Below are 57,087 nucleotides of genomic sequence, written 5' to 3'. Positions count from 1 at the left end.
CGGCCGCCGATCTCGACAACTCCGACGTGGAAGCGGAATTGGCCGCCCGGCTGGCGGCCGCACATGCGCTGAGCGCTGCGGTGCGCGTCGCCGAATCATGTGTGCAGGTGCACGGCGGTATCGGTTTCACCTGGGAACATCCGGCACATCTGCTACTTCGCCGAGCCGTTTCCAACGAAGCCTGGTGTGCGCGACCGGAATCCCTTCGTGACCAGGTGGCCGGTCGGGTGTTGGCACCGTTCTCCTGAGAACACACAGTGGCCGGCCGCGTGAAGCCACGCGGCCGGCCGTTGTCGTTGTGGAGGGAGCGCTCGGTTCAGATGTCCCACTCCAGGATGATGTTGCCGTTGGGGCCCAGTTGGCCGCCGGACTCGGTGGGGTGTGACTCCGGCGCCAGTCGGTAGTTCGGGATGTACCGATGCCACTCTTCGAGGGCGATCCGCAGTTCACGTCGCGCGAGGTGGGAGCCAAGGCAACGATGCGGTCCGGCGCCGAATGCGATGTGATTGTTCGGGCTGCGGTCCAAGTGGACTTCCTTGGCGTCCTCGTAGACCGACTCATCGCGGGTGGCCAGGTTCAGCGGCAGACACACCATCTCGCCTGCTTTGATCGGACACCCGGCGATCTCGGTGTCTTCCAGCACCTTTCGCGATGGGATCACGATCGCGAATGCCCTCAGCATCTCCTCGATCGCCGAGGGGATCAGCTCGGGATCGTCGACGATCGCCTGCCGGTCCTCCTGATGCGTCGACAGATGGAGGAAGGTCGTTCCCAGGGTGGCGGTCACCGTGTCCAGCCCCGCCATGAACATCAGGATGCAGAACGACTCCAGATCTTCCTGCGTTGCGGGCGCGCCGTCGATCTCGAACTCGATGGCCTTGCTGATCAGGTCGTCTTTCGGGGCCGTGCGCCGTTCGTCGATGAGCTTTCGGAAGTACTCCGTGAGCTCGAGGGTGGCCACGCCGCGCCGGCGGGCGGTCTCTTCGGCGTCACCGGACACGTGCAGGATCTCGTCTTCCCAGTGCAGGAACTTGTCGAGATCCTCGAAGGGCATCCCCATCAACTCGAGGAAGATGAACGACGGGTATTGCAGTGCGAAGTCCTTCATGAAGTCGCACTTGCCCCTTGTGGCTATCGACTTGATCAGCGAGACGGCACGTTCGCGCACCTTGTCCTCGAGTCCCTCGACGTTCTTGGGCGAGAACAGCGGATTGAGCTGCTTGCGCCACTGTTTGTGCTCCGAACCGTCGAGCATCTGCGGGATCCACCGAAAGGTCGGGTTCGGGTTGAACACCGTCACAGCAGTATTGGAGAAGACCTTGGCGTTCTGGTACGCCTTCAGGATCTCCTCGTATCGCGTCACGATGTAGTGTCCGTTGGCGAACTCGTTGCGGATGACGGGCGCCTCGTCGCGCAGGTCGTCGTAGCGGGCCAACTTTTCGCCGAAGGGCAGTTCGGCATAGTGGTTGAACTCGTGGATGGGGCACGTCGATGCCGATTCGGTGGCGCTCATGATCTCCTCCTGGGGTTCGTGATCGGTGATGGCTCGGTGGGCGATACGGTCAGCGGGCGGGAGCGGCGGTGACGGGCACCGGCTCGCCGAGTTCCATCGGTCCGAGCCGGGCGGCCGAGAGCAGTTTGCCGATGTCGACACCGAGGTCGGCGGCCGCTGTGCTCGCGGCTTTCAGATCCTTGGTGAGGTAGCGGGCGATACGGTCGCTGTAGGTCTGCGCACTGTCGCCGGAGGCGGCGATGTATCGAGCTGCCGCGCTACCGCCACTCGCGTCCGCGAGCAGATCCAGGAACGCTCGTTCGGGAATGCCGAGTTCGGTGGCCGCCTTGAGTGCTGAGAGGGTCACCTGGGTACAAGCGGCGAACAGAGCATTGTTGAGCAACTTCGCCGACAAAGCCGTGCCCGACGGCCCCATTCGGTGGATCGTGGCAGCGTAGCACCCCACGACGTCCGCGGCACGGGTGATCGCGTCGTCGTCACCGGCGAGCAGCACGGTGAGCGCGCCCTGCCGGATGAGGGCGGGTGTACCACTGAAAGGTGCATCGACGATCGCGACGTGGCGCGGATCTCCGAGCGCCTTGAGCCGCTCGATCGTCCGGGGGCTGCCCGTGGTGTGTGAGATGAACACCGAGTCCGGCGGCATCTGCTTGATGATTCGCGTGGCGACCTCGGTCAGTTGGGAGTCGTCGAAGACACATGCGATGACGACGTCGGATGTCGCGAGATCTTCGACGGAGGGCACCATCGTGGCGCCTCGGCGGGTCAACCGGTCGCCGACCTCGCGTCGCCGGGCGAACACCGAAGTGCGGTGGCCACCGTCCAGCAGGCGTTCGACCATCGGTTCACCGATTTTTCCCGCTCCGATGAATCCGATCAGCTTGTGGTCCATGCAGTTTCCTCGTGGTCGTGGTGGTCGGCCGTGAGCGGATGGCTCAGCCTGCCGCGACGCCCCAGATCATCGTCTTGGTCTGCAGGAACTCATCCATGCCTGCCGCGCCGCGTTCGCGCCCGAGGCCGCTCTGCTTGTAGCCCCCGAATGGGCCGTCGGGATTGAGGCCGCCACCACCGCCGTTGATCGTGACGTATCCGGTGCGGAGACGCTGTCCGATGTGGTAAGCCCGGATCGGATCACGCGCCCACACGCCCCCGGCAAGACCGTATTCGCTGTCGTTCGCGATCCGCACCGCGTCGTCGTCGTCGTCGAACGGCATCAGGATCATGACCGGACCGAAGAACTCGCGCCGGGCGATGGTCATCGAGTTGTCGACATCGACGAACAGGGTGGGCTCGATGAAGTACCCGGCGGTGAGATGCGCGGGTCGCCCCCCGCCGACTGCGACGGTCGCGCCCTCTGCGATCCCGGTGGCGATCAGCTCTTCGACCCTCGTCCGCTGGTTCGCGCTGCCGAGCGGACCCATGGTGGTGTCGGGGTGTGCCGGATCGCCGACGGTGACCGCGGCCAACTGTGTCCTGACGAGTTCGAGGAGCTCGTCGTAGCGCGATCGGTGCACCAGGGTCCGGGTGAGGTACGCGCAGCCCTGTCCGGCATGCAGAATGGTGTCGCGAATGACCGATTGGGTGGCGCGTGTGAGGTCTGCGTCGTCGCAGATGATGTTGGCGGACTTACCGCCGAGTTCCAGGACGACCTTCTTGAGTGTGGGCGCGGCCTGCTCGAAGACCTTGCGGCCCACGATGTCCGAGCCGGTGAAGCTGACGACGTCGACCATCGGGTTGGTGGTGAGCTCGGTACCCGCGTCGATGTCGCCGGTGACGATGTTCAACACACCGTCGGGAAGGCCTGCCTCCTGGGCGATCTCGCCGATGATGAAAGCTTCCAGAGGGGTGGTGGGCGCAGGCTTGAGTACCGTGGTGCAGCCGGCGGCGAGAGCCGGGCCCAGCTTCATCAGATTGAGGAAGAACGGGAAGTTGTACGCGGAGACCAGCGCCGCCACGCCGAACGGTTCGCGCCGCACGACGCCCTGCCCGATACCCGCGCCGATCTGGGGTGGCAGACCGACCTCGAGTGGGAAGGTGGGCAGGACACGCTCGGCCATGTCACGGAAGTGAGCGATCGGGATACCGGTCTGGAAGGACTCGGCCCCGGCACGGGTGCATCCGGTCTCGGCGATGTTGAGCGCGACGATCTCCTCGCGGCGCTTCTCCATGGCCTCGGCCATCCGGACCAGGATCGCCGACCGTTCCCGGACGGACATGTGCGGCCAGGGACCCTCGTCGAAGGCGTGCCGCGCGGCCTCGATCGCGCGGATGGTGTCGGCCCGGCCGCCGACAGGTGCGACGCCGATGATCTCCTCGGTGGCCGGGTTGAGTACCGGCTCCACACGGCCGGTCTCACTGTCTACCCAGCTGCCGCCGATGAACAGACGGCGGTACTCCTTGAGCATGGACATCCCCGGGCTACTTCAGCGAGTACGGGTTGGTGTGGGCGAGCGCGGTACCGGCGTCGACCTTCATCTGCATTCCGGTGACGAATGCGGCGTCGTCGGACGCAAGGTAGAGCACCGCGTTGCTGATCTGTTCGGGCTCGACCCACGGGACCGGCATCGGCTGGTTGGACGTGAACGCGTCGGTCACGTCATCGCGGGTGGGTGCGTCGAGATCCGGACGGAACGTCTTGTACATGGGATCGCTGTGCAGCATGTCGGTGTTGCAATTCGTCGGATGCACACAATTGACCCGGATCGACTCCGGCGCGAGCGTCAGCGCGAGATCGTGGACGAACTGCGCGACCGCGCGTTTCGAATGCCCGTAACCGAAGCCGCCGGGGCCCAGCACGTCGATCCCGCTGCCCTTCATCAGCGCAGCCACCGAACCGGTTGCGATGATCGACGCACCAGAGGACAGGTGTGGGTAGGCGGCGCTGACCGTGTTGACCACTCCGACCAGGTCGACATCGACCGCGTCGAGGAACGCCTTACGTGCGACATCGCCACCGAGCGGGCAGATGCCCGCATTGGCGACGACGATGTGGAGTCCGCCGAGTTCCTCGACTCCGGTGGCGATCGCGGTGCGCAGCTGGCCGGGCTCACGGACGTCGGCGATCGCTGTCACGCACCGCCGGTTCTCCTTCTCGACGAGGCGCCGTGTCTCCTCGAGGTCCTCTTCGGTCGCAAGTCTGTATCCGTTGGTGTCGATGTCTGCGCAGAGGTCGAGAGCGATGATCTCGGCGCCGGCGGCGGCGAGGGTGACCGCGTGACTACGTCCCTGCCCACGTGCTGCGCCGGTGATGACCGCTACTCTGCCGTCCAGCTTTCCCATCGTCTGAGCTCCGTTTCGTTGTCGCCACTGGCCGCCGTGAGGAATCTCGAGCGCCAGGCCGCTGATCCACTTATCTAAACTAGTTCAACTTGTACCGTGGCGGACGCGATATATGCAACGCCCGATATGGGCAGAATCGCAGTTGATGTTGCCTCCCGGTCGTGACGTCCCGGTGATCGAGACATCTGGATGGCGGCGTCGATCCGATAGGGGAGCCTGGGGTCCGTAGGGCGTCGAGCGTGCGTTGCCGTGCCCGCGATCGTTCCAACATAGTTAGACTAGTTACCGTGAAATAGGCACGGCTGTCAGGAGGACCTTCATGCCACTGCAGGATCACATGCACTTGATCTCTACGGACGATCACCTGATCGAGCACCCGCGTCTGTGGCAGGACCGACTGCCGAAGAAGTTCTTGGACGCGGGGCCGAAGATCATCGAGAAGGAGATGCCGAAGTCCATCCACTCCGGAGACGGCGGGCGGGATTCGGCCGGCACGAAGATCGCCGAGGTCTGGCAATACGAGGGACGGATCTATCCCTACATCGGTCTCAATGCCGTCGCCGGGAAGAAGCCGGAGGAGTACGGTGCCGAGCCGACGCGATACGAGGACATGATCCCTGGTTGCTACGAACCCAATGCGCGCCTCAAGGACATGGATATCGACGGTGTCGAGGCGACGCTGTCGTTCCCGTCGTTCCCGCGTTTCGCCGGCACCGTGTTCTTGGAAGGCGAGGACAAAGAGCTCGCATTGCTCTCGGTGCAGGCGTGGAACGACTACGTCCTCGACGAGTGGTGTGCCACCGATCCGGACCGGTTGATCCCGCTTGTCATCCTGCCGATCTGGTCGATCGAGGAGTCGGTGAAGGAGATCTATCGAACCGCGGCCAAGGGCGCACGCACCATTTCGTTTCCCGAGAACCCACATCCGTTGGGGCTGCCGTCGTTTCATACCGACCACTGGGATCCGGTCTATCGTGCCGCGGTGGAGACGGGTCAGCCGCTGTGTGTCCATTTCGGTACATCGGGAAAACCGCCGATCACTGCGCCGGAGGCCCCGATGGCGGTGATGACGGCGCTCTTCGGATGCAACTCGATGTACGCGACGGCGGATCTCCTGTTCTCGCCGACCTTTCACAAGCACCCGGATCTCAAGTTCATGCTGTCCGAGGGCGGTATCGGGTGGGTGCCGTACATGCTCGAGCGAATGGACGGCGTATGGGAGAAGCATCGCTTCTACCAGAACATCGACCAGTCGGTGCGCCCCTCGGAGCTGTTCGCGCGGCACATCTTCGGTTGTTTCATCGACGACGACTTCGGTGTTGCGAACCGCCATCACGTCGGCATCGACAACATCACCTGGGAGGGTGACTACCCGCATTCCGACTCGAACTGGCCCAACAGTCGGAAGATCGTGCACGACACCATGCGTGACGTCCCTGACGACGACGTCCACAAGATGGTCGAGCTCAACGCCCGACGTCTGCTGAACTTTCCTCGTCGTTCGGCCAACTGATCGCCACCACAGGACGGACCTCACCATGGACGAGCCGATCGAACAGAGACCAGAAGCCGACTGGGTGGACCAGGATCTATTGACACGAGAACTCGCAGGATCACTTCTCGACGAGGAGATCGCTGCAGAGCGAGGACGCATCGACCGGCTCGACCGGGGTGTCGGCGGCGATGACATCGTGATGAGCCGTGCCGACATGGTCCGTCGCCTAGCCGCGATGGAGGCCATCCGTGCCGATGTCGGCGTCAACGTGACCATCCAGTTCTGAGCCCGGCGTCATCGGTGGTTCATGTCAATCGCAGCAGGCGATCTCATGGCGCCGATCTGACTGCGCCGATCTCACTGCGCAGATCTGATTACCCGATAGCGGTGAAAGGTTGATCGTGAGTACGGAAACGGATGCGAAGGCAGACGCGGAGGAGATCTACACCTTCAAGGATGAGGACATCGCACGCGCGCGTGACATCGTGGGGGTCTACCACGCCGTGCGCAAGCGCGAGCAGTTCTCGCGGGCGAGTCCCGACGTGATGCGCGCCTTCGCGCGGAGCTACGGCGATGACAACCCGTTGTTCGTCGACGAGGATTACGGACTCGACACGCGTTGGGGAGCGCAGATCGCACCACCGATGATCAACATCGCGGTGACCAAGGATCTGCTCGCCGATCCGATTCCGCGAGAGCAGCGGAGACCACCGTTTCGCGGTATCCATGTGTTCGTCTCCGGCAGCACGACCGACTGGTACCGGCCCGTCTACGACGGCGACATCATCTATTCCTTCGAGGGTTTCGACAATGTGGAACTGAAGGAATCGGAGTTCGCCGGCCGCTCGTTGTTGGTCACCCGGATTCACGTGCAGTTCAACCAGCGAGCGGAGATCGTCCAGATCCAGCGCGTGCTCACCATCCACACCGAGCGCCACGAGTCCAAGAAACGCAAGAAGTACGACACCATCGAACGGGCCACATACACCCCCGAAGAGATCGCCGCGATCGACGAGATCTATGCCGCCGAGCGGCGTCGAGGCGCCGAGCCGAGGTACTGGGAGGACGTAGAGATCGGCGAAGCCCTCCCGACGATGGCGAAGGGCCCGCTGACGGTGACCGACATGGTCGTCTTCCATTCCGGCGGATATGGATTCGCCCCGTACACGCCGTGTACAGGACGGTTGTGGTACCAGAACCGACAGCGGATCGGTGCCTTCTACATCCCGAACGAGCAGGGCGTGCCGGATGTGGCCCAGCGCATTCACTGGGATGCCGAATACGCACGCTCGATCGGACTGCCCGCGTCGTACGACTACGGGATGATGCGCGACTGCTGGCTCACACACGTGCTCACGGACTGGATCGGCGACGACGGTTGGATCGACTCGATGTCGAGTCAGATGCGACGCTTCAACTACCTGGGGGATACGCATACGTTCACCGGTGAAGTCGTCGGTAAACGGGTGGAGGGTCGCCGGCACCTGGTCGACATCGAGTTCCGCGGCACCAGTCAGCGCGACGAGGTGACCTGCCCGGCCACCGCCACGGTATCGTTGCCGAGTCGGGAGGCGGGGTTGGCGACGTTGCGCAAGCCGCCTGCCGAACTGGAAGCAATCGCCGCCCAGATGATCAAGCGGCACGGCGAATTGCGCGCCGCCCGGCGGACCGAGAAGGCATGAGGCAAAGACATACCGGGTCCGTACATTCGGCACCCGCGAACGAGATTCGTGAAGGAGAACAGTCGGGATGCGTTTGACGGACCACACATTCCTGGTAACCGGTGGTGCTTCGGGCCTCGGTGCCGCCACGGCCGAAGCGATCGTCGATGCGGGTGGTCGCGTGATCATCGCGGACCTGCAATCGTCCGACGGCAAGGCGACCGCGGAGCGACTGGGGCCCGCGGCGGTGTTCGCGCCTGTGGATGTCACCGACGAGCAGAGCCTTGCCGACGCGCTCGATGCCACCGAGTCCCACGGGCCGTTGCGCGGCGCAGTCCACTGCGCCGGGCGCGGCGGCGATCGGCTACGAATCCTCGACAAAACAGGAAATCCCGCGTCGCTGGCGAGCTTTCGCGATGTGCTCGAGGTGAACCTGATCGGTACCTACAACGTCTTGAGGCTGGCTGCGGCACGTATCGCACGTAACGAGCCGGTCGACACCGAGCGCGGTGCCATCGTCCTCACTGCTTCCGTTGCGGCCTTCGACGGTCAGATCGGTCAGACCTCGTATACCGCGTCCAAGGCGGCTGTGCACGGGATCACCCTCGTTGCGGCTCGCGATCTTGCCAGCGTCGGAATCCGGGTCAACACCATCGCGCCCGGGACCTTCGACACTCCCATGCTCGCGCGCCTACGTGACGACATCCGTGATGGCCTCGCTGCCTCGGTACCGTTTCCGAAGCGGCTCGGCCTTCCGGAGGATTACGCGGGAATGGCACTCACGCTGTTGCAGAACGCCTACGTGAACGGCGAGACGGTGCGTCTGGACGGCTCGATCCGGATGGCCCCGCGATGACCGATCAGCTGGTGGCAACGGATCAGGCGATGGAGATCCTCACCGAGGTCGGCGACGGGGTGTTGACCATCACCATCAATCGCCCACGACAACGCAACGCGATGACCAAGAGCGCGGCCGAGGCGCTCGCCGCGGCACTGGACCGTCTCGACGGCGACCCCGACCTGGCCGTGGGGGTTCTGACCGGCAGTGGCGGAATATTTTGTGCCGGAATGGATCTCAAACGGTTTCAGCTGGGCGAGCGCCCGGTCGTGGAAGGTCGCGGATTCGGCGGGTTGGTGCAGGCGCCACCGTCGAAACCGCTGGTGGCCGCCGTCGAGGGCTGGGCGCTGGGTGGTGGCTTCGAGATGGTACTCGCGGCCGATCTCGTCGTGGCCGGCGAGAGCGCCAAATTCGGCCTGCCGGAAGTGAAGCGAGGATTGATCGCCAGGGCGGGGGGCATCTTCCGAGCGCCCCAGGTGTTGCCGCGAGCAGTCGCACTCGAATTGCTGTTGACGGGGGACCCCATGAGTGCGCGAGACGCTGAGCGTCACGGTCTGATCAATCGGGTGGTTCCGGACGGGCAGGCAGTGGTGGTGGCGCGTGAACTCGCGTCCACGATCGCGGCCAACGCGCCTCTTGCCGTCCGGGCGAGCAAGGCGGTGGCGCGGAAATCGCGGACCTGGACCGACGACGAGGCGTTCGCTGAGCAGGTCGCGTTCACCGATCCGGTCTTCGCCTCTGAGGACGCGAAAGAGGGTCCGGCCGCATTCGCGGAGAAGCGAACTCCCCGCTGGAAAGGCATATGAGAACCGTCTGTCGCATGACACGAGAACGGCCGGCGTGAATCCACGCCGGCCGTTCGCGTGTCCAGGTATCAGCGTCCCAGATGGCTGTCCAGAAGCAGTTGTGCGGTGGATGTGTAGTCGCCATACCCGCCACGGAAGAAGAGCAGTGGCCGTTTCACGGATGCCACGGTGAGATCCTGTATGCGGCCCACGACGAGGAAGTGGTCACCGAGCTCCACGGTCTTCTCGATCGTGCAGTCCACCCAGGCCACCACGCCGTCCAGGATCGGGTTGCGATACTCCGATTGCTCCCAGGACACCCCCGTGAACCGATCTGCGCCACGCTTGGACATCTGACGGCACAGCGCCTCTTGATCGGACGCGAGCGCGTTCGCACAGAAGCGCCCCGCGTCCAGGATCTTGGGCAGCGTGGTCGACGACCGATCGACCAGGAACGAGACGAGCGGCGGGTCGAGCGACACAGAGGTGAACGACCCCACCACCATCCCGGCCGGTTCGTCATCGGCGGCCATGGTGGTCACCGCGACCACCCCGGTGGGAAAGTTACCGAGGACGTCACGCAGATAACGCGCCTCGAATGACTGTGTTGTGTTGGGGTCGTCCATCGTCGATTCCTGTCGGTTCGGTGGCGCTTCGGCGATCAGATGGTCACCAACATCCCCGGCGGCGTGTCGAGTCCCATCTTGTGCAGCGAGTTCGAGTGGTAGGCGACCCCATCGACGTGGATCATGTGCTGCAGCCCGACATGTGCGTCCCGCCAGTATCTTTGCATGGGACTGCTCTTACGGATGGCGACGCCGCCCGAGCGGGCGAAGATCTCGTCGAGTGCCGACACGGCCCGCCATGCGCACCGAACCTGATTGCGGCGCTGGTTCGATCGCTCCTCGGTGGTCGGGGTGCCGCCGTTGTCGATGATGTCATGTAGGCGGCTGATGCCCTCGATCAACTGGACGCGCGACGCCTCGATCTCGGCTGCCGCCTCGCCGGCGGCATGCAGCACGTAGGGATCGTCGCGGACCTGAACTCCGGTCACGGCGACACGATCCTTCTGGATCGCGAGGTGGGTGGCCAGGGCGCCCTCGCAGATGCCGATGACCGCGGCGGTGATGCCCAGTGGGAACATCACTCCGAAGGAGAGCTTGTACACCGCCTCCTCGCGTCCCGAGCGCGCCGACGCGGTGCCGTCGGAGATGTCGTTCTGGGTCACGGTGCGGTAGGCAGGGACGACGGCCTGGTCGACGACGACATCTTTGCTGCCGGTACCGCAGAGTCCGACGACATCCCACGAATCCTCGATCAGCTCGTAGTCGGACCGGGGGAGAACGACGTGCATCACCTCGGGGGCATCAGGGGTTTGCCCGATCCGTCGCCCTTCATCGCTCCGAGGAAGTCCCACTGGCAGTGATCGGAGCCGGACGAGAAGGGCCAGCGTCCGCTCAGTACGAACGAATCGTTCTCGACCGGGTCGGCGACGCCGTTTGGCATGTACGGTGACGCCACCCAGGTGTCGGGGTCATCGCCCCAGATCTCCTGCTGCAGACGCCGGTCCATCTGTGCCAGCTCCCACGGGTGCACGCCGACCACGCCCGCTACCCACCCGGCAGCAGGGTCGTTGGCGGCGATCGCCATCACGGCTGCCGCGAAGTCCCGGGGATGCGCCGCATATCCACCGAAATCGGTGGGCTGCAGCATCCTGATGACCCCTGTCTGGCGGAGCAGGTCGGCCGTCTTGTCGCTGAGTTTGCCCAGCCGCTCGTTCTCTTCGGCCAGGGCCGCCAGTTCCGGGCCCAGCTCCTCGATGCGCTTGATGACTTCGTGTGCCATGCCGTCGTACCTCTGACTTCCTTCTCGTGCTTCTCCCCGCCCGGCGGCAGGATGTTCCGATTCTGTTTCTTCGGCTCGTCGAGCGCCCGGTTCTGTCCGCTCAGTGGGAACGGCCGACGACGACACACTCATCTTGTTTCGCGAGTGAGGAACTCGAGGACGACGCGTTCGAAGTCCTGCTTCTTCTCGACCTGAATCCAGTGCCCGCACTGGGAGAAGGTGTGCAGTTCGACGTCCGGTAGCCAGCGGTTCGCGAAGTGAGCCTGGTCGTAGGGCAACATCCGATCCTCGCGTCCCCACAGCATGAGGGTCGGCGTGGTGATGGAATCCGGACGCTTCCAGAGCGGGGTGTACGTCTCGCGCAGTGTCGGGTTGAACATCGCGCCGAAGATGGCACGGGTTCGGTCGAGGACTCCGTCGGCGGTGGCGTTTCGCATCCGTTCGTCGACAAGTTCTTCGGTGACCAGAGATTTGTCATGGACCATCGTGTTGATCCATTCCACCATGCGTTCTCGGGTGGGTTCGGACAGAAAGGCGAAGAGTCGCTGGAACCCTTCACTCGGTTCGGTCTGGAACAGGCTGACGGACATGCCTCCGGAACCCATGATCGCCATCCGATCCACCCGGTCCGGCAGATGGCCGGCCATCTCCGCTGCGATGGCGCCCCCCATCGAATTACCGACGAACACTGCGGATTCGATACCGAGCTCATCCATCAACCGCGCGATCCAGCGCGCGCCCGCAAGGGTGTACACCTCCTTCAATTCGGGCAAAGCGGTGCCACCGAAGCCCGGGAGGTCGGGCATCACGACGCGGAAGTGCTCGGCGAAGAACGGAAGGTTGTGGCTGAAGTTGGACCATGCACTCACACCGGGGCCGGAGCCGTGGAGCATGATCAGTGGCCGCCCAGATCCGGCCTCGTGATAGTGAAAATCGAGGCCGTCGATGGTCGCGGTCGCAGAAGTCGTCTCGTAGGTCAACTCGGCTGTCATGTCCGGCCTCTCGTCGGGTGTCACCCTGGTGGATGACTCGTGGAATCCTGTTGTGGCACTGCTGGGTCGACGTGACGATCTGGTCGCGGCGTGCGCCGGCCACCGGCAACTCCACCGCCATCCGACGCTCCAAGGCGCGACAGTAGGCCGCCATGGACCCCGGGGGCGCCGCGATCCCGGTGTGCGGGACCACCGATTCCGGCGCCGCAGCCAGATCCAGGTCGTGGATTCACTTATAGCACTTGTACAACTATGTGTTCCAGGTAATCGCAATCCGGTCAAGGATGGCACCGGTCTCGCTCAGTGGAAACCTGCATGGCAGGCGAGGCGTGTACCGCAACACTTGGATATCGGCCGATCAGCACGACTGTGCTCGGACGCGACTAGGTGAATCAGGTCAGGAGGGGGGCGGCGCTGTGAGCGACGTGATCGCCTCGGATCGGCACGGCTCGCCGACCGGTGCCGCACCCGAGCGGCACGTTCCGGGAGAACAGGGGCTCTGGGTCTTCCTGCTCGGCGACATGGTGATCTTCGCGGTGATGTTCGTGGCCTTCTTGGTGGACCGTGCGAAAGACCCGGAGCTGTTCGGAGCCGCACGGGAGTCACTCGATCTCACCATTCCGGTGACCAACACGATGGTGCTGCTCGTCAGCTCGCTGCTGGTGATGATCGGTGTGACCGGTGTGCGCGCGGCGAGGCACCGCCGCGCGGTGAGGGGCTTCGCGGGAGCGATGGCGTGTGCCGTCGTCTTCGTCGCGCTCAAGGGCGTCGAGTACACCCACCTTGTCCAGGGCGGTGACACGCCGGATTCGAATCCCTATTTCATGTGGCTCTTCATCCTCACCGGTATCCACCTTTCTCATGTGGTGATCGGTCTCGTGGTTCTCGGGGTCTTGATGCTGCGCGCACGCCGTGAGCTGCCGTCGGAGGGACGGCAGCGCGTGTTCTACGAAGGGGGAGCGTGCTATTGGCACATGGTCGACCTGTTGTGGATGGTCCTGTTCCCGCTGGTCTACCTGGTGGCGTGAGCGCATGAAACCCCGAGGCGTCCTGGCCGATCGTTACGTGCGGACGTGGCTGATCCTCGTGCTGCTGGCAGTGGTGATCCCGGTCATCAGCCTGGAGGCGCACGCCGGAACGGTCGCGGCGGTGGTGGTACTGGCGCTGGCCGCGTACAAGGTCAGGCTGGTGGGGCTCGACTTCATGGAGATCAGGAACGCGCCGAGAGGCCTGCGATGGACGTTCGAAATCTATTGCGCCGGATTGTGGATCGTGCTGACCGGCGCCTTTCTGCTGCTCTGAGCGGCCCGTCAATCCCGAGAGATCCCGGATCAACGAGAGAACACAGGAGGTAGTAGTCATGTCGGACAACGAAGAAAGTTATGACGTCGTGGTGGTGGGTTCCGGCGGCGGCGGACTCGTCAGCGCGTACATCGCCGCGTCCCGGGGATTGCGGACGTTGGTCATCGAGAAGACCGATCAGGTGGGCGGTACCACCTCGTATTCAGGTGCAGGCCTGTGGTTTCCGGGGAGCGCGCCTACCAAACGCGCCGGGATCGACGATTCGGACGTGGAGGTGGCGCGTGGCTACCTGCGCAAGGCGGTGGACGACCCCGGGCGTGAATCGATGCAGGATGCCTATCTGTCCGCGGGGGCGCGGCTGATCGATGAGTTGGAGCGGAATCCGTGGTTCCAGTCGTTCGAGCACCAACCCGTGCCCGATTATCTGGATCACCTCGAGGGCGCCACCCCGCACGGCCGGACGGTATTCCCACCACCGATCGCGGTCAGCGACGTGGGCGACAGGGCGGCGCTTGTCCGGAAGTCGATATACACCGAGCGCTACGACCACAGCGAGGACGAGATGTTGCTCGGTGGGCGGGCGCTCATCGCCAGGGCGCTGTCGGCATTCCTCGAGACCGGCAACGGCGTGCTGGAGCTCGACACGGCGCTCACCGACCTGGTTGTGGAGAACGGCCGGATCGTCGGTGTGGATGCGGTGTGTGATGGTGCCACGGTGCGGTATGGCGCCGCTCGGGGCGTCCTTCTGGCGGCCGGCGGTTTCGAGCACAACGCCGAGCTCCGGGCCAAGTACGGGACGATCCCGGCCAACGCCGATTGGTCCGACGGTGTCGACTCGAACGTCGGTGACGCGCTGGTCGCCGGCCTCGCGGTGGGGGCGGCCACCGACCTGATGGACGAGGCCTGGTATGTCCCCGGCACGGTCCAGCCCGATGGTAAGCCGGTCTTCCAGACCGGCATTCGGGGCGGGATCTGGGTGAACGGCTCGGGGGAGCGTTTTGTCAACGAGCTCCGGCCGTACGACCAGGCCGGTCACACGATCCGAGACGGAGAACGTACCGAAGAGGGTTCACATGCCCCCGCGTACTGGGTGTTCGACCACAAGGCGTTCGTACGCGACGGATTCGGTGGCAAGAGTCCTGAGGTTCCGGTGGCCGCCGAGTGGTTCGAGTCCGGAGCACTCAAGAAGGCCGACACCCTCGAAGAACTGGCCGAGCAGATCGGGGTTCCCGCTGCGGCATTGATCGACTCGGTGTCGACCTTCAACGGGTATGTCGACGGCGGCGTCGACGAACAGTTCCACCGGGGTGAGAGCGCCTGGGACCAGATGTTCCAGTTCATCGTCGGATATCCGGCTCTCCCGGAGCAGAACTTCGTGGTGCCGCTCCCGCCCGAGGGACCCAACCCGTTGCTCACGGGAACCGACACACCGCCGTACTACGCGGCGACGATTCTGCTCTCGGACATCGGGACCAAAGGTGGGCTCAAGACGGACCCGAACGCCCGGGTGCTGCAGGCCGACGGCCAACCCATCGGTGGCCTCTACGCGACGGGGAACACGATGGCGGCCATGTCGGGCAAGGTGTATCCGGGAGCCGGGACCCCGATCGGCTCGTCGCTGGCCTTCGGGTATCTCGCGGTGTTGGACATGGCGGACGCCACGAGCTGAGCCGGCGGCCTTGACAGCCGCAGATGTGCCGGAGCCACGGTCCCCTGGGGGCCGTGGCTCCTTCGTCTCTGTCGCGTCGTCTCTGTCGCACCGGTCGGCTCGCGACACCTCTGCGTACCTGCGAACACCGAGGGTGCTCCCACGAGATTCGCGGGCGCACCCTCGGTGGTGGAGAATCGACCACTCAGACGAGCACAGGCACAGCCTCTTCGGCGGTTTCGTTCTCCTCGGACTTGACACCCTTGAGCAACAGGAGCGGCGTCGCCACCTTCCAGACCAGGTAGGCGAGACAGGGGAGCCAGAAGGCGAACAACCCGTTCCAGGCCAGCGGTCCGGACATGAATACATAGATGAACGCACCGGGAGCGAGCACCACGGCGAGGATGAAGTTGAGGTAGGCGAACCAGCGCGGAAAGACCGGTTCGGGACGCTTGTCGATCAACACCGCGATTCCGATGACGATGCACTGCAAGCAGAAGATGAATGCGAAACCGACGTAGGCGAAGTAGAACAGGTCGGTCATCAGCTGCAGGATCTCCGGGGACCGTTCCGCAGCACGGTAGGCCGCCGCCGACAGGATGAACATCGGGTAGAAGAACCCGATGGGAGCCACGACCCCGGTGAGCACCTGGGTCATGGTGAGTACTCCCCAGCCGCGTTCGATCCGGCGCATCTGCCAGCTGGTGGTCACCACGAAGAAGTACTCCAGCGGGATGATGAAGGAGCAGATGACCGTGGTCCAGAGGATCCCAGATCGGTTGTCAACCATCCAATCCTTGACCTCTTGGCCCGACCATTGGGGGTCGATGGGTGGCTGGACCTTCGACAACATGAAGAAGCACACGCCCACCACGGCCATGACGAGAAAGCCTGACCATGCCGAGAAGCGTTGGAACTTATACAGGTAGGCCTTGTCTACATCCACTTCACCGTCTCCTTGGATTGATGTCGGATTGATTGTGGTTGTGCCGCTGCGATGAATAGATCGGCAGACGACGGTCACATGCCAGTGTGATGAACGCCGCACAGCTGCCAGCGGGCGATTCCGTTCACCGGGACGGCGGCGACATGTGAACGGTCCGAAGCGTTCCCGGTGAGCGAGATTGTCGCTGTGGGTCATGCATGGTGTCCCTACGCTTCTGGTCAGGAGCTTTGACGAAATGTGTGAGGAGAACGGATCATGACCGAAGCAGGGCCCGATCGGCCACGGCTCGCCCATTGTGGGGCGATCGCGCTGGGCACGCCCAAACTCGAGACATCAGTGCGATTCTTTCGCGACATACTCGGTATGGAAGAGGTCGAAAGGGTCGGTGAGACCGTCTATCTCCGCGGTTATCAGGAGATGAAGCATCACTCGCTCGTCCTCTTCCAGAACGAGACCGCGACCGTGGATTCCTACAGCTTCCGAGTGCAACGGCCCCAGGACGTCGAGCTGTTCTACAACGAACTCGTAGCCCAGGATGTCGAGGTCGTCGAGCTGCCCTCCGGACATCAGTCGGGACGTGGCACCGCGATTCGGTTCCTGGTGCCGCACGCGGGGCATGCGTTCGAGCTCTACTACGACATCGATGCTCCGAAGGCGCCGGAGGAGATCCGCTCGAAGTTGTTGAGCAATTCGTCGCGCCGCCGCGGTCTCGGTGTCCGGCGGCTCGATCACTACAACATCCAGGCAAATCTGGAGAACGTGGGTAAGGCCGAGGAATGGCTCCGCGAGAACATGGGTTTCAAGCGACGCGAGTTCGTCTACATGCCAGAGGCCGACGACATGCTGATCGCGTCGTGGAACTCGGCGACCTCACAGGTTCATGATCTGGCCATAGCGATGAGCATGACCGGCGAGGACGCCCAGCTCCATCACGTGGCCTTCAACATCGAGAATCACAGCGATCTGCTGGTGGCTGCGGACACACTGCGGGATCTGGATGTCAAATTCCATTGTGGCCCTGGCAAACACGGGATCGGCCAGGCGATGTATCTCTATCTCGAGGAACCCGGCTCCGGGCACCGTATCGAGTTGTACTCCGGTAGCTACCACATCTTCGATCCCGATTGGGAAGCGCTCGGCTGGACGCCGACCAATCCGGACGGGATGACATGGTTCGGTCAGGAACTCGACGTCACGCAGGATGGTTCGATGGCATCGTCGACCGATTCGGTGTCGTCGGTGACGTCGTTGCTCGGGCGGTCGGCGGCGATCGGGCAGGCCTGACGGGAGCGGACGTGTCGAGCAACCCCGTGATGTCGAGAGTGTCTGAAACCGTTGATGATTCGACGATCTCAGCCACCGAGACGTCGTCTGGCCGCACATCCGGGGTCTCATAATCTGACCGAAGACCTGCGGGCCGGTACCCGCACGGTTCCCACGTTCGAAGTTCGATCTGGACAAGAGTCGAAGACGGAGAGCAGATGTCCAACCAACGCTATCTACACCTGAACCTGGTCGGCAACGAGATCAACCACCACCAGGGGGCGCCCGCATACGAACGCGACCATGGCGGCGGGCCGAACCGCCGCAATGCCTATCTGCCGATCCTGGAGATGGGACGCCTCGCCGAGGAAGGCCTGTGCACCGCGATGTTCCTCGGCGACATCGCGGGTACCGCCGGGTCGCCGGCTCCCGATCACGGACCGCCGGAGCCGATCACCGCGTTCGCGGCGCTCGCATGCCAGACCGACTACCTCGGCCTCATCGCGACCGCATCGACGTCGTTCTACGATCCCTACAATCTCGCCCGGCTCCTGGGTTCGCTCGATCAGATCTCCAACGGTCGCGCAGGCTTCAACGCCGTCACGAGTGTCAGCGAGGAATGGGCCCTGAACTACAGCAAGGAAGGCCATCCGGATCGCAAGACCCGCTATCAGATCGCCGACGAGTTCCTCGACGTGGTGACCGGCCTCTGGGAGAACCGTGAGCTCCGGACCGACCCGGACGGCATCCGGCGCTTCTATGCAGATCCGATCAACCACCAGGGCAAGAACTATCAGGTTCTCGGCCCGCTCAATGTGGCGCCCAGCCCGCAGGGGCGGCCGCTGATCGCGCAAGCCGGAGGGTCCGGTCCGGGGATCAAGGTGGCCGCCAAGCACGCCGAGATGGTGTTCACCAACGCCAACACGCGCGAGCAGGCAGCCGAATACCGGGCACAGCTCGACCAGGCGTTGACGGAGGCGGGTCGGCCCAAGGGGAGCGTTCCGGCGATCCCAGGGCTGATTCCCTATCTCGGTCGTACCCTCGCCGAGGCCGAGGAGAAGCAGCGAGAGCTCGACCAGCAGGTGGACTACGAACTGTACGCCCCCTTTGCGCTCGTCCAGTTCGGGCTGGAGTACACCTTCGACAGCATCGACGATCCGTTCCCGCTCGACCAGCTACCGAAACCCGAGGACGTCCAGGACACGATCAAGAGCACCTACGGAAACTATGTCGGTCTCTACACCTGGATCAGCGAACATCCCGGTGCGACGGTACGCGATGTGACCGCCCACTCGCTCGCTCGTGGTGGCGCACAGCATCGCAAGTTCATTGGCACCTACGACGATTTCGTCGAGGATCTGTCGATCTGGCACGCAGATGGCAACGTTGGCGGCTTCAACCTCATGTTCCCGACCGGGGTCATCGACATCCGTGAATTCGTCGACGAGGTGGTGCCACGTCTGATCGACCGGGGCATCTATCGGGGCCGGCCCGACTCGCGCCCCCTCCGCGAACGATTCGGCGCGTGAGCCGGCGGTATACGAGAGCGAGAGAGGTGAGTACGAGATGACGCTCCCCGAGCAGGCTCCGGGCCCGCAGCCGGAGTCCTACGACCCGGCGTGGGTACGCGAGAAGTACGCGTACGAACGAGCCAAGCGGCTGCGCACCGACGCCGTCGGACAGTTCATCGAGGTGACTGCCGAGTTCTCCCACTACGCAGACGATCCCTACACGGAGTTCGTAGAGCGCGAGCCCGTCGATGACGAGGTACAGGTCCTCGTCATCGGCGCCGGTCTGGGAAGCCTGATCGCGGCTGTCCGGTTGCGCGAGGCGGGATTCGACGACATCCGGATCGTCGACAAGGCAGGCGACGTGGGTGGCACCTGGTACTGGAACCGATACCCGGGTGCCCAGTGCGACATCGAGTCGTACATCTACATGCCCATGCTCGAAGAATTGGACTACATTCCCGAGCGTCGGTATGCGTTCGGTCCCGAGATCCGCAGACACTGTGTGCGCATCGCCGAGCACTATGATCTGTATCGCAATTCTTTGCTGCAGACCGCGGTGACCGAGATGGTCTGGGACGACGACGCGCGCAGGTGGACGGTGACCACGGATCGTGGGGACCGGATCAGAGCGACCATCGTGCTGGTCTCACCCGGGCCGCTGAGCCGGCCGAAGTTGCCCGGCATCCCCGGCATCAACTCCTTCGAGGGTCACACATTCCACACCAGCCGGTGGGACTACGGGTATACCGGCGGCGACGAGACGGGCGGCCTGGACCGCCTGCGTGACAAACGCGTCGGGATCGTCGGCACCGGAGCCACTGCGCTGCAATGTGTTCCGCACCTTGGTGAGTCGGCCGGCAAGCTGTACGTGTTCCAGCGGACTCCTGCGGCAGTCGATGTCCGCGGGGACCGACCCACCGACCCCGAGTGGGCGGCGGGTCTTGCGCCCGGCTGGCAACGCGAGCGGATGGAGAACTTCACCCGAGTGACCGGCGGTATGGGCGCCGACGAAGATCTGGTCGGTGACGGCTGGACCCAGGTCGCTCTGGAGCTCACAGGTCCCGCCGTGATGAAGGAGATGGAGCGTCGTGGCACTGCCATGACGATGGAGGAGATAGAGGAGTTCCTGTTCGCGGAGGACTTCAAATCGATGGAGCGGGTTCGCCGGCGCATCGAGTCGCTCGTAGAGGATCCGGTCACAGCGCAACGACTCCTGCCTTGGTACAAGAGGCAATGCAAGCGACTCAGCTTCCACGATTCCTATCTGCAGACGTTCAACCGAGACAACGTCGAGTTGGTGGACACCAACGGTCGGGGGCTGAACCGGTTGACGCGAGACGGAGTGGTGGTCGACGACGTCGAGTACAAGGTCGATGCGCTGATCTTCGCCACCGGCTTCGAGGTCGCCACGACTTACACGCGTCGCGCGGGCTTCGACATCACCGGTCGTGACGGATTGCGTCTCAGCGACAAGTGGGCCAAGGGGCCGCGTACCTTTCACGGCTTGCAGTCGCATGACTTCCCCAATTGCTTCTTCCTCGGGTACACGCAGACCGGCATCGCCCCCAACTACGTCCACACCGCCGAGGAGCGAGCGCGTCACGTCGCATACATCCTCGGAGAGTGGGCCGGCCAGGGTGGCGAACTGGTCGAGGCCGACCAGGAGGCCGAAGACGAATGGGTTCAGACGATGGCCGAGAGCACGGTGATGGGCAAACAGTTCTTCGCCGATTGCACACCGAGTTACCTGGACTCGGAGGGGGATACGGAGAACCCGGACAGTCTGCTGTCGGCCGGGTACGGAGGCGGTCCGGTCGCCTTCTTCGAGATATTGGAGAAGTGGCGTGCGGCCGGGACCATGGAGGGCGTGACGGTTCAGTGATCTCGGCCCGGCGTGGATACGATCCACGCCGGGCCGAGATCGATCCACTCGGGTCAGGAAACGCGGCTGCCGTGCATCAGCTTGTCCGAGATCGCCCGTGCGGCCCGGAGCACCATCGGAGCCAGCGGCTCCATCGGACTGCCGTGCCGGGTGACGATGGAGATCGCGCCGACGGGACCGTCGCAGTTTCGAATGGCCGCACCCACACACGCCAGATGACCGAAGCATTCGCCACGCTCGACGGCCAATCCGTTGCGGCCGCGTATGCGGGCGAGTTCCTGGTGCAGGGCGACGATATCGGTGATGCTGTAATCTGTACGGCCACTGCGGATCACGTTGGAGTACTGATTGTCGACATACTCAGGCGACAAGTTTGCCAGGATGGCCTTGCCGGCTGCGGTGCAATGCGCAGGAGCTCGGCCACCGACCTGCGAAGGCACCCGCTGGCCGTTCCGTCCGCCGAACATGTCGAGATAGTAGATCTCGGAGCCGGCCAGGGATGCGAGATGAACGTACAGACCGGTGCGGAGGGCCAGTGCTTGCAGGGTGTCCGATGCTGCGGAACGTAGTTCATGCTGTGCGAGCTCACGCCCGCCCAGGGTGAGTGCGAGACTGCCGAGGCTGTAGTGGGTCTTGGCATGAATGAGCCACCGACACTGCACGAGCTGATCCAGAATGCGGTGCGCCGTGGACCGTGGCAGGCCGGTGTGCTGGGTCACCTCGTCCAAGGTCAGCCGGGCCAGTGGTCGGTCGAACGCCTCCATGATCAGCGTCATCCGCTCGACCATCGACAGAGGCAAGGTGTTCTGCACGTTCACCGCGCAGTCGTCGGTCAGCAATGCGGTCATGTTGCACCATCCAAAGTGATCGGCCCAGGGTGCCTGGGGTACGCATGTGTGGGTTCTTGCAGAGGGGACGTGGGTGTCTGCGGTGTGACGCAGTCAGCGGAGCCGCGATTCGCGAACGAGACCGGCCTCGGTGTATCCGATGATCTGAAGGCGATGCCGGCTCGCGAACACCTCCGCTTCGTCGCTGTCGAGCAGACCGTCCGAGCGACGTCCGGTGCCGACCAGGGTTGCGAACACCGCCGCGACCGAGCCCGAGGCCTCCGCCAGTTCCAGAGCAAGACCGGCCAGTTCGTGCCACGGGGGGCTGACGGCGACACGCACGGGGAGCACATGGCCTGGGCGCGTGAGGTCGGCGGGCATGCAGTCCCGCCGACCCAGGGTGTTGATGGTCCGTGTTCGATCGGTGGCCGAGATCCCGGTACCGGTTCCCGTTGCGGCGTCCACCCCGACACACTGCTGGGATGACCGACGGTCGAGCGTCGGTGCCACCGGTGGCAGCTGCAGGCGATCGCAGCGCGCATCACGCAGTGCCACCTGCAGGAACCCGGACGTGTGCCGGACGAGGAACGCCGTTTGCGCCGTCGTCAGGCGGTCGGCGGCGCAGACAAGGTCGTAGCGAGGTGAAGCGCTGACGTCGTCAGAGATCATCACCATCTCGCCGCGCCGCAACCGCGACACCGCCTCCTGCGTCGAGGCGCCGTCAGGGTCTGCCTGAAGGGGATCACGGTAGTTCATCCCGAGGTCGAGGAGAGAGCCGGCACTCACGGTTCAGTCCGATGCGGGGAGGGGCGATGCGGCTTTGATGCCCAACGGATTCCCGTCGATGGCGAGGGCACCCTCGCCGGGCTTGGTGCACAACAGTTCGATGTCGCCCCCGTCGGTGCAGTACCGCTTGCCGAGCTGGGTGGCACCCGTTTGCGGCGGCTGTCCCTGTGTGTCCGGGGGTGTCTCACTCATCGACGCACCTCCACAGGTCAGGTCGAGATCGGCGTCACCCCAGCGGATCACGACCACCGAGGTGGTGTCGACTGTGCTGAAGAGTGCCTTGCCTGGCGAGGGTTTCATCTTGTGTGCCTTTCTGTTCGGTGGGCTGAGCGCTGCGTGAACGGCTTGAAATCGTCGACACGGTGGTGCCCGGTGCTAGAAGGACAGCGACTGTCCGATGATCTTGTCCTGCTCCAATCGCTCGATGTCACTCTCGGAGAGTCCGAGTCCCGAGAGGATCTCGGTGTTGTGCTCACCGAGAAGCGGCGCTGCTCTGACGGTGAACTCACCCCGCCCACCCGAGAACGTCAGGGGCAACGTGCTGTGCGAAGCAGTACCGTTCACGGGATGGTCGACCTGCGCGAAGAACCCGCGCGCCTGTAGCTGAGGCAGCTCGGTCTGTCGATGTGGTTGCATCACCTTGCCGACGGGCACGTCGACGCTCCACAGGCGCTCGACGATGTCGTCATCGTCGAGGACCCTGCACCATTGCGCCAGGTGTTCATCGATGAGGTCGTGGTGGTCCCGGCGTCCCTGAGCGGTCAGCAGTTCGGGGTCCACCGCCCACTCGGGTGACCCGAGCGCGGTTCGTAACGCGAGCCACTGCTCATCGGTCTCGACGGCGATGGCCACCCAGCGGTCATCGCGGCCGAACTCATCGAGTCCCGCGGCCTGGTACAAGTTCTGGGGTGCGGCGGACGGCCCGCGGTTCCCTTGTCTGGTGAGCAGATTCCCGTATGCGGAATGCTCGACGACCTGCTCGGCGGTGACGTTGAGTGCGGCGTCGAGCATGCTCGCCTCGACGAGCGTGCCTTCGCCGGTCTTCCCGCGGTGCTCGAGTGCGATCAGGAGGCCGATCAGTGCGTGGATGCCCGCGTTCGGATCGCCGATGGAGTAGGGCTCGATGGGATTCTGATCGGGATGGCCGGTGAGCCACGTGAGTCCGGCGGCGTCCTCGATGACGTAAGCGAAGGCCGCCTTGTCACGCCAGGGGCCGTCGAGCCCGAATCCGGGCATGCGGACCATGATGATGTCCGGGCGCAGGGCCTTGACGGAGTCGTAATCCATGCCGATCTGATCGAGGACTCGCGGAGTGTAGTTCTCCACCAGCACATCACAGGTCTTGACCAGTTCTCGTAGCAGCTCCTGCCCCTGCTCGGTCTGGATGTTGATGGTCACACTCTTCTTGTTCGTGTTGAGTCCGGAGAAGATCGGCGACTTCTCCCACCACAGTTCGTCCGTCATCGGCACGCCGGCGATCATCCGGGTCCCGTCCGGGCGTGAAGTCGATTCCAGATGGATCACCTCCGCACCCAGCATCGCGAGTACATGCGTGCACGACGGCCCAGCCCAGAAGGCGGTCATGTCGAGAACCCGGAGCCCTTCGAACGGAAGTGCCTGGGCGATCTCTCGAGAGTCTGTCCTCTGCCGGCTCGCGATCTCGGCGGCCCGGGTACGGTAGGCGTCGGTGTGTTCGCCCAGCGCGGGCGGGTTGTCCGGCTGTGGGAGCCGGAAAGCGCTCATCCGGTAGGGATGCCCCGGCTGGCTGAAGCTCTTCGACGGATTCTTCACAAACGAACCGCGCTCGTCGTGGTGGGGCATGCCGGTGAGGTTCGCGCCATTGGCGACCGGGGAGTTCGGGATGCGGAAGGCGGTCGCCTGCTCACACACCTCGTCCACGGTCCGGGCGCGGATCCATTCGTAGATCTCCGGGGCGACCTTCGTCGCCGTCTCGGTGATGGCCAGCGGGTTGTCCCGGTCGATCCACTCCGGATGGCCGACGAGGACGCAGAGGTCGAACCATTGCTGGGCCGTGGCAACTCCGACGGCCACCATCCCATCAGAGGCCTGCGAGACACCGGGAACGAACACCGAGCGTTCCGACCGGAACGGCCGGTCGCGGAGTTCGAGGAAGGTCACGGGGTGGTAGGTCAATCCCTGGATCTGGGTCTCGAGCATCGAGAGGTCGATCAGATCTCCTCGCCCGGAGTCGGCGCGGCGTCGAAGTGACGTCAGCGTCCCGGCCGCGGCGTAGGCTCCGGCAAACCATTCCCCGATACGGCCGCCGACATGAACCGGGGCGCGGTCGGGCGCTCCCCGCCCGAGGCCGACGATTCCACCCGACCATGCCTGGAGAGTGAACTCCGTTGCAGCCCTGCCGCTCCAGGGCCCTTCCAGACCGAACGGGGTGATCGCGGTGACCACCAGGTGCGGGTGTTCGTTTCGGATCGCTTCCGCCCCTAGACCGGATATGTCCGCGAAGGTCGATTCGCGGGACCACACCACGGCGTCGGCACTCGCCAGCAGCCCGTGCAGCGTGTCGAGGTCGGTACCGCTGTCGGGATCCACCACGACGCTCCGCTTCGAGCAGGCGAGGTGGGTGAACAACGCACCGTCGGTCCCCGGCTCGACGACGGCACCCGATGCAGACCAGCTGCGGAGTGGATCTCCTTCCGGTGGTTCGATCTTCACGATTTCGGCGCCGCCGTCGGCGAGCACTTTCGTGCAGTAGGCGCCGGCGATCCCGGTCGACATGTCGACGATGGTGTAGCCGTCGAGGGGGAGGTGCGTGGTGGACATCGCGGGTGGCCTGACCTTCCGATTTCGAGCTGGAACTTGCGAGGATCGAGAGTGATGGTGCAGCTCAATCGGCCCGTCGTCGGCCCGACTTGCTCAACCTGAAGTCGGGCGGGAAGAGATCATCGTTGTCCTTCACCGCATTGTTGATGCCGCCCGAGACCGTGTCCTCGTCCAACATGAGATCTTGTGCATCCGGATGTGCGTATCCGCCAAGGGATTCGAACAGTCCGGTCAACATGCTTCCCAGGTACTCACCCTGGGACTGCTTCATCATCTCGAAGAACATCTTCTGCATGAAGACGGTGTCGGTGGGGCGGGTGCGTGCACAGGCGAGCGCATACTTGTCTGTCTCGGCTTCCAGTTGCTCCCGAGGGACGACCCGATTGGCGAAGTTGCAGTCGTACATCTCCTGTGCCGTGAACGGTCTGCCGGTGAAGACCATCTCCTGGAAGCGTCGAATTCCCATGGTCTGTGCCCACGTCCACATCCGAGGCCCGAAGCCGATGTAGCGGAACGCCGGGTGACCGAACAGTGTGTCGTCGGATGAGATGAGGAGGTCGGCGTCGGCAGCCTGGTAGAAGTGCCATCCGTAGCAGTAGCCCTTGGCCTCGACGATGCTGATCTTCTTGAACTCCTGCAAACTGCGGCAGCCGGCGGCCGAGTTCGCGTACCACTGGGTGAGCGTGGCGCCGTGGCGAAATGAGCCGCGTGGCGGGAAATTGACCGCCGATTCGTCGTCGACGCGGAGTTCGCGCATCCGGGTCCGATTGGTGGAGTCCGCCTCCATCTCCATCGCCTCCGGGATGTCCGCGCCCGAACCGAGGTTGGACCCGACGCCACGGATCACCACGACCTTCACGTCGTCGTCGACGTTCGCGCGGTGCAGCAGATCCGCGTAGCGCAACCGGGCATCAGCCGTCGGCGCGTTCAGGTGATCCGGACGATTGAACGTGATCGTGGCGATCTTCGTCGCCGGATTCTTGTCGTAGAGAATAATATCGTCAGCCGCTGGACGTTCGTTGTGAATGGTCGATGCGTCTGTCATCTTGACACCCCTCCTGTCGCCCGTGAAGGCAATTCTTTTCATTCGATCTCATGCGAAGAATGAAAAGATTGATCACGGTTGAATGTGGTGGTCCAATATCATCGGTTGTGCGCATTGAATTGACCGGGGAGCTAGTGGGCCCGGCTGCGGGTCCCGATCCCGCCGAGGTCGGATGAACACGAAGGTCCTTTGCCGGCCCTCGCACCCATGTCAGCAAGTGAACCGCATCACAGGCGATAAGTCAATCAATCGATTGACTTAGTTCAGGTAATTATCCGTCGGTCGGTCGGGGGAGTGGTGACTCTGCCCGGCACGGCTTGCGCCGCAGTGGCGGCGGTGGGTCGGGATGGACGACCCTCTACCTGGTGTTTGCTGGTTCTCAGACCGGGGTGACGGGCGCGGTCCATATTCCGACCAGCGCATCGACCAGGCCGGTCGCCATCTCGGACCACGTCGCACGGATCAGTGGCAGGCCGTCGGCGAGCGCTCGCTCGCGCTGCGCGCACATCTGGATGATGAGGAACATCGCGCAATCCGTGCGCTCGGGCAGGACCTGTGTCGGGAAGAAGGGGAGGCACTTCAGCAGTCCGTCGACCGTCTGCTGCAGTGACGGCGATTCGCGCCAGGACTCTTCGAGCAGGATGTCGCTCAGTTCCGGATCGGAGATGAGTTGGGCGCCGAACCTCGCGAACCAGGTGGGGGAGCCGAGCTCATCGAATCGGTCGGTGATGGGGCGGACCTGGCACTCGAGCCAGTCCCGGAGTTGATTGGAGCCGCTGATCTGCGCAAGGAGGGCCTCGCGCGAGGGCTCGATCCCTCGGTGGAAGCGGCTGACCAGGGCGCGGATGAGATCTGTTCGGTTGCCGAAGTGATACCCGACGACTGCGGTGTTGCCTTGCCCGGCGGCATCGGCGATCTGGCGATTGGAGACCGCATAGATGCCGTTCTCGGCGAACAAGCGTTCCGCGGTGTCGAGGATGAGCTCCTGGGTCGCCTCCTTCTTGCGTCGGCGGGGCGCGGGCTTGTCGGCCTGCCACTCGCCGGCGCTGGATGACTCAGAGGGAATCGTGACCACGTTGGTGACCTTTCTTGCTCATCGCTTCGCCCGTCCGGGCATGTTGTTCGGCCACCGTCCCCCGCGTCCGGAGATGCCGACCAGACTCGGTTCTTGCTCCAAAATTAGGCCAATATCGGGCACGTGTAAAACACTCGATTGACCGCATGGACTGCGGAACAAGTTCTATTTGCGCCTCTGACCTGCAGTGTCGTCGGTACGGACTCGCCTCATGCGTGCTTGTCCGGCGGCACGGGTCGGTGTGCTTGGCGTTTGCAGCGTTCGTGCCGCCGGCGCCGGGCAGAAGCATCAGGCATGGGCGTGGTGACGCCCGACGATCTCAGGGCTGCAACGGCACAAACCGCAGGTGAAGACACACAACGTCGCGCGTGCCGTGGCTCTTGCGGCTGTCTGATGCCTGCGACCAATTTCAATCAATCGCTTGACAAGTTTGGGGTGCTACTGCGAGTCTGTCAACACAGTAGTGAGACCCAGAACACACCGCGAACCACCCGGTCGTCGTGGAGTCATCGCCATTCGGTGAATTCGATTGGTTCGTCGCCTACGGGAGGAACTGTAGGCGAAATCGATCCACCCGCGAAGAATTATGCGGGATGTTGTGGTGATGTCCGGCGTCCGCAAATTTCTGTCGAGTTATCTCGTCTGTCAGTGAACCGTTGATGGGAAATTGATTCCTCTGCCTGTTCGAAAATGTACATCACCAACGAGATCTGAAGGGTGGCCACATAATGGCCGATGAATTGTCCGGGAAAGTCGCCATTGTCACCGGCGGTGCGTCGGGACTGGGTGAGGGCATCGTGGCGAAGTTCGTCGCCGAGGGTGCGCGCGTGGCGATCGCCGATGTCGACGAGGAGGGTGGGGCTGCGTTGGCCGCCGAGCTCGGTCGCTCGGTCTTCTTTCGCAAGACGGATGTGTCGGAGCCCGCCGACGTCGCCTCGCTCGTCGACGACGTCGTCGAGAGGTTCGGCCGCCTGGACGTCATGGTCAACAACGCGGGCGTCTCGGGGACCATGCACCAGAGCTACCTCGATGACGACCTGGCGGACTTCGACCGCGTGATGGGGGTCAATCTCCGTGGTGTGATGGCAGGCACGAAACATGCTGCGAGCAAGATGGCGACCACGGGTGGGGGCTCGATCATCAACATCTCGTCCCTCGGGGAATCCAGGCCGGGGGCGCGGTGATGACCTACCGCGCCTCCAAGGCGGCCGTCATCCATTTCTCGAAGTCGGTGGCAATTGACTTGGCCCAGTACGACATCCGTGTCAACTGCATCGCACCGGGGAGCATTCCCACCCCGTTGCTGGCATCGTCGGCGGTCAAGATGGGTGCCGACGCCGAGTCCTTCACCGCCATGGTGCGTGCGATGATGGCCGCGAATCGGCCGCTTCAGCGGGAGGGGACGGCCGAGGACGTTGCCGAGACCGCGCTGTTCTTCGCCACCGACCGCTCCCGGTATGTGACCGCGACGTTGCTGCCGGTGGACGGTGGCACTGTTGCCGGGCCTCCGGCCAAGCCTCCGCAGGGTGCGGCGGCGCAGGGATCCGACGACGAACCCGCTCTGGTCGGAGCATCCGGGGCAGACGACGCGGAGTGATCTGAGATGACGGTCCACACCGGCGTCCTGATCGTGGGCGCTTCTGCTGCGGGACTTGCGACCGCAGAAGCTCTGCGGCGCGGCGGCTTCGGCGAACCGATCACGATGATCGGCGCGGAATCGCAGGCGCCCTACGATCGGCCGCCGCTTTCAAAGCAGGTCTTGTCCGGTGCCTGGACGCCAGACCGAGCCCGGCTGCGGTCGGTCGACTTCCTCGAGACGCTCCAACTCGACATCGCGCTCGGCGAGAGCGCTGTCACGCTGGACGTGGCGTCACGCGCTGTGCAGACCGACCGGCGAATCATCACTGCGGAGCACATCGTGATCGCCACCGGCGCACGGCCGCGGGAACTGCCGGGACAGTCGGAACTCCAGCGACTGCACTCATTCCGTTCGCTCGAAGACGCCGTCGCACTGCGCGGTGACTTGTGCGACGCCCAACGGCTGGTGGTGGTGGGGGACGGGGTTCTCGGTGCCGAGATCGCCGCGACATCGCGCAGCATGGGGATCGATGTCACTGTTGTCGGCCCGCAGGCTGGGCTGATGGAATCCCAGCTGGGCCCGGCAACTGCGCGATACCTGACGGAACTCCATGAAGCACAAGGTGTTCGGACTCGGCTCGGCGCTCAGGTCGTAGGCTTTGACGACGCGGCAGGCCGGGTGACAGGGGTCCGGTTGGCGAACGGCGACACGCTCGACACCGATGTCGTCGTCGTCGCGATCGGTGCTGTCCCTGCCACGGATTGGTTGTCGGGAAGTGGCCTGGACGTCGACGACGGTGTCGTCTGCGACCACAGATGCCGGGCCGCGGAGGGAATCCACGCCGCCGGCGACGTCGCACGTATACGGGACGTCACGACAGGCGTGACCCAGCGTCGGGAGAACCGGACCAACGCGACCGAGCAGGGGATCGCGGTGGCCGCAGACATCCTCGGCGTCGGTGCGCCTGCCACTCCGATCTCGTACTTCTGGTCCGATCAGTTCGGGACCAAGATCCAGGTCGACGGATCGATCTCCTGTGACGCCGAGATGTCGGTCCTCGAGGGTGCACCGGCCGACGGCCGGTTCGTCGCGGGTTACCAGTGCGATGGTGTGGTGACCGCCGTCCTCGGTTGGAACATGCCCAAACAATCCCGACGACATCGCGGCCGGATAGGAACAACACCTTCCGATGTAGAGGGGGTCGCGTGAGCACCCGACACACCGAAACCGACGGCGTCACGTTCCCCAGTGAGTGGTACCCAGCGAGGAGAGCCCGATGAAGATCACCATCGACCAGGACAAATGTATCGCCTCCGGCCAATGCGTGGCCGCGGCAGCGGACGTGTTCGACCAACGGGACGAAGACGGTATCGCCTTCCTCATCAATGATGACCCGCCAGAAGAGGAGGCCGACGACGTGCGGCACGCAGCTGCCGTCTGCCCAGCGTTGGCCATTTTCGTCGAAGACTGACCAGTTCCAGCACAGCCGACACATGAAGGATCACATCTGATGTCAGACACGGCAACCGAACTACGCCACGAGACCGCGCCGCACTTCCCGATGGAACGTGACATGCGGTGCCCCTTTGCCCCTCCGGAAGGTACCCGGGTCCTGCGGGAGAAGAACCCGGTCAGCCGTGTCGAGATCTGGGATGGTTCCAAGCCATGGCTGGTCACGGGACACGAGCAACAGAAGGCGTTGCTCAACGATCCGCGGATCAGTGTCGACGAGACGCTGCCCGGTTTCCCGCACTGGAACGAGGGCATGGCCGCGAATGTCTCGATGCGGCCCAAGTCGGTGTTCAATTCAGACGGAGAGGTACACGCCCACTTCCGCCGGATGATGACCAGGGCCTTCACCTTCAAGCGGGTGACCGCTCTGCGACCGTTCATTCAGCAGACGACAGACGACCTCATCGACGCAATGCTCGACGGCCCCAAACCGGCCGACCTGGTCACGGCGCTCGCCCTTCCTCTCCCGTCGATCGTCATCTCTCAGATGCTCGGCGTGCCGTATGAGAATCATGGTTTCTTCCAAGAGAACTCGGTGAAGAGCGTCGACCGGTATGCCACGCCGGAGGACAACATGCAGGCGTTCGCGGCGATGTTCATGTTCATGAACGAACTCGTCGAGCAGAAGATGACGGAACCGGCCGACGATGTGCTGAGCGATTTCGCGCGACGCGCCAAGGACGGAGAGATCGAGCCGGCCGAGGCAGCGCAGATGGGATTGGGAATGCTCATCGCCGGGCACGAGACCAGTGCGAACATGATCGCGCTGGGTACCCTTGCCCTCCTGGAGAATCCGGATCAACTCGCGCAGCTGCGTGCCACCGAGGATCCGGAGGTGATCGCGAACGCAGTCGAGGAGCTGATGCGCTATCTGGGCATCATCCACAACGGGCAGCGCCGAATCGCGACCGAGGACATCGAGATCTCAGGACAGACGATCCACGCAGGTGACGGCGTGATCCTCGAACTCGGCTCGTCGAACTGGGATCCGGCGGCCTTCCCGGAACCGGAGAAGCTGGACTTGAGCCGATCCGCACGCCACCACACCGGCTTCGGATTCGGCCCGCATCAGTGTATCGGCCAGCAACTCGCACGTGTCGAGTTGCAGATCGTATACAAAACACTGTTCCGCCGGATCCCGGAGCTCCGGGTCGCGTGCGCACGCGACGAGATCGAGTTCAAGTCAGACCGTCTCGCCTACGGCGTCTACGCGCTCCCCATGACCTGGTAGCCGGCTGCGATGTCGATCACTGCTGAGTCGCCGAGTTGGATGAGGTGCTGCAATGCATGAATGGGACCACGAGACAGACTTTCTCGTCATCGGTTCGGGTGGTGGCCTGGTGGGCGCGCTGCGCGCCGCCGCGCTGGGCATGGACGTCCTGGTTGCCGAGAAGTCCGAGATGATCGGCGGGTCGACGGGGATGTCGGGTGGAGTGATCTGGCTACCGGACAATCCGCTGATGGCTCGCGACGGGGCTTCTGATTCGCTTGCGGAGGCCACGGCCTATTTCGATTCGGTCGTGGGCAGCGCCGACGAGTCCGGCCCGGCGTCGTCGGAGGCCCGTCGCCGGACGTACCTGACGGCCGGCAACGAAATGTACTCGTTCCTCGAGAGTGAAGGAGTTCCGTTCCTTCGGATCGACGGTTACAGCGACTACTACGCGGGCGTTCGCGGTGTCGTCGGCGGTAAGGCCAGGTCGCGGTCCGTCGAGGCATCGGCTTTCGACGCCAAGCAACTGGGGCAGTGGGCCCGGCGCCTGCGCCCACCGGTCGCGGGCAACATGACGATGTACACCGGCGAGGCCGCCTATGTCTCGAACTTGTTCACCCGCAAGGGTGCCTCGGTCATGTCGCGCGTGATGGCACGCACGGTGCTGGGACGGCTGCGCGGAAAGAAGAATCTGACCAACGGCGCGGCATTGATCGGGTACCTGCTCAAGGCCTTGCTGGACCGTGGGGTTCCGGTGTGGCCGGAGACTGCCCTTGTGGAGCTCATCGTCGAAGACGGTGAGGTCCGCGGTGCAGTGGTGGACCGAGACGGTACGAGCGTCCGGGTCCGTGCCCGCGCCGGCGTGTTGATCTCCGCGGGGGGCTTCTCACGCAACGGGGTGATGCGCGACGAATTCGCCGGCGGCCAGCCCGGTCGGCCGGAATGGACCAGTGCAAACCCCGGTGACACCGGTGAGGCACTGCAGATCGCGATGAAGCACGGCGCTGCCACCGACATGATGGACGAGGCATGGTGGCTACCGTCGTGGTTGATGCCCGACGGTGTGCCGTCGATGTGCATCAGTGAGCGCAGCAAGCCTCATTCGATCATGGTCGACGCCAAGGGCAACCGCTACTTCAACGAGGCAATCGCGTATCAGGAAGCCGGCCAGCGGATGTTCGAGCACGAGCGAACCGTCGGTGGAGCGTTGCCGACGTGGCTCATCATCGACTCACGGCATCGATCGCGGTACGTGTTCGGCTTCGCGCCACCCGGACGGACGCCCAAGGACTGGATCACCAGCGGAGCCATGAAAAAGGCGGACACCCTCGAGTCGTTGGCCGCCGCGTGCGGTATCGATCCGGCGGGGTTGATCGCCACGGTCGACCGTTTCAACAGTTTTGCGAGATCCGGGGTCGATGAGGACTTTCATCGTGGAGAAGGCGACCACGAGAAGTACCAGGGTGACATCACCCACAAGCCGAACGCGTGCCTCGGTGAGGTTGCGAAGGCGCCGTTCTACGCCGTGCCGATGATCCCGGGGACATCGGCACCAACGGTGGCCTGCTCTGCGACGAGAATGCCCGCGTGTTGTCAGACGATGGCCGACCGATCGTCGGCCTCTACGCCGCCGGCAACTGCACTGCGTCGGTGATGGGGCGCAAATACCTCGGGGCAGGCGCGACGATCGGTCCCTCGGTGGTGTTCTCCTACGTAGCGGCCGATGATGCGGCCGCACGGGTCGAGACCTAGTCCCGGCCACGGGAACTGCACGACACAAGAGTTGGGCCCCGGACGGAAATCCGTCCGGGGCCCGACTCATGTTCGCTTGGGCTGTGTGGCTGCTGTCTGGGTGTCGTGAGCGGGCTGATTCAGTCGTGGATGGAGATGGCACGACGAGGGCACTGCCGGACTGCGTCGCGGACCGCCGATTCGATCTCCGGCGTCACCGTCTCACGGAGCAGGTGTAGGTTGTCGTCGTCGTCGAGATCGAAGACATCGGGTGCGGCACCCGCGCAGAGTCCGTTGCTCTCACAGACGCCGAAATTCACGTCGATCTTCATGCGGATACCTCAAACACTTTGGGCGGGTGTGACACTCGACGCCAGAATGGGAGAGTGTCACACCCGCCGCGTCGGCTACTTCAGGCAAGCGCCGGCGTCGACCGGCAACGTGACACCGGTGATGTACCGGGCCTCGTCGGATGCGAGGAAAAGGACCGCATTGCTGATGTCCTCGGGTTCCACCCACGGAACCGGCAGCGTGTTCATCATCTGAGACAGGGGAGCGAAGTCGTCGGGGCCGGGGTTCTCCAGGTCCGGACGGAACATCTTGTACGTCGCGTCGTTCATGATCATTGCGGTGTTGACCTGGGTCGGGTGGACCGAGTTGACACGGATGTTGTTCTGCGCAAGCTCGATGGCCAGTGTTCGCATGATCCCGATGACACCGTGCTTGGCGGTGACGTAGTGCCCGCAGAACGGGTAGGACTTGAGTCCGCCGACCGAGCTGGTGAGAACGATCGAGCCGCCCCGCCCGCCCGCGACGATGTGCGGAATGGCCGCCTTCGCGGTGTGCCACACCCCGGTCATGTTGACGTCGATCATGTCCTGCCAGGTCTTACGGTCCATGTCCTCGAGAGATGAACCGCCGGTGGCGATCCCCGCATTCGCAGCGACGATGTCGAGACGACCGAGCTGGTCCACACCGGTCTGGACGGCCTTGGTGAGAGCGTCGAGATCACGTACATCGACTTTGGCGGTCACCACCCGACGGTCGTGCGCTTTCACGAGCTCGGCGGTCTCCGCCAGATCATCCTCGGTGGCCAGATCGAAGGGCACACCATCGATCGGCTCGCAGACGTCGACCGCGATGATGTCTGCGCCCTCCGCTGCGAGCCGGACGGCGTGAGTGCGGCCCTGCCCGCGCCCGGCGCCGGTGATGAAGGCGACCTTTCCGTCTACTCTTCCGGTCATTGAGATTCTCCTCCTCGATGAGTACAGGACCGACCCGACGGCCGTCGGGTCGGCGTGATTTCAGAATGTGGCCGGCAGTGTGTCCCAGCCACGAACCGTCGAGGTCGGCGACAGCGATGCCTTGGAGAGATCGACGTCCCATTCCGGGAATCGCTTGAGGATCTCCTCGAGAGCGATGCGTCCCTCGAGACGTGCCAGGGCGGAGCCGAGACAGAAGTGGGTGCCGACGCTGAAGGTCAGGTGCTGCTTGGTCTTTCGGTGGATGTCGAAGACATCGCCGTCTGGCGGGAATTGCCGGTGATCGCGATTGGCGGACGCGATGAGCATCATCATCACGCTGCCTTCGGGCACCTTCCTCCCGTGGAGTTCGATGTCGCGGGTGACATAGCGGGCGACGTGCGGGGCCGGAGCCTCGAACCTCAGCAACTCCTCGATGGCGTTCGGGATGAGATCCGGATTCTCGACGAGTTCCCGGCGTTGATCAGGATGCTCCGCCAACACCTTGCCGGCCCAGCCGATGAGCCTGGTGGTGGTCTCGTTGCCCGCACCGGACACGACGTTGACGTAGGTCAGCAATTCGTCGCGGCTCAGTTTGCGGACCTCTCCGGTCTCGTCCTCGAACTCGACGTTGAGCAGTTCCGTCATGATGTCGTCTGACGGATGCTCGGCGCGCCAGTCGATGTAGGCGCCGAAGATGTCGCCGGAGACCATCCCTTCCTCGGCCGCCTTCATCGGTTTGCCCTCTTCGGTGCGCATCTGGTCGTTGGCGAAGTCGCGAATGGCCTCCTGGTCTTCCTCCGGGATACCGAGCAGCATGCCGATGACCTTCATGGGCATCTGTGCGCCCAGGTCTTTCACGAAATCGAAATTCCCGGTCCCCACCAGCGGGTCGAGTGACGCCGCGCAGAAGTCCCGGACCTGTGGTTCGAGCGCGAATATCTTGCGGGGTGTGAACATCCGGGCGAGGAGCTTTCGATGGATGTCGTGAATCGGCGGGTCCTCGAAGATCAGCACACCCGGTGGGATGTCGATGTTGGCCTTGATGAGCTCGAGGATCGCGCCGCGACTCGAGCTGAACGTCTCGTAGTCGTTGAGGGCGGCGGTGACGTCCTCATGCCTGCTCAGGGCGTAGAAGTCGTGCTCAGCGTTGTAGTAGAGCGGCGCCTCTTCACGGAGAGCTCTGAACATCGGATACGGGTCTGCGTTGAGCTTGACGTCATACGGGTCGTACCGGACGTCGCTCGTCGTACTGCTCGTCACTGGGATGGCCTCTCGCGCGGACTGCACTGTGCGGATCTGAACAGCGCCGATCGCGACTGTGCGACCGACACTTCGGGCAAGTGTGGTGCAGGTGTAGGACGCGAACAACCGTGATCTCACTGAGCGAGAGCAGGGCTCGCATGGGGCAGGGTTTGTGACAGTGTTCCGAGATGTCAACGCGCGCCGCAGATCTGGTGGCCGCGGCGCGGAGGCATCCGGGTACCACGGCTCTCTGTGAGCGAGAATTGCGTTCTTCGGCAGAAAAGGGGGGGCATGACATGGGCATGACCACGCGAGTGGGCGGTACGTGCCGGTGACCGCGTCACGTGACCTACGCGGCTTACCTGCTGTCGGTGGAGTGCTCGGCCGCTATTCGTCTGGACCGTTGAAAGCGGTTGGCGGATTGTTCATGATGGGAGCCGACGCCTTCAGGTTCATGTTCCGGAGGCCGTTCCAGGGTCGTGAATTCGTCGATCAATCCTGGTTTGTCGCCCGGGTGTCGCTGGTTCCCACCTTGCTGGTGGCGATCCCGTTCACGGTGCTGGTCAGCTTCACCATCAACATCCTGCTTCGCGAACTCGGTGCTGCCGATCTGAGCGGTGCTGGCGCAGCGTTCGGCGCGGTCACACAGGTCGGCCCGATGGTCACCGTGCTGATCGTGGCCGGCGCCGGTGCCACCGCCATGTGCGCGGACCTGGGTTCCCGCACGATCCGTGAGGAGATCGAGGCGATGGAGGTACTCGGGATCAATCCGGTGCAGCGCCTGGTGACCCCCCGGGTGCTCGCGTCGGGTCTCGTGGCGTTGTTGCTCAACAGTCTCGTGTGCGTCATCGGTGTCGTCGGCGGGTACGTCTTCTCGGTGTTCGTCCAGGGCGTCAATCCAGGGGCCTTCGCCGCCGGGTTGACACTGTTGACGGGTACCCAGGAGGTGATCATCTCGTCGGTGAAGGCGCTCGTGTTCGGGCTGATCGCGGGGGTGGTGGCCTGTTACCGCGGGCTGATCGTCACCGGTGGTGCCAAATCTGTGGGGAACGCGGTGAACGAGACAGTCGTCTACGCTTTCATGGCGCTCTTCGTGGTCAACGTGGTGATCACCGCTATCGGCGTCCAGATGACGGCGGGGTGATAGACCTTGTCGCTCATACCTTCTGCGGTCCGTTCGTCGGCCATCCCCAGTTCGCTGCATCCGCGTGTCGCGAGAGAGATCAGGCGCCCGATCGACGTACTCGGCCGCCTCGGTGACCATGCGTTGTTCTACCTCAGGGCCCTTCGGAGCGTTCCGCACGCGGCGGTCCACTACCGTCGGGAGACGATTCGGCTCATCGCCGAGACGAGCATGGGCGCAGGCAACCTGGCGTTGATCGGCGGGACCGTCGTGATCGTCGGATTCCTCACTCTCGCAACCGGTAGCACGCTTGCGGTACAGGGATACAGCACGCTCGGAGACATCGGGATCGAGGCCCTGACCGGGTTCTTGTCGGCTTTCATCAATGTGCGGATCGCGGCGCCGGTCATCGTCGGGATCGGCTTGGCGGCCACTTTCGGTGCCGGTGCGACCGCGCAACTCGGGGCGATGCGGATCAACGAGGAGATCGATGCGCTCGAATCACTCGGTATCGATCCCGTCGCGTACGTCGTGGGCACGCGGATCGCCGCCGGGATGATCGTGATCGCACCGTTGTATGCGATCGCGCTGATCGCGTCGTTTGCGGCGTGCCAATTCACCACCGTGGTCATGCTCGGACAATCGACGGGACTCTACGCGCACTACTTCTCGACCTTCCTCAATCCCCTCGACCTCGTGTGGTCGTTTGTGCAGGCGTTCGTGATGGCCTTGTTGATCCTGCTGATCCACACCTACTTCGGGTTCTTCGCGGGGGCGGGCCGGCAGGCGTCGGCGTCGCGGTCGGAGATGCGGTGCGTACCTCCTTGGTCGCCGTGGTGACGGTGACGCTGTTGGTGGCCCTGGCCATCTACGGCTCCAACGGAAACTTCAATCTCTCGGGCTGAGGCGTGCAAATGTCCAAGGAAGTCACGCGACCATTGGCCGGTGCAGTGATGCTGGTGATCATCGTCGCGCTGGTGGGGGTCGCCGCCATGATGTTCGCCGGTATGACCCAGCAGTCCGCACACGTGACGGTGACTGCGCCACGTGCCGGCCTGGTGATGGACCCGGATGCCAAGGTGCAGATGCGCGGGGTCACGGTCGGTCGTGTCTCGAAGATCGATTTCGACCAGAAGGACACCGCCGAGCTGACGTTGGAGATCGCGCCGGGTGAGCTCGAGAAGATCCCGGGCAACGTCGGCGCCCGCATCGCCGCGCCGACGGTATTCGGCGCCAAGGGTGTCGAGCTGGTCACGCCGGATCATCCGTCCGGGCGTCTGCGCGCCGATCAGGTGCTGAGCGCCAAGGATGTGGAGGTCGAGGTGAACACGGTGTTCGGCGATCTCACGGAGGTCCTCTCGCAGATTCGGCCCGCCGAGCTCAACGCCGCGCTGAGTGCGATCTCCACCGGCCTGAGCGGTCGCGGCGAACAGTTCGGTCAGATGCTCAGCGATGTGAACAGCTTCATGTACCACACCAACTCGGCATTACCCGCCCTGCGATCTCTCTTACGTGACGCACCGGAGGTGATGCGTGTGTACGCCGACACCAGTCGGCCGCTGCTCGGCGCGGTGAGACACACGAGCGGCATCAGTGACACGCTGGTTGCCGAGCAGCGAAACCTCGATGCCTTCCTGACCAGCCTCATCGGCCTGTCCAACACGGGTGACGATGTGTTGCGCGACAACCGCAAGTCCCTGGCCAAGGTATTGAAGCTGCTGGTCCCGACCTCCGCGCTGACGGATGAGTACAACGAGGCGCTGACGTGTGCTCTCGATGGCTTCGGCAACCTGGCGGTGTCCCCGCCCGCCGACTTCCCAGGACTGGGGCTCTCCGCGAACTTCCTGTGGGGCGCCGAGCCGTACACGCAGAGCGAGAAGCCCAAGGTGGCTGCCTCGGGTGGCCCGCAGTGCTCGGTGTTGCCGGTGAAATACCAACAGAGACCTCCGTACGTGGTGACCGACACCGGAGCGAACCCGTACGACGGAGGACGAAAGTCGTTGGAATTGAATGTGAAGAGTCTTCAGCAGGCATTGTTCGGCCCGATTCCGGACGGAGCACCCCGGTGAGACTCAGGCTCCATCCCACGACGCTCAAGTTCGCGGCGTTCACCACGGTCATGCTGTTCGTCGCGGTGTTCCTCCTGCTGGTGTTCAGTGACCACCAGTCCGGCGACACCGAGCGGTACCGCGCAGTCTTCACCGATGTATCGGGGCTGAAGTCCGGCGACACGGTGCGTATCGCCGGGGTGCGAGTGGGCACCGTCCACAACGTCGACCTCGGTGCGGACAACAAGGTCCGCGTGACGTTCGACGTTGACCGCGAGGTCGGCCTACCGACCGGCAGCGGCGCAGCGGTCCGATACCTCAACCTGGTCGGCGACCGATACCTCGAGGTCACGGAGGGGCACGGAACGTCGATGATGCACGGCGGCAGCGAGATCCCGGCATCGTTGACAAAGCCGGCCCTCGATCTGGATGTGCTGCTCGGTGGACTGAAACCGGTCATCGCCGGTCTCGAGCCGAAACAGGTGAACGCCCTCAGTTCCGCTGTGCTCGATGTGCTCCAGGGGCAGGGCGGGACGGTGCGCGCCCTGTTCGAAGGGAGCTCATCGCTGTTCACCACCCTCGGAAAGAACGTGGGCGTCATCGAGCAGCTGATCGACCAGCTGAAAAAGGTCATGCTCACGCTCGACGGTGACCGGACGCGGTTCGGCGAGACCATCGACAGGCTCGACACGGTGATCGGCGACCTGACCAGAGACCGAGATCCGATCGGGGCAGCGATCACGGCGCTCGACAAGGGAACGTCCGACGTCGCGAGCCTGTTGACGCAGGCGCGTCCGCCACTGTCCGGTTCCATCGACCAGTTGTCCAGGCTGGCACCGAATCTGACGCACGACATGCCGACACTCGAGAATGCCGTCCAACGTGCTCCGGAGAACTTCCGCAAGTTGGTCCGCACCGGCACCTACGGAAACTTCATCCAGTACTACGTGTGCGCAGTGAGCGTCCGGGTTTCGGACCCTTCCGGGAAGGTTGTCGAGCTGCCCTGGATCCAGCAGACGAAGGGGAGGTGCTCGGGCTGATGCTGAGATATCGCGGTGCGGGTCTGATCAGATCCGGTTTCGTGGGGCTCTCGCTGATAGCGCTGCTGGTGATGGCCGGTCTGAACATGGCGAAGGCCGCCACCTGGTTCACCTCCGTCACGTATCACGCGGACTTCGAAGAGGCGGCAGGACTCTCCAACGGTGCCGATGTCACCGTCTCGGGCGCGCGCGTCGGTTCCGTATCTGATGTGAAGTTGGAGAACGGACAGGCGAGGGTGGCCTTCACCGTCGCCCAGGGCACGCGCCTCGGCACCACCACAACCGTGCAGATCAGGACCGGATCGCTTCTGGGGCAGCGCATTCTGACGGTGGAGCCGTCCGGGTCGGGCACCCTCGGGCCCTCGGATGTCATCCCGGCGACTCGTACCTCGTCGCCGTATTCGCTGAACGAGGCGGTCGATGACCTGACGAACAACTCCTCGGGTATCGACACAAAGGCATTGAACAAGTCGCTGGATGTGTTGTCGACGACGATGACCGATGTGGCTCCCGATCTGGGACCGACCTTCGACGGGCTCGCGGAGATGTCGCGGGGTATCAACTCCCGCAACGAGGCCCTGCGCACCCTGCTGTCGACCACCAGGGACGTCACGTCGGTGATCGGATCGCGTGCGACCCGGGTGAACTCACTGATACTCAACGCGAACCTTCTCCTCGACACACTCGTGGATCGGCGTCAGGCCATCTCGTCGTTGCTGGTCAACACCTCGGCGGTCGCGAAGGAACTGTCGAACCTGGTGGCCGACAATCAGGAACAATTGAAGCCGACATTGACCCAGCTGAACTCTGTGCTCGCCATGCTCGAGCGCAACCGTGACGACCTGGGAAAGGCGCTCGCCGGCTACGTGAAGGTGTCACAGACCCAGGGCGAAGCGGTGTCGAGTGGCCCGTTCTACCAGGCCTACGTCGCAAATCTCCTGCCCGGCCCGCTGCTCCAGCCGTTCATCGATCGGGCATTCGGCGTCCACCCGGAGGCCAAGTTCCCATTGCCCGGAGCGCAGATACCGTTGCCTGGTGGTGGCCGATGAAACGGCCGAACGTGAAACGGTGGATACCGGCGACACGTCAGGCGCGCCTCGCCGTTGTGGCGGTGGTCCTGGTCGTCCTCGCGGTGGCCGGCTTGTTTGCGGGGTATCGGCAACTGAACCGGCCGACCACCATCGACGCGATCTTCGGCACCACCACGGGCATCTACGTGGGCGATGACGTCCGTGTCGCGGGCGTCAAGGTCGGGAAGATCGCCGCGATCGAACCGCAGGGCACGACTGTCCGCATGAAACTGAACATCGATCACGGCATCGAGATCCCGGCGGACGCCCGGGCGATCATCGTCGCGCAGAATCTGGTCGCCGACCGGTACGTGCAACTGACACCGGCGTATGTGAACCGCGGCCCGGTCATCGCCGATGGCGCGACCATCCCGCGGGAACATACTGCGGTACCGGTCGAGTGGGACGAGGTCAAAGACCAGCTCACTCGTCTGGCAACGGATCTCGGACCGCAGGGTGATGTCTCGGAGAGCTCGGTCGGACGATTCGTCAACAGCACCTCACGTGCCCTGGACGGCAATGGCAAGAAGCTGAGCGAGACGCTCGGGGAGCTGGGCAATCTGGCTCAACTCCTCGGCGAGAACACCGGGAACATCGCCGACACGATCAGGAATGTGCAGACCTTTGTCAGCGCAGTGCGTGACAGCGGTGCGCAGATCGTGCAGTTCGAGAATCGGTTGGCAACGCTGACATCGGTGCTGAACGGCAGCCGATCCGACCTCGACGCGGCGCTGAAGAATCTTGCGCGCGCTGTCCAGGACGTCCAACGCTTTGTCGTCGCCAATCGAGATGCCGCGTCCGAACAGGTGCGCCGACTCGCCTCCGTGACCCAGGTCCTCGTCGATCACGACGCCGATCTGGAACAGCTGTTGCACGCGTTCCCGACGAATCTCTCGAACTTCTACAACATCTACAACCCCGACACCGGCACCGAGACGGGTGTCTTCACCGTCAACAATTTCTCGAATCCGATCCAGTTCATCTGCTCGTCGGTTGCCAGCATCGAGAACCTGACGGCTGCCGAAGGTGCGAAGAGGTGCCGGAAGTACCTCGGTCCGATCGCCCCCATGCTGTCGTTCAATTATCTTCCGGTGCCTGTCAATCCGGTGCTGGGGCCGGATCCGTCGAATGTGATCTACAGCGAGAAGAGCCTGATGCCGAGCAAATCGCAGAACACGAGTGCACAGTCGCGCGACGAGTTGCTCTTCCCCGGACAGCGAGGACGACGATGAGGCGAGGGGCACGACGGCTGTCGCTGATGGGCATGGTCGTGACGCTGTTCTGTGTGGCGCTGCTGGGCACCGGATGTGAGTGGAACGGAGTGAACTCACTGGCGCTGCCGGGTACCGTCGGTACCTCCGGAGACGACTATCACATCACCGTCGAGATCGCGAATGTCGGCACGCTGTCCGAGAATTCACCGGTCTTCGTCGATGATGTGGAAGTTGGCAGCGTAGGTGAGATGCGGGTGCGTGCGTGGCATGCCGTGGTCGACGTGCGTCTGAAGAAGGGCACGGTGGTACCGGGGAATGCCAAAGCGACCGTGGGGCAGACGAGTCTGTTGGGATCGATGCACCTGGCGCTGGATCCCCCAGGGGCGAGTCGCCGGTCGGTCAGCTCGCGCCTGACTCGACGATTCCGCTTGCTCGCTCGGCGTCCTATCCGTCGACCGAAGAGACACTGGCGGCGGTGTCGTCGGTGGTCAACGGCGGCGGTCTGGGACAACTGGGTGGGATCATCCGTTCGCTGAACGACGGATTCGGCGGCCGGGAGGATGATGTCCGCCAGCTCCTCGGGAGGGCGTCGACCCTCGTCAACACCCTGAATCGACAACGCGGCGATCTGGTGGATCTGCTCTCACAGGCGCGTCGACTCAGTTCCGGATTTGCCGCACAGGATCGGGTGATCGATGAGGCGCTGGACAAGATCCCCCGGGGCTGGCGGTCCTGCAGCAGCAGATGCCCCAGATCACCACGGCTCTCGACCGACTGCGCGTGTTCTCCGATACCACGACCGGCGTCGTCACCCAGGTGCGATCCGATCTGCTGACCGATCTCCGCCATCTCCAGCCGACGCTGCGGGCGCTTGCCGACGTCGGTCCGCAGATGAATGCGGCGCTGGCCTACGCTCTGGTGTTCCCGTACGGGCAGAAGGTGATCGATCGTGCGGTGCGTGGAGACTACGTGAATCTGCACGCCACCGTGGACCTCACCGTGCCGCGATTGAAGAAGGAATTGCTGTTGGGAACGCCATGGGGTGATCCGACCGAGACGGTCCCGTTCGCGCCCGGGGACCCGGGCTACAGCAGCAAGCCCACCCACAATCCGCTGTTCACCCCCATCTCGCCACGACGAGGAGGTGGGCGATGATCCTCTCGAGGTTCGTTCGTATCCAATTGGCCATCTTCACCGTGCTGGCGATCATCGCGACGTGGATGATGCTGTTCTCCTATATGCAGGTTCAGTCGAAGCTCGGGGTCGGAAGGATCAACGTCACCCTCGACGCGCCGGTCACGGGAGGGCTCTACAAGTTCGCAAATGTGAGCTATCGAGGCGTCGACGTCGGCAAGGTCACCGATGTGTCGCTGACCGACAACGGGATTCGGGCCACGCTGTCGATCAGTAGCGACCAGCACATACCCAGCAACCTCAAGGCCGACATCCGAAGCATGTCGGCCGTCGGAGAACTCTACGTCGACCTTCGGCCGCACACGAGCGATCCGCCCTATCTCCACGACGGCTCGGTCATCGAATCGGATGCCGTGAACGTGCCGCCGCCGGTAGCGCCGATGCTGGAGAAATTGAACGGACTGGTGACCAGCATTCCGAAGGACCGACTGTTCACACTCGTCGACCAACTGAACCAGAGTCTCGGGGGGCGGGGCTACGATCTGCAGAGGTTGGTGTCCTCGTCGTCGACCCTGGCCGCAGGCCTGAAAGACGTCGGAAACCAGACCGGCGCGCTGCTGAACGATTCGGTGCCTCTGGTGGATTCACAGGTCGAGAGCACCGACGCGATCCGGGTGTGGACAAAGAATCTCGAGGGCTTCACCGGCCAGTTGGCCACCAACACCCCACAGGTCCGCAAGCTCCTCAGCGCCGGGCCCGGGTTTGCCGACGAGGTCGAGAAGACGCTCGACTCTGTCAAGCTCACACTGCCGGTGTTGCTCGGCAACCTGACCACGGTGGGCCAGCTGGCAGTCACCTATAACGCCGGCCTGGAACAGATCCTTGTCCTGCTGCCGCCTGCCATCTCGATGATCCAGGCGGTTCAGCCGAACCGCAACGGTACACAGCGAGGCCTCGGTACGTTCCGGATCAGCGGCACCTCCGACCCGCCGGCGTGTACCGTCGGATTCCTTCCGCCGTCGAAATGGCGGCCCCCGGAGGACACCAGCACGATCGACACACCCAAAGATCTGTATTGCAAACTGCCACAGGACAGTCCGATCGGTGTGCGCGGAGCCCGCAACATCCCGTGTCTGACCAAGCCGGGCAAGCGTGCGGCCACAGCGGCGATGTGCAACAGCGACGAGCAGTTCCGTCCGCTGGCCACCCGCCAACCCGTGATCGGTCCGTACCCACCGGACCCGAGCCTGCAGCGTCAGGGCGTGACGCCGTCCGGGTATCACGGCGGTGAGTCGTCGACACGGCCGACCGTGGCGACGGCGCAGTACGACCCTGACGATGGCAGCTATGTGGGTGAGGACGGAACCCGTTATCGACAAGCAGATCTCACCCAGAAGGGCCGCGAGTCGACGTGGCAGGGGATGTTCCCGCGGTGACATCGGGGGCCGGCCGGAACGATCACGAACGGATGAGGGATGAGGGGTACGGTGTCCGAGCGGGCACTTGCCGGGTGATCACCCTGCGGCCCGGGGTTTCCTTTTCGGGCCTCAGGCCCCCGCCGCGAACCCCCGGCCGCGAACCCCCGGCCGCGAACCCCCGGCCCGCGAACCCCCGGCCGCGAAACAGGACACAGAGAACGTCGCCCAGCTCGAATGAATCGAGCTGGGCGACGTACAGGTCCCGGTAGGGCGCGCTCAGACCGGATCGAACGAGGAGATCAGCCACTCGCCGTTTACGCGCTGCAAGGAGATCTTGACGCTGCTCGAGGTCAGCTCGGGCTCCGGCTTGGTCTTGCTCGTGGTGGACTGGTTCACGAATGACAAGACCTGGGCGTCATCGGCGGACAGACGGGAGACCGCCGAACGAATCACCTGTGCCTTGGTTTCCACGTTGTTCTCGGTGGCCGCCGGCTTGACGACCTTGGTGGTGAATTCCTTGTAGTACGTGAGGAATTGGCCCGTGAGATGCGATTGCCCCTTCGCGAGATCGGCATCCAGCGACTTCGGCGAGTACGACAACAGTGCCACGGTCCCGTCATCGGCGGCCGCCACGACGTCATGGGCCGACTCCGCGCTGGTGGCAACGTCATCGCGATAGACGGTCGCGTAGGCGGTTCCGGCCGCGGCCACGGATGCGATCGTGACGACCCGAGTGCGATGGGGACCGATCGACTGCGGGTGAAAGGAGCGCGTAGACGGCCGAATCGACTCGGTGTCGACGACTCTGGTCCTGACGGAGTGACGTCGCCAGGCGTCCCCCCGCATCGGACGCTCCGACGGCATCGGTGCTCGTCGCGACGATTTCCTCGTCACCGGTCGGGGTGACTGTGCCGTCGGTGTCGGGGGAGTCGGTATCGGTCTGCGAAGCTTTGGTTTTGCTCACGGTACGAAATCCACCTTCGAGATCTTCATCGTGCCATCGACGTCGGTCATGGTCACCCGTAGACGCCAGGTCCGCGGTTCTTGCTTTGCGCCGGCGGCGTTGGTGACCTCCGAACTCGCGGAGACCAGGATGATGCCGTTGTCACCGTTCACCGATTCGACGGCCGAGCCGGTGATCTTGCCCTTCGTCGTCACCTTCGACTGTTCGATCACGGACGCGAAATCATCTGAACGGCCTTTGAAGTCGTTGTAGAAGGCTCCGGTGGACTGGTCGAGGATGCGCTGCACGTCGCGTTTCGCGTTCTGGTAGTCGAGCGAGGTGATCGCCAAGACGCCTCGGTCGGCAGCGGCGGTGAAATCGGCTGCGCGGGTGTGCTCTTGAACGGATTGGTGATGGTGCCAGCCGATGAACGCGGTAACCGCGAGCGCCGCCACGGTGATCACGGACATCACCGAGACCGCGACACCGCGCTTTGTCGGACGACGAGGTGAGGGCAGCCGGCGGCGAATGCCGGTCGCAAACCGACGGAGTCGGCCGGGACCCTTCGCGCCCACCTCGACCGCATCCTTGTCGGGGGTGCCCGTATCGGTGTCCGATGTCGTGACGGCGGGCATGGTCGGGTCGGTGGCGACGGCCTCGCCGGGTGTGGCCTCGGGCTCGGCGTCGACGGGTTCGGTGGTCCGCGAACCGCCGGTCGTTTGGGTGGTGTCGCTACGTTGCAGACGAGCGACGCGTGCGCGTGCCAGTGCAGCATCCGCACGAGCCCTCGCGGCGGCGGCTTCTGCCTCGGCGGCGGCGACCTCGGCCTCTGCCAGCTCCAGATCGGTGGCGTCATCCGAAGATGTCTCGGGATGACCGGCCTCGCTCAAGCCGTTCACGAGCGATCGCGTCATGTCTGAGCTCCTCGGATCGTTGTGGACGTTGCAGCCACCGACAAGGCAGTTGAGGGTGCGTCCGTCGGTGTCACAGATGAATCAGAGTTCCTCGCACTGCGTCGGTGCCCGGCGTCATCGCCTCTCGGATCGTTCACCACTTCTCCTTCCCGCCCCAGCGCGGCTCCGCTCTCCGCGTTCCGACCAGGTGATTGCGAACTGCGCTGCCCAACACGTACGCGGGCTCCGGCGCCAGAGGCAAGGCCACTCCCGACCACCGAGATGATGCTGGACATCGAATCGGGCCGTCGATCACGCTCTCGCGTGAGCGGTCCGATGTGCGGACCTTCTGCAGAGAATCACCGAGAAGCGAAGGGGACAACCATGACGGTCCAGGCTGTGTTGGACGAGATCCGCGGAATACCGGGAACCGGAGACGTGATTCCGATCATCGATCCGGCCACCGAAGAGCAGATCACCGAGTTCACCGATGCAGGTCCGGAGGCCATCAACGCTGCGGTCGCGCGCGCGAAGGCCGCGGCGAACTCCAAGGTCTGGTCGGCGATGCCCGATTATGACCGTGCGAAAGTGCTCTGGAAGGTTGCCGACCTGATCGACCAGAACGCGGAACTGCTCGCCGACCTGGAATCGGTGAACACCGGCATTCCGCCGATCCAGGCGCAGACCATCGTCAAGGTGGGTTCGGAATGGTTTCGCTACTACGCGGGTTGGTGCACCAAGATCGACGGGATCGCCCGCGATGTGAACACCGGTGGCCTCACCGGCGTCGAGTCGCACATGCATGCGTACACGCTGCGAGAGCCGTACGACGTGGTCGCCTTGATCTTCCCGTGGAACGGGCCGGTCTTCAACTTCTGTGCCAAGTTGGCTCCGGCACTCGCTGCCGGCTGCAGCACCGTGGTCAAACCTGCTGAGGAGACGCCACTCTCGGCACTGGTGCTCACCCGCATCCTCGCCGAGGCCGGTGTGCCCGACGGTGTGGTGAACCTGGTGAACGGGTACGGCCACACCGCAGGTGCATTGCTCACCGCACACCCAGACGTCGACAAGGTGGCCTTCACCGGTTCCACCGAGGTCGGCAGGGAGATCGTGCATTCGGCAGCATCGAGCAACCTCAACAAGGTGACCCTGGAACTCGGTGGCAAGTCGCCGGTGTTGATCTTCGATGACGCCGACCTCGACACCGCCACGGCCATGGCCGGTTTCGGGTGCTTTCTGCATTCCGGGCAGGTGTGCATGTTGGGCTCGCGCATCTTTGTGCAGCGGGGCGTGTACGACCGTGTTGTCGATGGGCTCGCGACGCTCGCGAACAACCTGCAGCTCGGCGGACCGAAGGACGAGGGCGCGATGATCGGCCCACTCATCAGCGACAAGCAGCTCAAGCGGGTGATGGGCTACCTCGAGCAAGGCCGTACCGAAGGCGTGGAGCTGGTCACCGGCGGACATCGGATCGATCGACAGGGATATTTCGTCCATCCGACGATCGCGACCAAGGTGGACCCCACCTCGAGCAGGCTCTTCCACGAGGAGATCTTCGGGCCGATCGTCACCGTGTTGCCGTTCGACGACGAGGACGAGGGCATCGCGTTGGCCAACGACACCGACTACGGATTGGCCGGGACCATCTGGACCACGAATCTCGGTCGGGCACATCGGCTCGCGAAGGAAGTGAAGGCCGGGACCGTCGGGCTCAACTGCCAGTTGCAGTTCGACCACTCGATGCCGTTCGGCGGGTACAAGCAGTCCGGGTGGGGATATGAAGCCGGCAAGGCAGGTATCGAGACGTACCTGCAGTCGAAGACCGTCTGGGCGCAGATGTGACCGAGTCCGAACACGACGGGTGCCGGCGCCATGCGGCGGTGGCACCCGTCGTCCGGCAGGAGAGAGGCTGGCGGTGAGATGACGCAGGCGCCGTTGATGATCCCGAGTGACTGGAGCGACATCACCCCGGAATGGATGAGCGCGGTACTCGGCCCGAACCATCCCGGCGCCGAGGTCTCCGCGGTATCCGTGCAACTGCGCGACGACGGCACGAACCGCCGTGCGCGGCTGGGTGTCAGTTACGCGAACGGCACGGGCCCGGCCTCCGTTTTCGCAAAAGCCGTCGACCCGGAACATGTTGTACTGCACAAGATGACAAGTGGACTCTTCCACGAGCCACGGCTGTTCGACTCCGGGGTGTCGTTGCCGATCGAGACTCCGCTGGTCTACGCCGCCCTGATCGACGCCGACGCCGACAACTTCTGCCTCGTGATGGAGGACATGGTGGCGCGCGGCGCCGACATGCGTGACGCCACACGGCCGATGACCGTCGAGCAGGCGGCCAACGGGGTTCGGGCGCTGGCCCGCCTGCACGGCCGGTACTGGGGGCCCCGTATCGCGGCGGAATCATCGCTGGGCTGGCTCGAACCGTTCGAGACGTGGGAGGGCATGGATGCGGCGCCGATCGAGCAGGCGTTCGCGTACCTCGGTGACGATGTGCCCGACGAGGTGTCGTCGCTGAGCATCGGTGACCTGATCGATGACATCTGGAAGCCGTACATCCGTACGCTGACCAAGGGGCCCCAGACGTTGCTGCACGGTGATCCGCACATCGGCAACACCTACGTGCTCCCCGACGGTGAAGTGGGCTTCCTCGACTGGCAGGTGGTTCGACGCGGCAACTGGTCGCTGGACCTGGGGTACTTCCTGCAGGGAGCTCTCACGGTGGACGATCGGCGACACAGCGAGCGCGACCTGCTGACCGAGTACCGCGACGCGCTGGCCCTGCCCGAGAGTGAGAAGCCGGCCGCCGACGAGATCCTGTTAGGCTACCGCACGTCGGTGGCGCACGGCTTGACGCTGTGGCTCTGCACGGCGAGCGCGGGCGAGCTCTGGCAGCGTCCCGACATCGCCAGGGCGCTTGCTCGGCGGTACTCGGTTGCGTACGCCGATCTCGATACGCGAGAAGCTATTTCGGAGCTCGCCGGCTAACCGGGGGAACGCGTGTCCGCTCGGCTCCCGCGGGTCGTCGACAACCCGCGTGAACCGAGCGGGCCCGCGTGAGCTGCGGCTCGGCTGGTCGCCTACATCCCGGCCGGCGGATGCCCCAGGGAGATGATGGCTCCGAGTGGATCGGTCACCGCGGCCAACGTGCCGTACGGCGTCACTTCGCCGGGCATCAGCACCGTCCCTCCGAGCGACTCGACCTGGGACACCGACGCCGCGACGTCGTCGACGGTGATGTAGACCTGCCAGAATGAGGGCACCTCCGGCGGGTGGATCTTGGCGGCATCCATGATCCCGCTGTAGGAGCTCTCGCCGACGAACACCTGCCCGTAGTGATCGGGGCCGACCGCGTCGGGGTCGCCACCTGTGCCGACCTCCTCGATACGCGCACCGAGCACCGCCTTGTAGAACTCGATCGACTTCGCGTAGTCCTTGGAGTGTGATTCGAACCAGTACGGCGTGCCGTGATCACCCCACTGGCTGAAGCCGTGATGCTGATTCGGCTTCCAGAAGCTGATGGTGGCGCCCGCGCTGTCGGTGGCGACCATCATCGTCCCTTCGTCGCCGACGTCCATCGGCGGGAACATGATGCTTCCGCCTGCTTCCTCGACCGCTTTGCTCGTGGCGGCCAGATCCTCCGAGTGCAGGTAGACCGACCACACGTCCGACGGCCCACCGGCCTCGGCCATGTAGGGGCTCAACCCCGCGACCCGTTTGCCGTTCTTGGTGAAGTTCTGATAGCCGCCGAACTCCTCGCGCGGAGGTGCCTCGACCTCCCAGCCGAACAGCGCACCATAGAACTCCGCGGCCTTGGCGGGATCACTGCTCATCAGGTCGAACCAGATCGGTGCGCCGGCCGGCGCCGAATAGTCAGTCATCGTCGTTCCTCTCGCGGGTTGGGGTCGTTCACGTCTGTTGACCTCAAGGGTTGCGCAAACTCATCGGCGACATGCCGCAATCCGGGGAGACCGATGAGAACGGGCGGCCGATCGGGTCGACACCTTCGACGGACCGCTGTCACAACCGATCGAGGAGCCCCGATGCAGCCCACCGATGTCACGTATGAAGCACAGATCTCCACCGCGGCCGACGCGATGATCGGCCTCACCGGCGAAGTCGACGACGACTCGCTCCACCGACCGACGCCATGCGCGGGTACCGATCTCGGTGCGTTGTTGGCGCACGTGATCGGACTGAGCGAAGCGTTCACTGCGGCGGCGCGAAAAGACCTGGGGGCGTCGACGTCCACGGCACCCCAGGTGTCGGAGAGTGTATTGCCCGACGATTGGCGAACGGCCCTGCCGTCGCGGGTACGTGATCTGGCCGCGAGCTGGCGTCGACCGGAAGCCTGGCAGGGGATGACTCAGGCCGGTGGGGTAGACGCCCCGGCCGAGATCATGGGCACCATCGCGCTCTCCGAACTGGTCCTCCACGGCTGGGATGTGGCGCGCAGTATCGGTGCCGACCTCGATCTGCCCGACGAGATCCTGCAGGTCGTCTACGACTTCCACCATCCGCCGCAACCGCAGAACGAACGCGAGGGCATGTTCGGGCCGGTCGTCGAGGTCCCGGACGACGCGCGGATCGTCGACCGGCTGGCCGGACTGACCGGGCGTGATCCGTTCTGGCCGCATGGCACCCTGGAGGAATGACCGACGGAGTCGACCGACCACGGCCCGGCGATGTGCGCCGATGGACCTGGCCCGCCGGGCTCATCGGCGGACTGCTGCTCGTTGCGTTGAGTCTCGTCCCCTGGGGTGTTTCCGATCAGGGGGTCAAGCCGTCGGTCACCGGTCTTGGCCGTGTCTCGGTGCCGGGCGCCGCACCCGAGGACGTCGCGTTCCTGGAAGACCTGACCCGCAGGCCGGGTCTCGTCACCGTCATCGTCGGGGTGGTGATCGCGATCGCCGCGGCGCTGGCCTGGTGGCGATCGGAGTTGCGATGGCCGGCCGTGGTGGTCGTCGGCGTGGGGGCGGTGGTTGCACTGGTCGTCGCCGTGGTGACGCTGTCCGATCCCGGCAAGCACCTGTTCGAGTCGCGGGTCACCGACGCCGTCGACTCCGACACCCCGATCATCTCCGTGGGCTACGGACTGGTCGGGGTCCTCGTCGTCAGTGTGGTGCTGATCGGCCTCATGATGTCGACGGTGATCGTCGGGCGCGACGGCACGGCTGATGCCGGCCCGCAGACGGATGTGGCTAACCGATCCGACGGATCGTCTTGATCGGCGGCATGCGGTCGACGGGTGTGAATCCGATCGGCACGCCGTTGGGGCCGTAGGCGTTGAACACCTGACCGAATCCCGCGTAGATGCCCACATGACTGGCGTCCGGCCAGAAGATCATGATGTCGCCCGGCGCCAGAGCCGGCATCGGGATCGCATGGCCCACTCTGGCCTGCTGCTGGCTGACCCTGGGGAGTTGGATTCCGGCCGTTCGGAAGGCCCATTGCACGAGTCCCGAGCAGTCCCAGGAGTTCGGCCCGGTCCCGCCCCACTTGTACGGCTTGCCTATCTGCGTCACCGCGGCGTTGAGTGCCTGTATCCCCGCCGGCGTCGATATCGGCAGGTAGATCTCCACCGACCCCGACGAACCGGCCGAACCGGTGTCTGCGAGGGCAAGGGGCTGCGCCGCAACTGACGCGCCGATCGCAATGCCGGCCGCACACGCAATGCCGACTACACGACGTCGAAGAATCTGCATGCCAATACAGTGACCGAACCGGCCAGGATTGGCTCAACCTTTGGTTGAGATCGGGACGGGAGTTACTGGAGTGGCCCGTGGGGCAAGTCACCAGTAGCCGTCGGGATCGGTTTCCGGTGACTGATCCGGAATGATCCCCTCTGCCACCCCATGGTCGATGCTGGCCGACATCCGTGGGCAGGTCGGCATCATCGCCCCCGGCAGGAGAGCTCGGCCGGTGCTGTGGTCGGGTTCGAGGTGGTCACACCTGGCGCGCGCCTCCGTGTTCCATTGCACGCTCGTGTGGAACGAACTGGTCTTCTTCACGAGTACGCAGGCATGACAGCTACGGCATTCGATCTCCCGCATCCCACCGCGCAGGTAATGATCGCGGTCGCGTTCGGTGGCTTGGTGGACGGCCGCGCGCCGGTCGGGATCGGCATGGAAATCGGGCGCCTTGGCCCAATCCGATGACCCTGTGCCCCCGTTGCGCTCGGCCGCCCGCGTCATCGCCTCAGACCTCGGCCTTCTCCGAGGATTCGGCGTCGCGGCCGCCGGTCTCGGCTTCCTCCTCCTGACGGCGCAGGTTCTCCTGGATCTCGACGCCCCAGCTCTCGAGTGCCTTCTCGGTGTCGATCTCGTACTCGAAGCGTTGGGTCATCTCCTCGCTGACGTCGGCCTTGTCGACGTAGAACTGCTCGTACCAACGGCGCAGTTGGTAGACCGGCCCGTCCTCTTCGACGAGGAGCGGGTTGTCGATCCGCGTCTTGTTCTTCCAGATCTCGACATCCTGGAGGAAGCCGACCTCGACACCCGCGGAGATCTTCGTGGCCATCTTCGAGGCCTGCTCGGCGGTGAGACCGTCGGGGACCTTGGCCATCACGCCGTACATCAGCACGAACGAGTTGGCGTCGATCGGGTAGTGGCAGTTGGTCAGGATGGTCTCCACCGCATAGCCGCCGTAGTACTGGACCATCGGATTGAGCATGTACGAGGGGCCGTAATAGGCGGCGATGGACTCGAGGCGGCTGTCGCCGTAATTGGTGCCCAGCGAGACGTCGGGACGGCCGTGCGAGTTCATGTACTGCGCGGCGACTTCGCCCTCGAAGACGTTCTTGAAGTAGTCGGGAAGCGCGAAGTGGACATAGTAGAAGTGCGCCATGTCGACAACGTTGTCGATGATCTCGCGGCAGTTGGATCCCTCGATCACGATCCGGTTCCAGGTCCAGTCGGTCCACTCGTCGGAGCCGACCTCTTCGAGATCCGGGATGATGCTCTCCTCGGGCGGCGGGTTGCCCTCGGGGTCGTTGTAGACAAATATCTGACCGTTGCGGGTCATCGTGGGCCATGCCCGCGTCTTGGCGAGCTTCGGGTTGCGCTTGGCATACGGCACGGTGGCGCACCGGCCGTTGCCCTTCCATTGCCATCCGTGGAAGGGGCAGGCGACATTGCCGTCCTTGACGCTGCCCTGGCTGAGGTCCCCGCCCATGTGCCGGCAGTAGGCGTCGAGGACGTTCACGTTGCCGTCCTGATCTGCCCACACCACCAGCTTGGTGCCGAAGATCTGTACCGAGTGTGGCTTGCCGTCGGTGAACTCCGACACGAGGCCAAGGCAGTGCCAGCCGCGTGCGAAACGCGTGGGAGGCGCGCCCGTATCGATCTCTCGGACGTCGACATCGTCACCGGCGGGGGCTGTGCCGGCCTTCGTGTCGGGTGTCGCAGACATCCATTACTCCTGTCATCTGACGCGTGACTCGCCCGTTCGGTGCGAATCGGCTCACTGCCAATACTAGAACATGTTACAAAAATGGGGAACGAATCGCGCACCGAGGCGTAGATCAGGGCAGGCAATCGGCCCAAAGTCCCAGTGCTCGACATAAATGAGAACGTGTTCTAATCTCAAGACGGACGAGAACCAGGGGCGACCACGACGGTCGTCGAGCAACGAGTAGGAGCGGGCGAGATGCCAGCAACACAACCCGGCGCCGGGAGCGGGCGAAGTCAGCGCAGCGAAGCGGCCGAGCAGGTCCTGGAGAAGATCAACGCGCTGCTTCCCGAGATCGAACAGCGGGCTCAGCAGACCGAGGACCTGCGTCGCATCCCGGAAGAGACCGTATCCAGCCTCGAAGGCGCCGGCTTCTTCAAACTGATGCAGCCGGAGCAGTGGGGCGGGTACCAGGTGGACCCGGTCACGTTCTACGAGGCTGTCCGCCGGATCTCCACCGCATGCGGTTCGACGGGATGGGTGTCGGGCATCATCGGCATCCACAACTGGCACCTCGCCCTTTTCGATCAGCGGGCCCAGGAGGACGTCTGGGGCAAGGACACCTCGGTCCGCATCTCCTCCTCGTATGCGCCGATGGGTATGGGCGAGGTCGTCGACGGCGGCTACAAGGTCAACGGCAACTGGGCGTTCTCGTCCGGATGTGAGATCGCCGACTGGGTCTTCGTGGGTGGTCCCGTCATCAAGAACGGCAAGCCGGTCGACTTCGTCTCCTACCTGCTGCCGCGCGAGGACTACAACATCAAAGACGTGTGGCACGTGGTGGGGCTCAAGGGCACTGGCTCCAACACGATCGAGGTCAAGGATGCGTTCGTGCCGACGCACCGCGTGCTGAGCATGCGGACCATGGCCACCTATCAGAGCCCGGGACTCGAGCAGAACACCGCGCCGGTCTACAAGATGCCGTGGGGCACCATCCATCCGAGCACCATCTCGACGCCCATCGTCGGCATGGCCTACGGCGCCTACCAGGCACACGTCGAGCACCAGGGCAAGCGAGTCCGCGCCGCCTATGCCGGCGAGAAGAGCAAGGACGACCCGTTCGCCAAGGTGCGTATCGCGGGAGCGGCCAGCGACATCGACGCCGCGTGGCGTCAGCTGACGGGCAACCTGCAGGAGGAGTACGACCTGATCCTCGCGGGCGAAGAGCCTCCGATGGAACTGCGCCTGGCGGCGCGGCGTGATCAGGTGCGTGCCACCGCGCGTGCCGTCGCCGCGATCGACACGCTCTTCGAGAACTCCGGCGGTGGTGCGCTCAACCTCGACTCGCCGATCCAGCGGTTCTGGCGTGACGCGCACGGCGGGCGTGTCCACGCGGCCAACGATCCCGAGCGTGCCTACGTCGCCTTCGGTAACGGTGAGTTCGGCATCCCCATCGGCGACAGCATGGTCTGAACCTTGTGCCTCCCTGAGGATGCGGAGCGGCCCTTCGGGGCGGTCGAAAGCTCCCTCCTCAGGGGCGGGGGAGGGGCGACGGTTCCCTCCTCAAGGCCAGGGCTGGGGACCAGGGGCCAGATCAAATGGCAGAAGATCATGGCGAGCAACGACCAGTAGGAGCGAGATGAGTGACAGTCCGATCCGGTCTCTCGGATACATGAGAATCGAGGCCACCGACGTCGACGCCTGGCGCGACTACGGCCTCAAGGTGCTCGGCATGATCGAGGGGAAGGGCCTCACCGATGGCGCCCTCTACCTTCGGATGGACGACTTCCCGGCCCGTCTGGTGATCGTCCCGGGCGAACACGACCGCTTGGCCAGCTCCGGCTGGGAATGCGCGAATGCCGAAGCGCTACAGGATGTCCGGGATCGACTCTCGGCGGCAGGAGTGATCTTCCGGGAGGGCAAGGACGACGAACTCGCCGACCGGCGGGTCGTCGAGATGATCGTCTTCACCGATCCGGCAGGCAACACCATCGAGGCGTTCCACGGTGTCGCCCTCGAGCACCGGCGGGTGGTCAGCCCGTACGGGCATCGATTCGTCACCGGTGAGCAGGGACTCGGCCACGTGGTCCTGACGTGTGACGACGACAAGGCGGCGTTGGTGTTCTACCGAGATGTGCTGGGATTCAGCCTGCGTGACTCCATGCGTCTGCCCCCGCAGGCCGTGGGTCGCGAAGAGGGCGACGAGTCGCCGTGGCTCCGGTTCCTCGGATGCAATCCACGCCATCATTCGTTGGCGTTCCTGCCGATTCCCAACAGCACCGGGATCGTGCACCTCATGCTGGAAGTGGAGAATTCCGACGACGTCGGCCTGTGCCTGGATCGCGCGCTGCGCAAGAAGGTGAAGATGTCGGCGACCCTCGGGCGTCACGTCAATGACCTGATGCTGTCCTTCTACATGAAGACGCCCGGCGGATTCGACGTCGAGTTCGGTTGTGAGGGAAGGACCGTCGTCGACGACGAATGGGTGGCCAGGGAGAGTACCGCCGTGAGTTTGTGGGGACATGACTTCACTGTCGGATTCCAGAACTGATATGACGCGCACCCCTTACGGATCCGCGGACTTCGACACACGGCAGTTCCGGACGGCGATGGGCCAATTCTGTACCGGCGTCACCGTCATCACGACGGTCGGAGAGGACGGGGCGCCCGTCGGATTCGCGTGCCAGTCTTTCGCCGCGTTGTCGCTTGACCCACCGCTCGTGCTCTTCTGCCCGATGAAGACCTCGCGGAGTTGGAAGGTCATCGAACAGACGGGCAAGTTCTGCGTCAACGTGCTGTCCA

The 57,087-nt window shown here is 64.1% G+C and carries 54 protein-coding genes and 4 pseudogenes (2 of these 58 running past the window's edge); 34 read left to right on the top strand and 24 right to left on the bottom strand.

The window, feature by feature from the left end; translation table 11 throughout:
- On the top strand, positions 1-248 hold the final stretch of the coding sequence (locus GTV32_RS11485; RefSeq protein WP_161060433.1) for an acyl-CoA dehydrogenase family protein. Its footprint begins 2,047 nt before the window's first position; the window shows 248 of its 2,295 coding nt (coding positions 2,048-2,295); its start codon lies beyond the left edge, outside the window; the stop codon is at positions 246-248.
- A 68-nt stretch (positions 249-316) separates the two neighbouring features.
- Here the strand turns inward: GTV32_RS11485 and GTV32_RS11480 are convergent, their stop codons facing one another.
- The 5 genes and pseudogenes from GTV32_RS11480 to GTV32_RS11465 form a co-directional block, all read right to left on the bottom strand.
- On the bottom strand, positions 317-1,513 hold the full coding sequence (locus GTV32_RS11480; protein ID WP_161060432.1) for a cytochrome P450: 1,197 nt from the start codon (positions 1,511-1,513) through the stop codon (positions 317-319).
- A 49-nt stretch (positions 1,514-1,562) separates the two neighbouring features.
- Positions 1,563-1,928: an NAD-binding protein gene (locus GTV32_RS23855; protein ID WP_272918270.1), complete on the bottom strand. Its 366-nt coding sequence runs from the start codon at positions 1,926-1,928 to the stop codon at positions 1,563-1,565.
- 9 nt (positions 1,929-1,937) lie between these two features.
- A pseudogene (locus GTV32_RS23850) lies at positions 1,938-2,414 on the bottom strand (NAD(P)-binding domain-containing protein); the annotation flags it as partial.
- Positions 2,415-2,445: 31 nt separating this feature from the next.
- Complete coding sequence (locus tag GTV32_RS11470; RefSeq protein ID WP_202422453.1) at positions 2,446-3,915, bottom strand: aldehyde dehydrogenase family protein; 1,470 nt, start codon at positions 3,913-3,915, stop codon at positions 2,446-2,448.
- Positions 3,916-3,928: 13 nt separating this feature from the next.
- Positions 3,929-4,789: a mycofactocin-coupled SDR family oxidoreductase gene (locus GTV32_RS11465; RefSeq protein WP_161060429.1), complete on the bottom strand. Its 861-nt coding sequence runs from the start codon at positions 4,787-4,789 to the stop codon at positions 3,929-3,931.
- 319 nt (positions 4,790-5,108) lie between these two features.
- Here GTV32_RS11465 and GTV32_RS11460 point away from each other — a divergent pair, with 319 nt between their 5' ends.
- From GTV32_RS11460 to GTV32_RS11440, 5 genes are all read left to right on the top strand, one after another.
- The gene (locus GTV32_RS11460) at positions 5,109-6,302 is read left to right on the top strand and encodes an amidohydrolase family protein (protein ID WP_161060428.1); all 1,194 of its coding nucleotides are present in this window, start codon (positions 5,109-5,111) and stop codon (positions 6,300-6,302) included.
- 25 nt (positions 6,303-6,327) lie between these two features.
- Entirely contained in the window at positions 6,328-6,570 is a 243-nt protein-coding gene (locus tag GTV32_RS11455) for a hypothetical protein (RefSeq protein WP_161060427.1), read from the top strand.
- A gap of 115 nt (positions 6,571-6,685) precedes the next feature.
- On the top strand, positions 6,686-7,966 hold the full coding sequence (locus GTV32_RS11450; RefSeq protein WP_161060426.1) for a MaoC family dehydratase N-terminal domain-containing protein: 1,281 nt from the start codon (positions 6,686-6,688) through the stop codon (positions 7,964-7,966).
- A gap of 67 nt (positions 7,967-8,033) precedes the next feature.
- Positions 8,034-8,801, top strand: coding sequence for an SDR family oxidoreductase (locus GTV32_RS11445; protein WP_161060425.1), 768 nt, complete (start codon positions 8,034-8,036; stop codon positions 8,799-8,801).
- The gene (locus GTV32_RS11440; RefSeq protein ID WP_161060424.1) at positions 8,798-9,589 is read left to right on the top strand and encodes a crotonase/enoyl-CoA hydratase family protein; all 792 of its coding nucleotides are present in this window, start codon (positions 8,798-8,800) and stop codon (positions 9,587-9,589) included. Before GTV32_RS11445 ends, GTV32_RS11440 begins: the two co-directional genes overlap by 4 nt.
- 68 nt (positions 9,590-9,657) lie before the next feature.
- On the opposite strand, the gene GTV32_RS11435 is transcribed toward GTV32_RS11440, so the two are convergent.
- From GTV32_RS11435 to GTV32_RS11425, 3 genes and pseudogenes are all read right to left on the bottom strand, one after another.
- Positions 9,658-10,194, bottom strand: a complete 537-nt coding sequence (locus tag GTV32_RS11435; RefSeq protein ID WP_161060423.1) for a flavin reductase family protein — start codon at positions 10,192-10,194, stop codon at positions 9,658-9,660.
- Positions 10,195-10,229: 35 nt separating this feature from the next.
- A pseudogene (locus GTV32_RS11430) lies at positions 10,230-11,413 on the bottom strand (hydroxylase).
- Positions 11,414-11,541: 128 nt separating this feature from the next.
- The gene (locus GTV32_RS11425) at positions 11,542-12,405 is read right to left on the bottom strand and encodes an alpha/beta fold hydrolase (RefSeq protein WP_161060422.1); all 864 of its coding nucleotides are present in this window, start codon (positions 12,403-12,405) and stop codon (positions 11,542-11,544) included.
- A 416-nt stretch (positions 12,406-12,821) separates the two neighbouring features.
- On the opposite strand from GTV32_RS11425, the gene GTV32_RS11420 reads away from it, so the two are divergent.
- Genes GTV32_RS11420 through GTV32_RS11410 form a run of 3 tightly spaced genes read left to right on the top strand, consistent with a single transcriptional unit; the run spans position 12,822 to position 15,376 of the window.
- Complete coding sequence (locus GTV32_RS11420) at positions 12,822-13,433, top strand: cytochrome c oxidase subunit 3 (protein ID WP_343287299.1); 612 nt, start codon at positions 12,822-12,824, stop codon at positions 13,431-13,433.
- Positions 13,434-13,437: 4 nt separating this feature from the next.
- Positions 13,438-13,707 (top strand): cytochrome C oxidase subunit IV family protein, encoded by a 270-nt coding sequence (locus tag GTV32_RS11415; RefSeq protein ID WP_161060420.1) that lies wholly within the window; start codon positions 13,438-13,440, stop codon positions 13,705-13,707.
- Positions 13,708-13,765: 58 nt separating this feature from the next.
- Positions 13,766-15,376: an FAD-dependent oxidoreductase gene (locus GTV32_RS11410; protein WP_161060419.1), complete on the top strand. Its 1,611-nt coding sequence runs from the start codon at positions 13,766-13,768 to the stop codon at positions 15,374-15,376.
- Between the two features lie 184 nt (positions 15,377-15,560).
- Here the strand turns inward: GTV32_RS11410 and GTV32_RS11405 are convergent, their stop codons facing one another.
- Complete coding sequence (locus GTV32_RS11405) at positions 15,561-16,301, bottom strand: hypothetical protein (protein WP_343287298.1); 741 nt, start codon at positions 16,299-16,301, stop codon at positions 15,561-15,563.
- A gap of 255 nt (positions 16,302-16,556) precedes the next feature.
- Between GTV32_RS11405 and GTV32_RS11400 the strand changes: the two genes are divergently transcribed.
- From GTV32_RS11400 to GTV32_RS11390, 3 genes are all read left to right on the top strand, one after another.
- Positions 16,557-17,585, top strand: a complete 1,029-nt coding sequence (locus tag GTV32_RS11400) for a VOC family protein (protein WP_161060418.1) — start codon at positions 16,557-16,559, stop codon at positions 17,583-17,585.
- Positions 17,586-17,782: 197 nt separating this feature from the next.
- The gene (locus GTV32_RS11395) at positions 17,783-19,093 is read left to right on the top strand and encodes an NtaA/DmoA family FMN-dependent monooxygenase (protein ID WP_161060417.1); all 1,311 of its coding nucleotides are present in this window, start codon (positions 17,783-17,785) and stop codon (positions 19,091-19,093) included.
- Between the two features lie 37 nt (positions 19,094-19,130).
- Positions 19,131-20,957, top strand: coding sequence for an NAD(P)/FAD-dependent oxidoreductase (locus GTV32_RS11390; protein ID WP_161060416.1), 1,827 nt, complete (start codon positions 19,131-19,133; stop codon positions 20,955-20,957).
- Positions 20,958-21,010: 53 nt separating this feature from the next.
- On the opposite strand, the gene GTV32_RS11385 is transcribed toward GTV32_RS11390, so the two are convergent.
- From GTV32_RS11385 to GTV32_RS11360, 6 genes are all read right to left on the bottom strand, one after another.
- Positions 21,011-21,805 (bottom strand): IclR family transcriptional regulator, encoded by a 795-nt coding sequence (locus GTV32_RS11385; RefSeq protein ID WP_161060415.1) that lies wholly within the window; start codon positions 21,803-21,805, stop codon positions 21,011-21,013.
- Between the two features lie 93 nt (positions 21,806-21,898).
- A complete protein-coding gene (locus tag GTV32_RS11380; protein WP_343287297.1) occupies positions 21,899-22,570 on the bottom strand; it encodes a 3,4-dihydroxy-2-butanone-4-phosphate synthase in 672 nt (223 codons plus the stop codon).
- Between the two features lie 3 nt (positions 22,571-22,573).
- Positions 22,574-22,870 carry a hypothetical protein gene (locus GTV32_RS11375; RefSeq protein WP_161060414.1) on the bottom strand — a complete coding sequence of 99 codons (297 nt, stop codon included), beginning with the start codon at positions 22,868-22,870 and terminating at the stop codon, positions 22,574-22,576.
- 75 nt (positions 22,871-22,945) lie between these two features.
- Positions 22,946-25,369, bottom strand: coding sequence for a CoA transferase (locus GTV32_RS11370; protein WP_161060413.1), 2,424 nt, complete (start codon positions 25,367-25,369; stop codon positions 22,946-22,948).
- A gap of 64 nt (positions 25,370-25,433) precedes the next feature.
- Positions 25,434-26,414, bottom strand: a complete 981-nt coding sequence (locus GTV32_RS11365) for an enoyl-CoA hydratase/isomerase family protein (RefSeq protein ID WP_161060412.1) — start codon at positions 26,412-26,414, stop codon at positions 25,434-25,436.
- A 379-nt stretch (positions 26,415-26,793) separates the two neighbouring features.
- A complete protein-coding gene (locus GTV32_RS11360; protein WP_161060411.1) occupies positions 26,794-27,489 on the bottom strand; it encodes a TetR/AcrR family transcriptional regulator in 696 nt (231 codons plus the stop codon).
- Positions 27,490-28,217: 728 nt separating this feature from the next.
- Between GTV32_RS11360 and GTV32_RS11355 the strand changes: the two are divergent.
- The 6 genes and pseudogenes from GTV32_RS11355 to GTV32_RS23435 all read left to right on the top strand — a co-directional run bounded on the left by GTV32_RS11355 (position 28,218) and on the right by GTV32_RS23435 (position 33,542).
- Positions 28,218-29,086, top strand: a pseudogene (locus tag GTV32_RS11355) (SDR family oxidoreductase).
- 6 nt (positions 29,087-29,092) lie between these two features.
- Positions 29,093-30,277, top strand: a complete 1,185-nt coding sequence (locus tag GTV32_RS11350) for an FAD-dependent oxidoreductase (RefSeq protein WP_161060410.1) — start codon at positions 29,093-29,095, stop codon at positions 30,275-30,277.
- Positions 30,278-30,344: 67 nt separating this feature from the next.
- Entirely contained in the window at positions 30,345-30,539 is a 195-nt protein-coding gene (locus GTV32_RS11345) for a ferredoxin (protein ID WP_161060409.1), read from the top strand.
- Positions 30,540-30,578: 39 nt separating this feature from the next.
- Positions 30,579-31,811: a cytochrome P450 gene (locus tag GTV32_RS11340; protein ID WP_161060408.1), complete on the top strand. Its 1,233-nt coding sequence runs from the start codon at positions 30,579-30,581 to the stop codon at positions 31,809-31,811.
- A gap of 52 nt (positions 31,812-31,863) precedes the next feature.
- Positions 31,864-33,444 carry an FAD-binding protein gene (locus GTV32_RS11335; protein ID WP_237421523.1) on the top strand — a complete coding sequence of 527 codons (1,581 nt, stop codon included), beginning with the start codon at positions 31,864-31,866 and terminating at the stop codon, positions 33,442-33,444.
- Entirely contained in the window at positions 33,378-33,542 is a 165-nt protein-coding gene (locus GTV32_RS23435; protein WP_343287296.1) for an FAD-binding protein, read from the top strand. The genes GTV32_RS11335 and GTV32_RS23435 overlap by 67 nt, the downstream gene beginning before the upstream one ends.
- Before the next feature lie 119 nt (positions 33,543-33,661).
- On the opposite strand, the gene GTV32_RS11330 is transcribed toward GTV32_RS23435, so the two are convergent.
- The 3 genes from GTV32_RS11330 to GTV32_RS11320 all read right to left on the bottom strand — a co-directional run bounded on the left by GTV32_RS11330 (position 33,662) and on the right by GTV32_RS11320 (position 36,025).
- Entirely contained in the window at positions 33,662-33,859 is a 198-nt protein-coding gene (locus GTV32_RS11330; protein ID WP_161062466.1) for a ferredoxin, read from the bottom strand.
- Positions 33,860-33,928: 69 nt separating this feature from the next.
- Positions 33,929-34,765, bottom strand: coding sequence for a mycofactocin-coupled SDR family oxidoreductase (locus GTV32_RS11325; protein WP_161060407.1), 837 nt, complete (start codon positions 34,763-34,765; stop codon positions 33,929-33,931).
- Positions 34,766-34,825: 60 nt separating this feature from the next.
- Positions 34,826-36,025, bottom strand: a complete 1,200-nt coding sequence (locus tag GTV32_RS11320; RefSeq protein ID WP_161060406.1) for a cytochrome P450 — start codon at positions 36,023-36,025, stop codon at positions 34,826-34,828.
- A 409-nt stretch (positions 36,026-36,434) separates the two neighbouring features.
- Between GTV32_RS11320 and GTV32_RS11315 the strand changes: the two genes are divergently transcribed.
- From GTV32_RS11315 to GTV32_RS11280, 9 genes and pseudogenes are all read left to right on the top strand, one after another.
- Positions 36,435-37,151 (top strand): ABC transporter permease, encoded by a 717-nt coding sequence (locus tag GTV32_RS11315; RefSeq protein WP_237421522.1) that lies wholly within the window; start codon positions 36,435-36,437, stop codon positions 37,149-37,151.
- A gap of 42 nt (positions 37,152-37,193) precedes the next feature.
- A pseudogene (locus GTV32_RS11310) lies at positions 37,194-38,035 on the top strand (ABC transporter permease).
- Positions 38,036-38,044: 9 nt separating this feature from the next.
- On the top strand, positions 38,045-39,199 hold the full coding sequence (locus GTV32_RS11305) for an MCE family protein (protein ID WP_161060405.1): 1,155 nt from the start codon (positions 38,045-38,047) through the stop codon (positions 39,197-39,199).
- Entirely contained in the window at positions 39,196-40,218 is a 1,023-nt protein-coding gene (locus GTV32_RS11300; RefSeq protein ID WP_343287295.1) for an MCE family protein, read from the top strand. The genes GTV32_RS11305 and GTV32_RS11300 overlap by 4 nt, the downstream gene beginning before the upstream one ends.
- Positions 40,218-41,267: an MCE family protein gene (locus GTV32_RS11295; RefSeq protein WP_161060404.1), complete on the top strand. Its 1,050-nt coding sequence runs from the start codon at positions 40,218-40,220 to the stop codon at positions 41,265-41,267. The genes GTV32_RS11300 and GTV32_RS11295 overlap by 1 nt, the downstream gene beginning before the upstream one ends.
- On the top strand, positions 41,264-42,520 hold the full coding sequence (locus tag GTV32_RS11290; protein WP_161060403.1) for an MCE family protein: 1,257 nt from the start codon (positions 41,264-41,266) through the stop codon (positions 42,518-42,520). Before GTV32_RS11295 ends, GTV32_RS11290 begins: the two co-directional genes overlap by 4 nt.
- On the top strand, positions 42,517-43,038 hold the full coding sequence (locus GTV32_RS23430; protein WP_237421521.1) for an MlaD family protein: 522 nt from the start codon (positions 42,517-42,519) through the stop codon (positions 43,036-43,038). Before GTV32_RS11290 ends, GTV32_RS23430 begins: the two co-directional genes overlap by 4 nt.
- A gap of 208 nt (positions 43,039-43,246) precedes the next feature.
- Positions 43,247-43,657: a hypothetical protein gene (locus GTV32_RS23425; protein ID WP_237421520.1), complete on the top strand. Its 411-nt coding sequence runs from the start codon at positions 43,247-43,249 to the stop codon at positions 43,655-43,657.
- Positions 43,654-45,072, top strand: a complete 1,419-nt coding sequence (locus GTV32_RS11280; protein WP_161060402.1) for an MlaD family protein — start codon at positions 43,654-43,656, stop codon at positions 45,070-45,072. The genes GTV32_RS23425 and GTV32_RS11280 overlap by 4 nt, the downstream gene beginning before the upstream one ends.
- Before the next feature lie 258 nt (positions 45,073-45,330).
- Here GTV32_RS11280 and GTV32_RS11275 read toward each other — a convergent pair whose 3' ends face one another.
- Together GTV32_RS11275 and GTV32_RS11270 are read right to left on the bottom strand one after the other, a co-directional pair.
- Positions 45,331-45,765, bottom strand: coding sequence for a twin-arginine translocation pathway signal (locus GTV32_RS11275; RefSeq protein ID WP_161060401.1), 435 nt, complete (start codon positions 45,763-45,765; stop codon positions 45,331-45,333).
- Positions 45,766-46,014: 249 nt separating this feature from the next.
- Positions 46,015-46,911: a hypothetical protein gene (locus GTV32_RS11270; protein ID WP_161060400.1), complete on the bottom strand. Its 897-nt coding sequence runs from the start codon at positions 46,909-46,911 to the stop codon at positions 46,015-46,017.
- 363 nt (positions 46,912-47,274) lie between these two features.
- On the opposite strand from GTV32_RS11270, the gene GTV32_RS11265 reads away from it, so the two are divergent.
- Together GTV32_RS11265 and GTV32_RS11260 are read left to right on the top strand one after the other, a co-directional pair.
- Positions 47,275-48,732 carry an aldehyde dehydrogenase family protein gene (locus GTV32_RS11265; protein WP_161060399.1) on the top strand — a complete coding sequence of 486 codons (1,458 nt, stop codon included), beginning with the start codon at positions 47,275-47,277 and terminating at the stop codon, positions 48,730-48,732.
- A gap of 78 nt (positions 48,733-48,810) precedes the next feature.
- Entirely contained in the window at positions 48,811-49,884 is a 1,074-nt protein-coding gene (locus GTV32_RS11260) for a phosphotransferase (protein WP_161060398.1), read from the top strand.
- A 92-nt stretch (positions 49,885-49,976) separates the two neighbouring features.
- Here GTV32_RS11260 and GTV32_RS11255 read toward each other — a convergent pair whose 3' ends face one another.
- Positions 49,977-50,777, bottom strand: a complete 801-nt coding sequence (locus GTV32_RS11255) for a VOC family protein (RefSeq protein WP_161060397.1) — start codon at positions 50,775-50,777, stop codon at positions 49,977-49,979.
- 162 nt (positions 50,778-50,939) lie between these two features.
- On the opposite strand from GTV32_RS11255, the gene GTV32_RS11250 reads away from it, so the two are divergent.
- Complete coding sequence (locus GTV32_RS11250) at positions 50,940-51,551, top strand: TIGR03086 family metal-binding protein (protein WP_161060396.1); 612 nt, start codon at positions 50,940-50,942, stop codon at positions 51,549-51,551.
- The gene (locus GTV32_RS11245; RefSeq protein WP_161060395.1) at positions 51,548-52,123 is read left to right on the top strand and encodes a hypothetical protein; all 576 of its coding nucleotides are present in this window, start codon (positions 51,548-51,550) and stop codon (positions 52,121-52,123) included. The genes GTV32_RS11250 and GTV32_RS11245 overlap by 4 nt, the downstream gene beginning before the upstream one ends.
- On the opposite strand, the gene GTV32_RS11240 is transcribed toward GTV32_RS11245, so the two are convergent.
- The 3 genes from GTV32_RS11240 to GTV32_RS11230 all read right to left on the bottom strand — a co-directional run bounded on the left by GTV32_RS11240 (position 52,098) and on the right by GTV32_RS11230 (position 54,306).
- On the bottom strand, positions 52,098-52,601 hold the full coding sequence (locus tag GTV32_RS11240; protein ID WP_161060394.1) for an NlpC/P60 family protein: 504 nt from the start codon (positions 52,599-52,601) through the stop codon (positions 52,098-52,100). The two genes, GTV32_RS11245 and GTV32_RS11240, sit on opposite strands and share 26 nt — an antisense overlap.
- A gap of 87 nt (positions 52,602-52,688) precedes the next feature.
- Positions 52,689-53,090 (bottom strand): hypothetical protein, encoded by a 402-nt coding sequence (locus GTV32_RS11235; RefSeq protein WP_161060393.1) that lies wholly within the window; start codon positions 53,088-53,090, stop codon positions 52,689-52,691.
- A 4-nt stretch (positions 53,091-53,094) separates the two neighbouring features.
- Positions 53,095-54,306, bottom strand: a complete 1,212-nt coding sequence (locus GTV32_RS11230; RefSeq protein WP_161060392.1) for a Rieske 2Fe-2S domain-containing protein — start codon at positions 54,304-54,306, stop codon at positions 53,095-53,097.
- Between the two features lie 237 nt (positions 54,307-54,543).
- Here GTV32_RS11230 and hsaA point away from each other — a divergent pair, with 237 nt between their 5' ends.
- The 3 genes from hsaA to hsaB form a co-directional block, all read left to right on the top strand.
- Positions 54,544-55,758, top strand: coding sequence for a 3-hydroxy-9,10-secoandrosta-1,3,5(10)-triene-9,17-dione monooxygenase oxygenase subunit (gene hsaA / locus GTV32_RS11225; protein ID WP_161060391.1), 1,215 nt, complete (start codon positions 54,544-54,546; stop codon positions 55,756-55,758).
- Between the two features lie 166 nt (positions 55,759-55,924).
- Positions 55,925-56,836 carry an iron-dependent extradiol dioxygenase HsaC gene (gene hsaC / locus GTV32_RS11220; protein WP_161060390.1) on the top strand — a complete coding sequence of 304 codons (912 nt, stop codon included), beginning with the start codon at positions 55,925-55,927 and terminating at the stop codon, positions 56,834-56,836.
- 1 nt (position 56,837) lies between these two features.
- Positions 56,838-57,087: the 5' portion of a 3-hydroxy-9,10-secoandrosta-1,3,5(10)-triene-9,17-dione monooxygenase reductase subunit gene (hsaB, locus tag GTV32_RS11215; RefSeq protein ID WP_161060389.1), read on the top strand. It continues 323 nt past the right edge of the window; 250 of the gene's 573 nt are visible here — the first part of the coding sequence; its start codon is at positions 56,838-56,840; its stop codon lies off the right edge, out of view.

Origin of the sequence: Gordonia sp. SID5947 (assembly GCF_009862785.1) — a bacterium.
GTDB lineage: Bacteria > Actinomycetota > Actinomycetes > Mycobacteriales > Mycobacteriaceae > Gordonia.
This window is presented reverse-complemented; position numbering and strand designations above follow the sequence as displayed.

Bases quoted from the DNA above. Each gene is read 5' to 3' on its own strand.
- GTV32_RS11250 (WP_161060396.1), top strand. From the start codon at position 50,940: ATGCAGCCCACCGATGTCACGTATGAAGCACAGATCTCCACCGCGGCC.
- GTV32_RS11350 (WP_161060410.1), top strand. From the start codon at position 29,093: ATGACGGTCCACACCGGCGTCCTGATCGTGGGCGCTTCTGCTGCGGGA.
- GTV32_RS11290 (WP_161060403.1), top strand. From the start codon at position 41,264: ATGAAACGGCCGAACGTGAAACGGTGGATACCGGCGACACGTCAGGCG.
- GTV32_RS11315 (WP_237421522.1), top strand. From the start codon at position 36,435: ATGATGGGAGCCGACGCCTTCAGGTTCATGTTCCGGAGGCCGTTCCAG.
- GTV32_RS11455 (WP_161060427.1), top strand. From the start codon at position 6,328: ATGGACGAGCCGATCGAACAGAGACCAGAAGCCGACTGGGTGGACCAG.
- GTV32_RS11260 (WP_161060398.1), top strand. From the start codon at position 48,811: ATGACGCAGGCGCCGTTGATGATCCCGAGTGACTGGAGCGACATCACC.
- GTV32_RS11345 (WP_161060409.1), top strand. From the start codon at position 30,345: ATGAAGATCACCATCGACCAGGACAAATGTATCGCCTCCGGCCAATGC.
- GTV32_RS11435 (WP_161060423.1), bottom strand. From the start codon at position 10,194: ATGGACGACCCCAACACAACACAGTCATTCGAGGCGCGTTATCTGCGT.
- GTV32_RS11245 (WP_161060395.1), top strand. From the start codon at position 51,548: ATGACCGACGGAGTCGACCGACCACGGCCCGGCGATGTGCGCCGATGG.
- GTV32_RS11255 (WP_161060397.1), bottom strand. From the start codon at position 50,777: ATGACTGACTATTCGGCGCCGGCCGGCGCACCGATCTGGTTCGACCTG.
- GTV32_RS11325 (WP_161060407.1), bottom strand. From the start codon at position 34,765: ATGACCGGAAGAGTAGACGGAAAGGTCGCCTTCATCACCGGCGCCGGG.
- GTV32_RS11265 (WP_161060399.1), top strand. From the start codon at position 47,275: ATGACGGTCCAGGCTGTGTTGGACGAGATCCGCGGAATACCGGGAACC.
- GTV32_RS11480 (WP_161060432.1), bottom strand. From the start codon at position 1,513: ATGAGCGCCACCGAATCGGCATCGACGTGCCCCATCCACGAGTTCAAC.
- GTV32_RS11230 (WP_161060392.1), bottom strand. From the start codon at position 54,306: ATGTCTGCGACACCCGACACGAAGGCCGGCACAGCCCCCGCCGGTGAC.
- GTV32_RS11235 (WP_161060393.1), bottom strand. From the start codon at position 53,090: ATGACGCGGGCGGCCGAGCGCAACGGGGGCACAGGGTCATCGGATTGG.
- GTV32_RS11400 (WP_161060418.1), top strand. From the start codon at position 16,557: ATGACCGAAGCAGGGCCCGATCGGCCACGGCTCGCCCATTGTGGGGCG.
- GTV32_RS11390 (WP_161060416.1), top strand. From the start codon at position 19,131: ATGACGCTCCCCGAGCAGGCTCCGGGCCCGCAGCCGGAGTCCTACGAC.
- hsaC (WP_161060390.1), top strand. From the start codon at position 55,925: ATGAGTGACAGTCCGATCCGGTCTCTCGGATACATGAGAATCGAGGCC.
- GTV32_RS23430 (WP_237421521.1), top strand. From the start codon at position 42,517: ATGAGGCGAGGGGCACGACGGCTGTCGCTGATGGGCATGGTCGTGACG.
- GTV32_RS11445 (WP_161060425.1), top strand. From the start codon at position 8,034: ATGCGTTTGACGGACCACACATTCCTGGTAACCGGTGGTGCTTCGGGC.
- GTV32_RS11370 (WP_161060413.1), bottom strand. From the start codon at position 25,369: ATGTCCACCACGCACCTCCCCCTCGACGGCTACACCATCGTCGACATG.
- hsaA (WP_161060391.1), top strand. From the start codon at position 54,544: ATGCCAGCAACACAACCCGGCGCCGGGAGCGGGCGAAGTCAGCGCAGC.
- GTV32_RS11335 (WP_237421523.1), top strand. From the start codon at position 31,864: ATGCATGAATGGGACCACGAGACAGACTTTCTCGTCATCGGTTCGGGT.
- GTV32_RS11410 (WP_161060419.1), top strand. From the start codon at position 13,766: ATGTCGGACAACGAAGAAAGTTATGACGTCGTGGTGGTGGGTTCCGGC.
- GTV32_RS11470 (WP_202422453.1), bottom strand. From the start codon at position 3,915: ATGCTCAAGGAGTACCGCCGTCTGTTCATCGGCGGCAGCTGGGTAGAC.
- GTV32_RS11375 (WP_161060414.1), bottom strand. From the start codon at position 22,870: ATGAAACCCTCGCCAGGCAAGGCACTCTTCAGCACAGTCGACACCACC.
- GTV32_RS11240 (WP_161060394.1), bottom strand. From the start codon at position 52,601: ATGCAGATTCTTCGACGTCGTGTAGTCGGCATTGCGTGTGCGGCCGGC.
- GTV32_RS11385 (WP_161060415.1), bottom strand. From the start codon at position 21,805: ATGACCGCATTGCTGACCGACGACTGCGCGGTGAACGTGCAGAACACC.
- GTV32_RS23855 (WP_272918270.1), bottom strand. From the start codon at position 1,928: ATGGGGCCGTCGGGCACGGCTTTGTCGGCGAAGTTGCTCAACAATGCT.
- GTV32_RS11270 (WP_161060400.1), bottom strand. From the start codon at position 46,911: ATGACGCGATCGCTCGTGAACGGCTTGAGCGAGGCCGGTCATCCCGAG.
- GTV32_RS11305 (WP_161060405.1), top strand. From the start codon at position 38,045: ATGTCCAAGGAAGTCACGCGACCATTGGCCGGTGCAGTGATGCTGGTG.
- GTV32_RS11460 (WP_161060428.1), top strand. From the start codon at position 5,109: ATGCCACTGCAGGATCACATGCACTTGATCTCTACGGACGATCACCTG.
- GTV32_RS11465 (WP_161060429.1), bottom strand. From the start codon at position 4,789: ATGGGAAAGCTGGACGGCAGAGTAGCGGTCATCACCGGCGCAGCACGT.
- GTV32_RS11280 (WP_161060402.1), top strand. From the start codon at position 43,654: ATGATCCTCTCGAGGTTCGTTCGTATCCAATTGGCCATCTTCACCGTG.
- GTV32_RS11425 (WP_161060422.1), bottom strand. From the start codon at position 12,405: ATGACAGCCGAGTTGACCTACGAGACGACTTCTGCGACCGCGACCATC.
- GTV32_RS11340 (WP_161060408.1), top strand. From the start codon at position 30,579: ATGTCAGACACGGCAACCGAACTACGCCACGAGACCGCGCCGCACTTC.
- GTV32_RS11415 (WP_161060420.1), top strand. From the start codon at position 13,438: ATGAAACCCCGAGGCGTCCTGGCCGATCGTTACGTGCGGACGTGGCTG.
- GTV32_RS11395 (WP_161060417.1), top strand. From the start codon at position 17,783: ATGTCCAACCAACGCTATCTACACCTGAACCTGGTCGGCAACGAGATC.
- GTV32_RS11440 (WP_161060424.1), top strand. From the start codon at position 8,798: ATGACCGATCAGCTGGTGGCAACGGATCAGGCGATGGAGATCCTCACC.
- GTV32_RS11365 (WP_161060412.1), bottom strand. From the start codon at position 26,414: ATGACAGACGCATCGACCATTCACAACGAACGTCCAGCGGCTGACGAT.
- GTV32_RS11295 (WP_161060404.1), top strand. From the start codon at position 40,218: ATGCTGAGATATCGCGGTGCGGGTCTGATCAGATCCGGTTTCGTGGGG.
- GTV32_RS23425 (WP_237421520.1), top strand. From the start codon at position 43,247: ATGCCCCAGATCACCACGGCTCTCGACCGACTGCGCGTGTTCTCCGAT.